We start from the raw sequence: 50,008 nt of genomic DNA, 5'->3' as shown, positions 1-50,008 counted from the left end.
AGGGAAGTATTACGCAGGTGGGCGGGAGGCGCCTTCTGGCTCCCCCGGGTGTCGCCCCCCGGGGTGTCCACCCCCCTCGCGGCCCCGGGGGCCCCCCCCCCCCCCGCCCGGCGCGCCTCGGCCCGGGACCGCGTCGCCGCCCTCACCGCCCGCGAACGCGAGGTGCTCTCCCATCTGGGAGCGGGGCTGTCCAACGGTCAGATCGCCCGGCGGCTGCACGTGGTGGAAGGGACCGTCAAGGCGCATGTGAGCTCCATCCTGGCCCGGCTGGGCGTGGAGAACCGGGCCGCCGCGGCCGTCGTGGCCCACGAGGCCGGCGTCCAGCCACCGCCGGGTCCAGCGGTTCCGTGACACGGTCCGGACGGCGAGCGGCCGCAGCGCCAGCATCGCGGCGCACGCCACCGCCGCGCCCAGCAAGGCGCCGGCCAGCACGTCGTGCGGGTAGTGGACGCCGACGGCCACCCGCAGCAGCGCGGCGAGCACCCCCACGGGCAGGACCACGGCGGCGAGCCGCGGCCGCACCACGGCCAGGGCGACGGCGAGCGCCGCGGCCAGGGTGGAGTGGTTGCTGGGGAAGGACCAGTCGCCCGGTTCCGGGCACGGGTCGACGGTGGTGACGCCGCTCAGCGCGCGGCAGGGACGTTCCTCGTCCAGCACCGTCTTCAGCGCCTCGCTCACGGCGTACGCGGCCACGGTGGCGACGCCCGCCAGCAGCACCCCGGCGAGGGCGGGCACGTCGCGGCGGCGCAGGGCGCGCCACCCGGTCCATACGAGCAACAGCCCCAGGACCACCAGGGTCCCCTCGGTGGCCGCGGCGAGCAGCGTGCCCGTCCAGGCGGGCGCGTCCGCCGCCGCTCCGGCCAGCGACCGGTAGGCGGAGACGGACGGCCCGTCGGTGACCCGCGCGGCGCCCGAGGCGTCCGGGGCGCCGGGGGCCAGCCAGGCGAGCGCCCCGGCGACGGCCGCCAGCACCACGGCGGCGGCCACCGGTCGCGCCCCGGGGGTCCGTGCGTGACCGGCGTGTTCTCGTTGCGTTCTGCGTTCCATGCCGCCGAACCTACGGACGGCGCGCCGCCCGCACCCGACCCGAACGGCAGGGTCCGACCCTGACGATCGTCAGGGGTGTCGCCGCGACGGCCGGCGTGTCAGGCGCGCTTCCGCGCGCGCCGGGAGCGCAGCACGAGCGCGCCGGCGGTCAGGACGGCGGCGACCACGGCGGCGGCGACCACCGCCTTCGCGACGACGCCCTTGCCCTCGTCATCGCCGTCGTCGGCGGCCTCCCGGTGGTCCTCGCCCGCGGCGGCGGCCGGTCGCCCGGACGGCTCGGCGGTGTCGCGCGCGGGACCCCGCGACGCCGAGGGGGCGGGGTCGCCGGGGGCGAGGGCCGGCACGTTCACGGTGGCCTCGCCGTGGCCGAGGTCGGGGAAGCCGCAGTGGACGGTGATCTTCCAGGTGCCCGGGGTGAGCGTCTCGCGGGTGGTGTACGTGGCCTTGGCTCCCTCGACGCGGACCAGCTGCCACGGCCCGCGCGTGACCCCGTTCGGGTCCTGGGCCGTCAGGGTGCCCGCGACGGGCTCGTCCACCGGGTCGTCGTCGTTGTCCCAGATGGCGACGGCGTGGACGTGGCCGTCGGGCCGGTCGCCGGAGACGGTGAAGTGGATGGTGTCGCCGTGCGCGGCGGCCGGGCCGGCGGTGACCGGGACCGCCAGGGCGGCGAGCAGGACGGCGGCCGGGGCGAGGGCTGCGGGGCGGCGGGTCATGGGGATCTCCTCGTGGGGGCGGCTGACGACGCGGAAGGAAAAGGGGAAGGGGCCGGCGACCGCGGTGGGGGGTGGGGGTGTCGGGTCGCGGTCGCCGGCCGGTTCTGGGGTGGGCGTCAGCCCGTCAGGACGCCTTGGTCAGCGTCCAGTTCTGGTAGCCCTCCTGGTTCGGCTGCTGGAGCTCGAGCAGCCAACCGCCGTAGTACCAGCGCTTGCTGATGCCCAGCACCAGCGAGGAGCCCTGCGGCCGCAGGACGGTGGAGCCGTCGCCGTTCTCCTTCAGCGTCCACTTCTGCGCCGCGGAGGCGCCGCACGGCTGCTGGGCGACGTACTGGCCGGCCACCGCACGTCCGTCGGTGCCGGGCTGGAGGCACTTGCCGGTCTGGCCGTTCTTCAGGCGCACCGCGCCGCCGCCCGCGTCCTCCAGCGTCCAGCGCTGGTTGGCGTAGCCGTGCCGCTGGTAGGCGATGGCGACGGTGCCGTTGGCGGTGGAGCCGCCCCACAGGTCGGCCGCCTGCCCGGTGAGGCTGTTGAGCAGCAGGAACGTACCGCCCGGCTTGGTCGGGCCCTTGCCCGCGGGCAGGGTGCGGAAGGAGGCGGTGCGGCCGGGCGCGGAGACCTTGCCGTCGGTGCCGCGCGCGGCGACGGCGACCTTGTAGGCCGTGTCGGGGGTGAGGCGCACGAGGCGGACGGAGGTGTCCTTGACGTCGGCGTACTTCTTGCCGTTGAGCAGCAGGTCGTAGCCGGCCGCCTGGTCCGCCTTGGGCCAGCTGACCAGGGCCGAGTCCGGGGCGATCTGGGTGACCTGCGCCGCGGGGCCGGTGGCCGGGCCGGTGGTGGGGGTCCCGGTGGGGTTCGGGGTGGGGGTGGGGCTGGGGTTCGGGTCGGTGGTGCCGCCGCCACCCGCGATCAGGAAGCGGTTGTTGGCGATGTTCCAGTGCGTGGCGAGGTAGCTGCCCGGCTTCGGATTGGTGTGGAAGTAGTCGTCGTGGCCGCAGTCCAGACGGTCGTCGTTGGCGCGGTCGGGGCAGATGGTCTGCATCTTCGGGTAGTACGGCGCGTCCGAGTAGCACATGATGTCCCACTCGTCGACGCAGTGCGCGGCCTTGCTGGTGTGCGGGGCGCTGTTGTTGACGGCGCCGAGGTTGTGGCCGAGCTCGTGGGCCGGCGTGCTGCCGCCCCAGCAACCGGTGTCCGTACGACCGTAGGAGGGGCCGAAGTTGCTCAGGTTGTCCGCGCCGGGGCGCTCGTCGCCGTTGAACGTGCCGATGCCGCAGTAGACCTGGGCGTCGGCGAAGATCATGTACTTCCGGTCACGGCGGTTGAAGCCCTTGCCGGACAAGGCGTTGTTCATGGCGCCGAACTCGGAGAGGGCGCTGTCGGGCACCTCGACGTTCAGCACGGACGGGCTGCAGTCGGCCTCCGTGACGTAGCGGACGTGCCGCTCGCCGCCGGTCTCCTTGGCGCTCGCGTTGTAGATGACGTCGGTCTCGGCGGCCCACTGCTTGAACGAGGCGGCGTACTGCCCGAACCGGTCACGGCCGGGGGCGTGGACGTAGAGCACCTGGACCCGGTTGCCGGCGGAGCCGTCGCCCTCGCAGACGGTACGGGCGCCACCGGGGGCCTGCGGGCCGGCCGTGGCCGGGCCGGCGGCGGCGACGCTGCCGGTACGGGCGTCGAGCGCGGTCGCCGAGCCGCGCAGGGCCTCGCCGGCCGCGGGGGCCTCCTTGCCGTCACCGGTCAGCTCGGGCTTGGACTCGGCCTTGGCGACGGGCGGGGTGTCCTTGGTGATGTCGATGCCCTTGGGGGGCGCGTCCGGCCCGTGGGTGCACAGCCGGGCGTCGGAGACCCGGTAGACACCGACGCACGGGTCGCCCTTGGGGGCGGGGTCGAGGCCCTTGTAGACCAGCCCGCGGGCGCTGTCGGCCTTGGGCGCCTCCTTCAGCGGCTTGGGCGGGGTCCGGTGCACCGGCTGCGCGGCGGCGACCTCCTGGGCCCCGGCCCGGGTGTCGTCCGGCGTGGACGCCGACCCGATGCTCATGACGCCGGCGGCGAGGGCGGCGGCGGCCGCCGTGGAGGCCGCCGCCACGGCTATGCGACGCCGGGCCCGGCTCCGCCGGTGCGGGGTGGGTCTTTTACGAGCGTGGTTGCTCATCGTGCAGTCCCATCAGTGGTGGAGGGTCAGTACTGCGTGGGGCCGGTGGCCCCGGGAACCGCCGGGCCCGCCCGTTCGGGGGTGGGGGTTTCGTCCGCGGCGTGCGGGGGCACGGCGCGGCGATCCGGGGCGGGCCCGGCGGTGGCTCAAGGGGTGCGGAGGGGCGGCCCGCGGAGGGGCCGGGCCTCAGCGGACGGTGACCGTGTGCTCCCAGCGCGCGCCGCCGGGGCCGGCGGTGACGCCGACGCGCACGCCGAACTCGGTGCGCGAGCAGTCGCGGACGGCCGCGCGCCCGGCGGGCGTCGTCAGCCAGGCGGACACGATCGCCTCGGCGCCGGGCGGTCCCCCGGCGGGGGTGCCGCCGGTACCGGCCCGTGCGGTGACGACCGCCTCGGCACGGTGCCGCAGGGGGCAGCAGCCGGCCCGGGCCCGCTCGGCGTCGATCAGGCGGGCGACCCGCTCCTCGAGGCCCTCGCCCGGGCGGCCGGCCTCGTCGGCGCGCCCGGTCCGCCGGGACGCCGTCCGGACGGGGGCGGGAGCGGTGGCCGGGGTCCGCGGCGGGGTCGCCGTCGCGTCGGCGGGGGTGGTGGCCGGACGTACGGCCCGGCGGCCGGTGGCGGAGGAGCGGTCGGCGGCCGCGTGGTCGTCGTCGCGCGGGGCCCCCGTGGGCATGGTGGGCGCGGGCGGTGCGGACGGCGCGGACGTACGGGGCGCGCCCGGGAGGGTGGTGGCGGTCGCGGTGACGCCGAGGGCCGGGGCGCTCATCTCGCGCGGACCCGACCCGGGACCGGCGGCGAAGGGGTCGCAGCCGGTGAGGATGCCGCCGGTGACGACGGCCAGGGTGGCGACGGCCACGACGGGGCCCGCGACTTTGACGGGCCGGACGGCGGCGGCGTCGCGGGCAGGGTCACCGGCGCCGGCGTCCGTACCGCCCGTGCCGGCGTCCGCCCCCGCGTCCGTCCCCGTGGCCGCGTCCGTGGTGGTCGCGCCCGCGTCCGTTCCCGCGTCCGGCGGGAGCTCGGTGGCGCAGGCGGTGGGGGCGGCGTCCAGGGCCGTGGCGACGCGGTCGGCCAGCCCCGCGGTGACGGGCACCAGGCCGAGGCCGGCGAGCAGTCCCTCGGCCGGGACCAGCACTGAACCGCGGCCACCGCACTCGGCGCACCCGCGGGTGTGGCGGGCGATGCGCTTGCGCCACAGCGGGGAGGGCACCCCGTCCCAGGGCTCGACGAGGGCCGCCAGCTCCCGGCAGCGCGGGACGGCGGACAGGGCCTGGACGACGGTCCGCGCGGTCTCCAGCTGGACCTTGATGCGCTGGACGCGGACGGCGGTGTGCTGGGGCGACAGCTCCAGCGCCGCGGCGACCTCGGCGCGCGTCAGTTCGCCCGTGGCCTCCAGCCACCACAGGGACAGCACGGCCCGCTCGTCCTCGTCCAGCCAGCGGGTGGCCTCGGCGGCCTGCCGGCGCTGGCCCTCCAGGCTGAGGCGGACGATGGTCAGCCCCACGAAGTCGGCATCGGGGTCGTGCACGTCGCCCGCCTCCTGAAGTCCGGTGACGGGCGCGTCCTGGCGCTCGCTGCGCCAGTGACGGCGTATCTGATTGACCGTGATGGCCACGAGCCAGGAACGGAAGCGGCCGGGGTCGCGCAGCCCGTCGAGGCCGCTGACCATGCGGATCATGGTCTCCTGGACCACGTCGTCGACGTCCGCGTGCCCGTTCAGGGCACGGCCGACGATGTTGTAGACCAAGGGGAGGCAGGCCGCGACGAGTTCCTCGCGCGCGGCCTTCTCGCCCGCCTGTGCCGCTTCGACCATGTCGGTCACGTTCGTTTCCGTCACGCTCCGCCACCTCGTTCCTGCCGGGCTCTTCGGCGTCCCGGCATAGAGGGAGACCCGAGGTGGGGGGCCGCATAACAAAAAAGCTGCGATCCGATCGATTTTCCGTTCCGAAGGGCCCGTCGTGGTTTCGACGGGCCCTCGGGCGGACAGAACTGACGAACGGTCTGTCGCGGTGCGGTGCACCGTCCGTCACATCGTCATGAGGCCCTCCAGACCCGCCGGCAGGGGCCCGGTGTGTATCACGCCGAGCCGCTGGGTGGCACGGGTCAGCGCGACGTAGAGGTCGCTCACCCCGAGGTCGTCCGGCTCCGCCACGATCACCGTGTCGAACTCCAGCCCCTTGGCCTGCCGGGGGTCGAGGAGCACCACGGGCCGGGTCAGGTCCGGCGCGGGGCCGGCGGACGCCTCCGGGAGGGCGGCGCGCAGGGCCGCGTGGTGGCGGCGGTCCGCGACGACGGCCAGCCGTCCCTCCGCGCGCGTCTCGTGGGCGACGGCCTCGGCGACGGCGCCGGGCAGGTCGGCGGTCCGCCGGGCCCAGGGCCGTACGCCGGTGGAGCGGATGGAGGAGGGCGGCGCGAAGGAGGCGTCCGCGGTACGGGCCACGGCCGCCGCGACCTCCATGATCTCGGCCGGGGTGCGGTAGTTGACGCCGAGCCTGACGTGCCGCCAGCGGTCGCCGACGTGGGGCGCGAGGATCGTCTCCCAGGCGCCGCAGCCGCCCGGTTCGGCGGTCTGCGCCGGGTCGCCGACGAGCGTCATCGAGCGGGTGGGGCAGCGGCGCATGAGCAGCCGCCACATCATCGCGGACAGCTCCTGCGCCTCGTCCACGATGATGTGGCCGAAGGCCCAGGTGCGGTCGGCGGCGGCGCGCTCGGCGGCGCTGCGGTGGTCGGCCTCCTCGTGGCGTTCGGCCAGCCGTTCGGCGTCGACGAGGTCGTGGGCGCCCAGCACCTCCGAGTCCTCGTCCTCGCGGTCCTCGAACTCCTGGGTGCGGGAGCCGTAGGAGAGGTCGAGGACGCCCTGCGCGTAGGCGACGCGCCGCAGCCGCTCGGCGTCGGCGGCGGCGCGGGCCGCCGAGTCGTCCTCGCCGAGGAGTTCGGCGGCCTCGTCGAGCAGCGGGACGTCGGCGGGGGTCCAGTCGCCGCCCGTGCGGCGGATGGCGTCCGCGTCGGCGGCGGGGAGGTGGACGGGGTCGGCGAGGAAGTCGGCGACCAGCTCCCGCGGGGTGAGGGAGGGCCACAGCTCGTCGACGGCGGCGCGCACCCCGGGGCTGGCGGCGACGGCCTTGCCGAGCTGGGCGATGTCGTCGGGGCCGAGGAGGTTGGGGCCGCCGTAGGGGTCGGCGCCGAGGCGCTCGGCCAGCTGGGCGGTGAGGGCGTCGATGACGTGGAAGGCGAAGAAGGGGCGGGCGAGGTTGTGCGGCAGCCGGGTCTCGCGGGCGTGCCGGCGGGCCTCCTCGGCCATGGCGGTGTGCAGCCGCAGTTCGCCGTCCTCGTGGTCGATGACGATCTCGGGGTCGGGCAGGGTCTGCCGGTCGCGCACGTGGTGGGCGAGGGCTTCGGCCATGGCGGCGCCGCCCTTGACCGCGGCCGCCCCGGGGGTGTCGGTGCCGTGCGCGGTGACGCCGGGGAAGAGCTCGCCGGGGGTGGTGAGGAGGACGCCCGTCTCCCCGAGCGCGGGCAGGACCTCGGCGATGTAGCCGAGGAAGGCCGGGTTGGGGCCGACGATGAGCACGGCGCGGCGGGCCAGCTGCTCGCGGTGCGCGTAGAGCAGGAAGGCGGCGCGGTGCAGCGCGACGGCGGTCTTCCCGGTGCCGGGACCGCCCTCGACGACGAGGACGCCGTGGTGCGGGGCGCGGATGACACGGTCCTGCTCGGCCTGGATGGTCTGCACGATGTCGTGCATGCGGCCGGTGCGGGCCGAGTCCAGCGCGGCCAGCAGGACGGCGTCGGCGTCCTTGCCCTCGTGGCCGGTGCGTTCGGCGTCGGCGAGGTCGAGGATCTCGTCGTGGAGGGCGGTGACGCGCCCGTGTTCGGTGGTGATGTGGCGCCTGCGGCGCAGCCCCATGGGGGTGTGGCCGGTGGCGAGGTAGAAGGGCCGGGCCACCTCGGCCCGCCAGTCGACGACGAGCGGGGTGCGGTCCGCGTCGTCGCGGCGGATGCCGATCCGCCCGATGTGGTGGTCCCGGCCGTCGCGGAACGCCAGCCGGCCGAAGCACAGGCCGCGCTCCCCCGCCTCGAAGGCGGCCAGCAGGCCGGACCGTTCGGCGACCAGGACGTCGCGTTCCAGGCGTGCCTGGTGGGTGGTGCCGGCGGGGGCCAGGGCGGCCCGGACGGCGTTCTCGGCTCCGGACCGCAGTTCGGCGAGGCGCTGATGGAGCAGGTCGATGAACTCCTGCTCGTGGCGCACGTCCTCGTTTGACAATTCCACTCCCGCCCGGATATGATGGCCTCATAAAGCTTCTCCATGCCCTGAGTTGATGCAGGACATGGAAATCCCCAATATACGCGGTGAAACACCCCGGCCGTCAATCCGGCCGGGGTGTTTCCTGTTGTCCCCGGCCTTTCCCGCGCCCTTTCGCGCGCCGCCCCCTCCGCCGTGCGGAGGAGCGCGGGCCCGCCCTCTCCCTCCCGGGTCGGATGCCCGGCGCCCGCGGCCCCGCCTAGCGTGATCATCATGTTGCGTACGACATCACGCCGTTCCGTCCTGGCCGCCGCGCTCCTGGCGGCCCTCGCCGCTCCCCAGCTCCCGGCCGCCGCGGCCGCGCCGCACCGCGCGACCGCCCCGCCGGAGGTGCCGGCGCATGCGTCGGCGCGGCCGGTCGGCACCCGGACGCTCCACCTGACCGACACCTCGCGGCCGGACCCGTGGAAGCCCGCCGCGGGCCACCGCGAGCTCATGGTCTCGCTGTGGTACCCGGCCGCGACGCGCCACGGCACGCGGGCGCCCTACACCTCGAAGGAGCTGTCGCGGAAGTTCCTCGGCACCGAGCAGCTCGCGGAGGTCCGTACCCGCGCCCTGCTGAACGCCCCGTCGGCCCCCGGCACCCGGCCCCTGGTGGTGCTCTCCCCGGGCATGGGCATGCCGCGCGTCACCCTCACCTCGCTGGGCGAGGACCTGGCGTCCCGCGGCTACGCGGTCGCCGCGGTGGACCACACCTACGAGGCGCCCGTCGAGTTCCCCGGCGGCCGCGTCGAGGACTGCCTGATCTGCGACAAGCCGGCCGCCGGCGACATCATCGGCAACCGGGCCAAGGACATCCGCTTCGTCCTGGACCGGCTGACGGCCCCGGGCGGCGGGCTGAACGTCGACCGCCGGCACATCGGCGTCGCCGGCCACTCGATCGGCGGGGCGAGCGCGGTCCAGGCGCTGCGCGAGGACCCGCGCGTGGCCGCGGCGATCAACATGGACGGCAACTTCTTCGCCGACCGCCCGGCGCCCGCCCCGGCGCGCCCGGTGATGCTCCTCGGCGCGCAGCGCGCGCGGACACCCGAGGCCCGCGCGGACTGGCAGCGCACCTGGGAGGCGCTGCCCGGCTGGAAGCGGTGGCTCGACGTCGCCGACGGCGGTCATCTGACCTTCACCGACCTCCCCTGGATCGTGGAGCGCCAGGGCATGCCCGACCGGCTCCCGCCGGAGCGGATCCCGATGGCCTTCGGCACCCTCCCGGCCGACCGGGCGACCTCGCTCACCCGCGACCACGTGGCCGCGTTCTTCGACCGGCACCTGCGCGGCCGGAGCGGCGCCCTGCTCGACGGCCCGTCGTCGTCCCACCCGGAGGTGGCGTTCCTCGGGCAGGCGGACGGGGAGCGGCGGGGCGGCCGGAAGTAGCGGCACGCCCCACCGGGCGCGTCACCCGTCACGGGGGTGCGGGTGGCGCGAAACGCCGGAGGCGCCCCTCCGCGGCGATTGCCGCGGAGGGGCGCCTCCGTCTTTACGACCGGTTCCGGTCAGCCGTGATGGGGGTTACGACTGCTCGGCACCGGCCCGCTCGAGCTCGGCCTCGCGCTGGACCCGGGCGACGCGGCCGCGCACCAGGAACCAGCCGCCGACCAGGGCCGCCACGATGATGGGCAGGCACATGACGGTGGTGCGGCTGGCGCCCTCGTCGGAGGCCATGATGCCCAGGACACCGGCCAGGAAGACCAGGGTGATGATCTGGGTGTACGGGGCCCAGGGCAGCTTGTAGCCGGGGCGGGTGACCCGGCCCTCCTTGGAGCGCTTCCAGAAGAGCAGGGAGCAGACCATGATCATGCCCCAGGTGCCGATGATGCCGATCGCGGCGAAGTTCAGCACGATCTCGAAGGCGTCCGCCGGGACGACGAAGTTCAGACCGACACCGAGGACACAGAAGAACGCGGTGAGCAGGATGCCGCCGTAGGGCACCTGGCCCTTGTTCATCAGGCCGGTGAACTTCGGCGCGGAGCCGGACATGGCCATCGAGCGCAGGATGCGGCCGGTGGAGTACAGACCCGAGTTCAGGCTGGACAGCGCCGCGGTGAGGACGACGAGGTTCATCACGCCGGCCATGTACGGCACGCCGATCTTGCCCAGGACGGTGACGAACGGGCTCTCGCCGACGATGTAGGAGGTGTACGGCAGCAGCAGCGCCAGCAGGACGACCGAGCCGACGTAGAAGAGGCCCACACGCCACATGATCGAGTTGATCGCCTTCGGCATGATCTTCTCGGGGTTCTCGGTCTCACCCGCGGCGACGCCGCACAGCTCGACGGAGGCGTAGGCGAAGACGACACCCTGGATGACCATCAGCATCGGCACGACACCGGTCGGGAAGATGCCACCGTGGTCGAAGATGTTGTCCAGACCCGGGGTGGTGGTACCCACCTTGTGCTGGCTGGCCAGCAGGAAGATGCCGACGACCATGAAGATGGAGATGGCGGCGACCTTGATGATCGCGAACCAGAACTCCATCTCACCGAAGTACTTCACCGAGATCAGGTTCACGGTGAGGACGACGGCGAGGGCGATCAGGGCGAGCACCCACTGGGGGATGTCGCTGAACATGCTCCAGTAGTGGGTGTACGTGGCGACGGCCGTGATGTCCGCGATGCCGGTCGTGGCCCAGTTCAGGAAGTAGAGCCAGCCCGCGGTGTAGGCGCCCTTCTCCCCCATGAACTCACGGGCGTACGAGACGAACGCACCGGAGGAGGGACGGTAGAGCACCAGCTCGCCGAGCGCACGGACGACGAAGAAGGCGAAGAGCCCGCAAACCGCGTACGCGATGAAGAGGGACGGGCCGGCGTTGTGGAGACGGCCACCGGCGCCGAGGAACAGACCGGTACCGATGGCACCGCCGATCGCGATCATGTTCACGTGGCGGGACTTGAGGTCCTTGCTGTAGCCCGCGTCACCGGCGTCGACGTGTGGGGACGTCGAGGCCGGCGCGGCAGCGCCGGACTGGGGGTCGGCCGCAGTGAGGGTGCGGTCACTCATATATGTCTTCGCCTTCACTGGAGGGGGGAACGCATACCCGGGTTCCGGCTGGCGACGCCGGAGCCCGGGGTTGTTCGGAAGGTGTAGGACCGGCCGCAATCGGTTATCGGACACCGTGGCCCGATCCAGTCCATGCAGTGAATGGTGTGAGGCGCGGCTGTATGACGTCAAGAGTTCACGGAGAGTTGACTTTACGAATTTCATACGCTAGCCGCGCGCTATCGCCCGTATCCCGCCGGAAAAATCCCATGTAACGAAAAGGAGACCGATCCCGGCTATGTGGCGGCCGTAACAGCAGGTCATCGCCGTACGTGACGCGACGATAACCCTGGGGGGTGAATGTCGATGCCACCTATTTTTGGAATAAAAAATCCGCGGGAGAGCCGTCGGCTCTCCCGCGGAAGGGAATCAGATGATCACTTCAGAGCGGTGCGCTTCTGCCACTGCTCCCAGTTCTCCTGCCAGACCTCCAGGCCGTTGCCGACGTCGGTCACCTTGGTGCTGGTGGTGTTCTTGACCTCGACGGTGGAGCCGATGGACAGGAAGTCGTAGGCCCTCTTGGCGTCGGAGGTGGTCATGCCGAAGCAGCCGTGGCTGTTGTTCTCCACGCCGATCGACTTGTTCCACGGCGCGGAGTGGAGGAAGGTGCCGGAGGCGGTGAGGTGGGTGACCCACTTGGAGTCGAGCATCCACTCGTTGCCGTGGCCGATGGTCGCGGAGTCCATCGTCTCGGCGGCGTTCTTGCTGCGGACGGTGTGGATGCCGCCCCGGGTGGGGTCGACGGGCGAGCCGGCGGAGCCCTTGATGGTGCCGACCGGCTTGCCGTCCTCGTACATGGTCAGGGTGTGCGAGGGCACGTCGATGACGGCCTTGTGGTCGGCGCCTATGGTGAAGCCGAAGTCGTAGTTCCGGGCGAACCAGCCGCCCTCACCGGAGTCGACGCCCGTCAGGTTCCCCTTCACCGAGACCTTCGTCCCGGAGGGCCAGTAGGTCTTGGGCCGCCAGTCGACGCGGTCCTGGCCCGACCAGTCCTTCACCCAGCCCCAGGCGCCCTCCACCTTCGGCTGCGTGGTGACCGTCAGGGACTTCTCGATCTCGGCGCGCTTGCCCTTGTCGACGGGGTGGTCGAAGAGGATGGACACCGGCATGCCCGTACCGACGGTCTCCCCGTTGCCCGGGGTGTTGGTGAGCTTGTTGACGCTCGGGGCCTGCGCCGTGGTGAAGCTGGTGGTCGCGGAGGACTCCTTGCCCTTGCCGTCCTTGCCGCCCTTCGCGGTGGTGCGCACCGTGTAGGTGGTCTTCGGCCCGACCTTGCTCTCCGAGGTCCAGGAGGCGCCGTCGCCGGCCATCCGGCCCTCGACCGCGTGGCCCTTGTCGTCCTTGACCTCCACCGCCGTGAGGCGGCCCCCCTCGGCCTTCACCGATATCGGCGCGCCGAGCGCCGCTTCCTTGTCGCCGCCGCCCGGAGTGACGGTGACGCGGGCCTCCGCCCCCGCGTCGGCGCCCGAGCCCCCCGAGCCCCCCGAGCAGGCGGAGAGCACCAGCGAGCCCATGAGCGCGGATGCCAACAGGACGGAACGACGGCCCGATCCGACGTGCACGTTGATCGACCTTTCTTCCCAGTAGCCGGAATGACGCGGCGGGCCGATCCCTGCCGTCCTCCCTGCGGCTGACGGCACCCCCCACCACACCTCTACAGATGATCGGCACGCTTGTGCGGTTGCACGTAGAAAGAAACATTTGTTCAGCCCGGCCGGGCGGCACCAGGGGCTACGTTCCGTACCCGGGCGGTCGCGGCCGCGTAATGTCGTGCGCATGGGAGATGACGCGCTGCGCGATGACGTCCTCGAGGAGCTGGGCGAGGACCGGATCCAGGAACTCGCCGGGGAGCTCGGCACCGACGCCGAGGGGGCCCGGGAGGTCGTGGCCGCCACCGTCGCGGAGCTGCCCGACGACTTCGCCGACCGGCCCGCCGGGCTGATGTCGGGCGTGCTGGAGCGGCTCTCGGCTCCGGTGGCCGAGGCCGTCGCCCGGCGCACGGGGCTGCCCGCCGCCGCCGTCGGCCGGGCCCTGGAGCTGCTGCTCCCGGTGGTCGTGACGACCATCGCCAAGCACCGCGGACGCTGACGCCGCCCGGCGGCGAGCGGGAGGGCCCCCGCGCGCCGCCGCCCGGAGGGGCGGGCGGATCATGGGGGCGTGCGGAGCAGAACAGCAGGTCGCAAGGTATGGACGAGGTCGGCCGTCGCCGCGTCGGTGGCCGGGCTCGTCGTCGAGGTCACGTTCGCGTTGGCGGTCCTCTTCTTCTGGGGCATGACCCACCCCGGCCCCGAGGACGACAGCCCCGCCTTCGCCGTCCTCGCCGCGCCGATCTGGCTGGCGATGCTGGCCGTCGTCGCCCTGGTCCTCACCCTGGCGCTCGTCCTGCCCGCCGCCACCCTCGCCCACCGGGCGGGCGTCCGGTGGCGGGGCGACGACGCCTGGTGGTGGACCCCCGCCGCGGCCGCCGCGGTCTCGGCCGTGGTCGTGGGCGGTACGGGTCTGGCGGCCGCGCTCGGCGGGCACACCGGGGCGCCGGTGGTCTACGGGTGGTGGTGGCTGGCCGTCACCACGCTCGTCGTACCGGCGGGGTTGCTGGCCCGGCTCTCCGCACGCCGGGCGGCCGCGGGGCGACCGGCCTCCCTGGTGCGCCCCGTCCTGTCCATGGGCTGCGGCGGCGTGGCGTCCCTCTCCGTCGCCGTGGCGTTCGTCCTGATCCTGGTGGACGAGGTCACCCGGTGATCACGTACTGGTCCGCATCGGGAAGAATCTCCGTCCCGTGCGGGTGGCGTCGGCGGCCCGTTTCGATCGGTGGGTGCCCGCGGGGCGTACGACCCGGAACTCCCGATCGTTGAGAGAGTGGTGGGTCCGCGCCGGGGACGCGCCGGACCGCGGCACAGACTGAGGAGTACATGTGGGGAATCCAGCACAGACCGACGATCCGGTCGACGCGGGCGGCAGCCCGCCGGCCGACGGGGATCGGCCGGACGGCCCGCGTCAGGGGCGGAACGGCGGGAGGCAGCGCTCCTTCTGGAAGGAGTTCCCCTTCCTCATCGGCATCGCCCTGGTGCTCGCGCTGCTCATCAAGACCTTTCTCGTGCAGGCGTTCTCCATCCCGTCCAACTCGATGCAGAACACGCTGCAGATAGGCGACCGCGTCCTCGTCGACAAGCTGACGCCGTGGTTCGGTTCACAGCCCGAGCGCGGCGAGGTCGTCGTCTTCCGCGACCCCGACGACTGGCTGCGGAACGAGCCGACGCCTGAGGCGAACGCCCTGCAGAAGGCGCTGAGCTTCGTGGGCCTCATGCCGTCCGCCGATGAGAAGGACCTCATCAAGCGGGTCATCGGCGTCGCGGGCGACACGGTCGAGTGTTCGGGCACGGGTCCGGTGAAGGTCAACGGCAAGGCCCTCGACGAGCCCTACGTCTTCGCCGGGAACACCCCGTGCAGCAACGACGACCAGGGCGGCCAGTTCAAGGTGACGGTGCCCAAGGGCAAGATCTGGGTGATGGGCGACCACCGCCAGGACTCGGCCGACTCCCGCTACCACCAGCAGAGCCCGGGCCAGGGCTTCGTGCCCGTCGACAAGGTCGTGGGCCGCGCCGTCGTCGTCGCCTGGCCGCTGAACCGCTGGGACACGCTGCCCGTTCCGGACACGTTCGACCAGCGGGGCCTCTCCGCCGCCGCCGGCGCCGCGCCCGGTGCCCTCGCGCTGACGGCCGTCGCCGTTCCGGCGCTGCTGTGGCGCCGCCGGCGCTAGGACGTGCCGTCCCGGGCGCGCCGTGGGGCACGCCCGGGACGGGCCGGCCGGGATCGACGGCCGGTCAGGCGGCGGCGGGCCGTCCGGCCCGGCGCCCGGCCGGGGCCGGGGTCTCCCGGTCGGCGGGCGGCGGCGCCAGGCGCAGAGCGGCCCGGGCCTCCGTCGCGTACGTGTCGACGTACTCCTGCTCGGACAGCTTGAGGATGGCGTACATGATCTCGTCGGTGACCGCGCGCAGCACGGCGCGGTGGTCCTCCATCCCCGCGTAGCGGGAGAAGTCGAGCGGCTCCCCGAAGCGGATGGTGATGGGCACCAGACGCGGCAGCCGACGGCCCGTCGGCTGGGCCTCGAACGTCCCGATCATGGCGCAGGGGATCACCGGGGCCCCCGACTTGAGCGCCATGGCGGCGACGCCGACCTTCCCCTTGTACAGCCGGCCGTCGTGCGACCGCGTCCCCTCGGGGTAGATGCCGAGCAGCTCGCCCCGCCGCAGCACGCCCAGCGCCGTGTCGACCGCCGCCTGCGCCGCCTCCTTGCCCGACCGGTCCACCGGGATGCCGCCGATGCCCCGGAAGAAGGCCGCGGTCAGCCGCCCCTTGAGGCCCGTGCCGGTGAAGTACTCCATCTTGGCGAGGAAGGTGATCCGGCGCTTCACCATCACCGGCATCATGAAGTGGTCGGAGAACGACAGGTGGTTCCCCGCGATGATGGCGGCGCCGGATCGCGGCAGGTGCTCCATCCCCTCGACCTTGGGCCGGAAGACCCACCTCAGCAGTGGTACGAGCACCATGGTCTTGAAGGCGTAGTAGAACATTGTTCGGTAAGCCCCTTGTCCGAGCGACCTGTCCCCCGCGACGGGGCACGCTAGCCGGACGCCGGGATCACCGGGAGAGTGTCTATTCGGCCACACCGCGTGACCGTGCCGCCGGCCACCAGTTGGCCCTGCCGGCCAGCGCCATCACCGCGGGGACGAGCAGGGCGCGCACCAGCGTGCAGTCGATGAGCACGGCCACCGCCAGCCCGAAGCCGATGAGCTGAAGCATGATCAGGTCGCAGGCGGCCAGCGAGGCCATGACCACGGCGAAGACCAGCGCGGCGGACGTGAACAACCGTCCCGTGCGTTGCAGGCCGACGGCGACGGCCAGGGTGGTGGGCGTGCCGCGGCGGTGCTCCTCGAGGATGCGCGAGAGCAGGAAGACCTCGTAGTCCATGGAGAGGCCGAAGGCCGTGCAGAACATCACGGCCGGGATGATCACATCGGTGGTGGCCGGGCCGTGGAGATGGCCGAGCAGCGACTCCAGGCGACCCTGCTGGAAGACGGCGACGACGATCCCGAACGTCGCGGCGAGGCTGAGGGCGTTCAGCAGCACCGCCTTGACCGGGACCAGCAGGCTGCGCGTGTAGAGGAAGAGAAGGAGGAGCGTGGCGGCCACGGTCAGCAGCACGGCCAGCGGCAGCCGGCCGGTGAGCGCCTTCTCGGTGTCGGTCAGCCGGGCCCCGGGCCCGCCCACCAGGGCGGCCGCGGGGGCGGGTTCCCGCCGCAGCCGCTCGGTCAGCAGCCGGCCGTCCGGGGAGAGCGGGGAATCGGTGGTGGGGGTGACGTCGAGCCAGGTCCCGGCGGGGCCGGTGAAGCCGGCCGCCCAGGGGCCGGCGGCCGCGGTGCGCCGGCCGTCGCGGTAGACGCCGGTCACAGCCCGCACCTGACGGACGCCGGGCAGCCGGGAGAGGCGGGCGGCGTACGCGTGCACCCGGGAGGAGGCGGCGGCTCCGGCGGCCGCGGCGTCGGCCGGGGGCTTGGAGTCGCCGGATCCGGTGGGCTCCCCGGACCCCCCGGGCCCGGACCCCTCGGACTCCGTGGAGCCCCCGGAGGCCTTACGATCCCCGGAGGCCTTACGATCCCCGGGCGCCGCCGCCGGAGGCGCCACGTGGACGTCCGGGAGCACGACCGTCGCCGCGGCCCCGTCCCCGGCCGCGAAGTCCTGGCGCAGGCGCTGGGAGGCCTGCGCCACGGGCGAGGAGGCGGGCAGGACACGGTCGTCGTACATGCCGAAGCGGGCGCCGAGGCCGGGGGCGGCCAGCAGACCGAGCAGCAGCAGGGTGCCGAGCGTCACGGCGACGGGCCGCCGCGTCACCCACACGGCCAGCCGGTACCACCGCCCCTCGGCCACCGGCCGGTCGGCACGGACGCGCCAGCGGGCGAAGAGGTCCCAGGCGTTGACGCGGTCCCCGAGCAGGACGAGCAGCGCGGGCAGGACCAGCAGCGCGGCCGCGGCCGAGCTCAGGGCGACGGCCGCGCCGCCGAGGGCCAGGGAGCGGGTCAGGGTCAGCGGGAAGACCATGAGGGTGCCCAGCACCGCCGCGATGGTGGTGGCGGAGAAGGCCACGGCCCGGCCGGCGGTGCGGACGGCGCGTTCGGCCGCCCGTGCGGGCGGGGCGCCGCCGGCGAGTTCCTCGCGGCAGCGGCTGACGATCAGCAGGCTGTAGTCGACGGCCAGCCCGAAGCCGAGGGCGGTGGCGATGTTCAGGACGAACACCGAGACCGTCATCACCTCGCTCAGCGCGCGCAGCAGCGCGGTGGTGGTGACGACGGCGAAGGCGCCCACGGCCACCGGCAGCAGGGCGGCCACCGGGCTGCCGAAGACCCACAGCAGGATGAGCAGGACGAGCGGGGCGACGACGATCTCGGCGATCAGCGCGCCCTTGGTGCTGAGGCGTTCCATCTCGGAGAAAAGGGCGGCCTCCCCGGCGACGGAGACCCGCAGCGGTCCGGCGCGGCCGCTCTCGCGCGCGGCGACGGCGCGGCCGGCGGCCAGGACGGCGCGTTCGCCGCCGTCGAACCGCACGGCGACGACGGCGCCGTGGCCGTCGCGGCTGCGCAGGCCGGGGTTCCGCCGCGGCCAGTAGCCGTGCACCCAGGCGGTGTGCGGGTCGGCGGCGAGGCGCTGGACGAGGGCGCGGCCGGCCCGTTCGGCGGCGGGCGCGTCGACGGGCTCCTTCGACCGGGCGAGCAGCAGCAGGTGGGGCTGCCCGGCGCCGAAGCGGGTGGCCAGGAAGGCGTCGGCCCGGGTGGACTGCGCGTCGGACGGGGTCCAGCCGCCGGGGGCGAGCCGCTCCCCCACCCCGTGCCCGCCGACGGCGGCCGCGAGGGCCACCAGGACCAGCACGGCGAGGAGGCCGGCGGCCCGCCGGCGCGTCCCGAAGGCCGTGTGCGTCCAGGGCGGGCGGCGGGGCCGATGGAGGAGCATCACGGGGTTTCGCCCTTCACCGCGTCGGCGTGCGGATTCTCTTCTTGCTATTAAAAGGCGTAACGACGGAATGACGAGCAGGAAACGTGGGGCGAATGAGTGAGTGTTCGAAACCTCGGCGCACGCCCGGAGTTGATCCTGATGACTACCCGCGACGCGCCGCGTTTATCTGACCTAAGGACACAGACGTGCTCAAGAAAGTTCTCGCCACGGCCGTTCTCGCGGCTTCGACCGTCGGTCTCTCCGGCGGGACGGCGGCGGCGAGCGTCGACGACAGCAGGAACGTCTCCAATGGCAACAACTCGGAGAGCGAATACGGCCGTACCGTCACCGGCGGCGAGCAGAGCCCCCAGATGACGGCCATTCAGGGTTCGCTCAACAAGCTCTGCATCGGCGTGGGCAAGGTGAACCTCCAGGGTCTCCTCGGGGCGGTTCCCATCAACGTCCAGGACGTTCCGGTCCTCACGTCGCAGCAGCAACAGCAGTGCACGGAGAACTCGACGATCAGCGACGGCGACGACCCGCTGTCGCACCTCGTCGACGAGATCCCGGTGGTGTCCGGCAACGGCTCCGGCAACGGCTGAGCTCCGGACGGACGCCGCGCCCCCTTCGCCCCGCGCCGGGTGGAGGGGGCGCGGGTGTGTGCGGCCCCGCGCCTACGGCTCCGGGACCATCCTGGGCAGGTCGCCCTTCTTCGTTCCCATGTCGATGACGGCGAACGGCGCGCCCTGGGGGTCGCTCAGCGCGGCGAACCGTCCGAAGGGGCTGTCCATCGGCCCGAAGTGCAGCTGCCCGCCGCGCTCGATCGCCTTCGCGACGGTGGCGTCGCAGTCGCCCACGGCGAAGAACACCTGGATGAAGGGCGGCACCTCGGGCGGGAAGTCGTCCGTCATCCGCATCCGGCCCAGGACGATGTCGTCCCCGATGCCGTACACCTTGAAGTCGACGGCGTCGTCGTCCATCCGCTTCACCGCGTACGGGAAGACGGCCGGGAAGAAGGAGTCGGACTTGTCGGGGGTGCGGGTGAAGACCTCGGCCCAGCAGTACGCGCCCGGCTCGCCACGCTTCTCGAAGCCCTCGTGGGTGCCCGCCTGCCATACGCCGAAGGTCACCCCGCCCGGGTCCTGCGCGAGCAGCATCGACCCGAACCCGCCCACCGTCATGGGCTGCATGAGGACCTTGCCGCCGTGGTCGCGGATCCTCTCCGCCGTGGCGCCGACGTCCGGCGACGAGAAGTACAGGCACCAGGCCGACTGGCCCTCCTGACCGGGCATCGGGGGGACGACGGCGGCGACGGCCTTGCCGTCCGCGTAGGCCTGTGTGTAGTTGCCGTACTCCGAGGAGCTCTCCCCGAAGGTCCATCCCAGCACGTCGCCGTAGAAGCGCTTCGCGCCCTCCAGATCGGCGAACATCGCGTCGGCCCAGCAGGGCACGCCTTCCGGTGGTGCGGCCATGACGGCGGCCCCTTCCCGTTCGATGGATGATCCGATCATCACGCTAGGCGGACCATCCCGCGGTGGCGCGCACACACGACCGAGGCGACGGTTCTGCTTGCCCCGTACGGGCGACACGGCGCTTGCGGGCCCGGGCACGGGGGCAAGGCACTGATACGTCAAAACCGATGACCGGATAAGAGGTACTTCATGCGCCGTGCCGCCGTCATGACCCTCGGAACCGCCGCCGTGCTCGGTCTGCTGGGCGGGCCGGCCGCCACGACGGAACGGGGCGGCTGCGCACCCGGCGTCCCGGCGGCCCGTACCCCGCGCGACCGGTCCGGGGGCCGGCCCCTCGCCCCCGACGGGGAGGCGAAGGACCGGCGTCTGGGCGCGTAGCGGCACCCGGGCCGGCCGCCGGACGGGCTCTAGCGGGGGTCGTCGCCGCGGATCAGCTCGCGGACCATCCGGCAGGTGACGTCGGAGGGGCGGCGCACCCCGATCTCGACGGCGACGGTCCTTATCCGGCGGTTGCTGGCCGTCCGCGGGCGGTAGACGCCCGAGCGGAGCAGCGCGATGGCCAGGCGCATGGCCTTCAACCGGCGGTTGTGCGACTCGTACCAGTCCCGCGGGCGCCCCGCGGGCAGCCGCTTCCTGGGCAGGGTCGGAAGGGTCGGCAGCTCGGTAAGGGGCGGGGCGGCGACAGCCATCGGCATCCTCCTGACAGGGTGGTGCGCTCTTCCTCGACTCTTCGAGTCTACGGCGAGGCACTGACAATCGGCCCTGGTCAGAACGGTCTTGGGGTCGTTCCGCCGGGCGGCCCGGGAGGGGCTGGGAGGAGGCTGGGAGGAGGCCGGGGGCCGTCGGCTCGGCCGGTGGTGTTTCAGCCGGTGGTGTTGAGGAAGCCGATGCCCGTGGCCCCCCACCAGCCGGCCTGGGAGAGGAGCACGCCCACGCCGCACCGCAGCACCAGGGACCGGGGCGTACGGCCGCCGGACGCGGCGCGGAGGCGCCGGTCGAGGGCCATGGCGTGGACGCCGTTGAGGGCGACCAGCAGGACGAGGACGAGCTTGACCCGGGTGAGCGTGGAGCCGGTGTCGGGGTGGAGGAAGACGCCGCTGGCGGTCAGGCCCATGAGGCCGCCCCAGATGGGCAGGTGCACCGCGCTCGCGGTGGAGAGGACGTCGTCGAGGGTGCGCCGGCCGGTGAGCCACAGCGCGCCGATCCAGTCGACGGTGAGCACCGCGCCGAAGCCGACGAGCAGGCAGGCGAGGTGGAGGAAGAGGGCGACCCGGTGGAGCAGCGGGTCGGCGTGCACATGCGGCGCCGCCCAGACGGCGGCGGCCCAGACGGCGCAGGCGGCGCCGGCCGCGAGCAACTGGACGGCCCCATGGGGCAGCAGGCTCCCCTGATTCCTCGGGGCGGTGAGCCCGGCGGGGGCGGAGGACGGAACGGTGGCGGAGGCGAGGGCGGTCATGGTCCGGTCACCGGGACGCGCGGACGGCGGGCGGCGCGGAGGGAGTGCGCGAGATCCGTGGCGGGACATACGGATATGAGCGTTATGGGATTCATGACGGCACTCACGGCGACTCCAGGTGTTTAGGCGAGGCTTACCTAAGAGGTTGTTCGACCGGATGTCAAACCCGGCCACCGGCCGCCCGCGACCCCTCCGGGCGGGCCCTCGGGCACCCGCCCACCGCGCCACCGCCGGCCCGGCCGACCGCCACCACCCGATCGCCCGGCGGCCCACCGGCAATTGACGTTCCGTCGGCGGTCCATCCAGGTGAGCGCTGGCGCGTCGGACCGGGTCGCGCGCGCCCGCGCCGTATACCCGGGACACGACCCCCGACGCGGACGGGAACGGTGGACGATCATGGTGACGCGGTGGGTGATGTCCCGTCCCCGGCGGGTACTGGCCGGGGCGGTGACGCCGGTCCTGGCCCTGGCGCTGTGGCTCGCGGGGACCGGCCCCGGCCCGGACGCCGGCGGCCGGGCGGCCGCCGGCACCGAGGCCGCCCGGGCCGACGCCGTCCTGGCCGAGCGGTTCGGCGCGGGCCCGCCCCGCCTGGTGCTGCGGGCGGACGCCGCCGGGCCCGCCGCCTCCGCGCCCGTGGCCCGCGCCGGCCTCGCCCTCACGGCCGGTCTCGCCCGCCGGCCGGGCGTACGGCGCGTCCTGACGTACTGGAACACCGGCGCCCCCGAACTGCTCGGCCGCGACGGGCGCAGCGCGCTGCTCGTGGCCGAGCTGGCCGGGGACGACGCGACCGCCGCGCGCACCGCGGCGCGCCTCCTCCCCCGCTTCACCGGCCCTCACGGCCCGCTGCGGGTGACGGCCACCGGCGCCTCCGTCGCCTCAGCGCGGGCCGCCGAGGCCCGCCGGCACGCGCTGCCCCGCGCCGCCGTGCTCGCCGTGGCGGCGACGGCCCTGGTGCTGACCGCCGTGCTCGGCTCCCCGGTGGCCGCGCTGCTCCCGCTGCTGACGGGGCTGTTCGCGGCGCTGGGCGCCCGCGCCCTGGTCGCCGCGCTCGCCGGGGTGGTGCCCGTGCCCGCCCCGGCCGCCGACGCCGCCCTCGCGCTCGGCTTCGGCCTGGCCGCCGCCCATGGCCTGGTCCTCGTCCGCCGCGCCCGCGCCGAGCTCCTGGAGCCGGGCGGTGGGGAACCGGGCGGCGGGGCCCGCGCGGCCGTCCTCGCCGGCGGCGCGGTCGTGGCCGGCCTGGCACCGCTGCTCCTGTTCCCCGACCCGCTCCTCCGCCCACTGGCCCTCGCCGGGCTCGGCGCCGTGCTGTGCGCCGCCCTCGCCGGCGCGGTGGTCCTGCCCGCGCTGCTCGCGGTGGCCGGCCCGTGGACCGCCCGGGGCGACGTGTTCGGCCGGTGGCGCGGGGCGCGGCCCGCCGGGCGGGGCGTGGCGGCGGCCGGGTGCGGCCTGCTGCTCGCCCTCGCCGCGCTGCCGTTCGCGCTCCCCGCCGGTCACCGGACGCCGTCGCCCGGGGGTGCGGACACCGTGGCCGCGGGCGTGGCCCGGGACTTCACCCTGCCCTGGAGCAGGGACGTCGTGGTGGTGCTGCCCGCCACCGACGCCGTCGAGCAGGCGGCCGAGGTGACGGACTACGCGCTCCGCCTATCCGCGCGTACCGATGTCGCCCGGGTGCTGACGGGCCTGGGGACGTACGCCCACGGGCGCGAGGTCGCCGGTCCCACGCCCGCCTCCCTGCCGCGCATCGCCCTGGGCGGCACCTGGCTGGCCGTCACCGGTTCGGGCCCGGCGGCCTCGGACGCGGCGCTCGTACGGACCCTGCGCGCCCTGCCCGCCCCGGGTCCGCGCCTGGTCACCGGCGACGCGGCACGCGCCCTGGACACCGGGGCGGCGACCGCGCGCGCCCTGCCGTTCGCCGCCGCGCTCCTGGCGGGCGGTGCGGCGGCCCTGCTCCTGATGGCCACCCGGTCCGTGACCGCCGCCCTCCGCACCGCCCTGCCGGCCGCGGCGGGCGCGGCCGTCGCGCCGGTGGCGGCGGCCCTCACCCACCCGGACAGCGCCTCGCTCGTGGCGGCGTGCTGCTGCGCCGTCGGGATCGCCCTCGCCCACACGCTGTTCCTCGCCACCCCCTCCCCCGGGGAGCCCGGCGCCGGCCCGGGCCTCGCCCGACGGGCCGTCATGACGGCACCCGGCGTCGCCGCCGTCGTCGTCCTGCCGCTCCTGGCCTCGCGGGTGACGCCCTCGCAGGCGGCCGGCTGCGGCCTCGCGGTCGCCGCGCTGCTGGGCGCCGTGAGCCGAGTGGCGCGGACCGGCCGCCGTACCCCCGCGTCCCTGGCGCACCTGCGGCGCCGCGTGGGGCTGCTGCACACCGTCCTGCGGCCGCCGGCGCCCCCGGGGGCCGTGCCGCCCCAGCAGAAGAAGACCGCGAGGAAGAGGATCCGCACATGACCGCCCACCCGAGCCCCCGCACCGCGGTCCTCCGCGCGGCGGTCGGCGCCCTCCTGCTCGGCGCCCTCACCACGGCGGCCGGCCCCACGGCCCCGCCGGCCACGGCCGTCCCCGCGCACCGGGCGGCGGGTCCGGCCCTGACCTGCGCCCTGGAGATCGCGCCCGCCCGGCCCGTCGCGTTCCGTCCGGGCCTGACCGGCCGCATGCGCCAGGAGACGGTGACCGGCACCGTCCTGCTCGACCGCTGCACCTCGCCCGACGGGAGCCGGCGCGACGTCCGCTCGGGGCGGCTCGTGCTGCGCGGCAGCGCCATGGCCAACTGCCTGACGGCCGACCGGATCGAGGGCTCCGCCACCATCACCTGGTACCACGGCTGGGAGCGGCGCGGCTGGAAGGCCGGCACCTCCCGGCTCCGGCCCGCCGCCCGGGGCGGCGGCTACACCCCGGCCGACGCCTTCCTCAGCGGCACCGTCGTCTCGGGACGCATGGCCCACCGCCATGTGCGCGGCTGGGCGGTGCCCGCCGCCGACGTGACCGGCTGCGCGGTGCGCGGGATGCGGTCGGTCGCGGGGCGGGGCAGCATCTCCTTCCTCTGAGGCCGGCCCGGGAGGCACCGATGGTTCGTCCGGGATTCACCCCAGTGGGGGATATGGATGGGCGGTTCGCCCCTTTCCCCCACGGGCATCCACACCTTCGGCGCCCTCCGGCGCGGAGGGCGGGCCGCCGCCCGGGGAGGAGCGACCGAGACCGTGAGCACGGGCGAACGCCGGCCATGACCGTCCCCGTCCCCACCGCCGCCCGGGCCCTGTCGCGAGCGGCCGAGCTCGGCCTCATCACCACCGACGGCCGGCACCGCGCCCCGGTCCACGACTGGTTCACGGCCCGGCACGTCGCCGACGCGCCGCTGTCGGACGCGGCGGACGTCCACCGGGCCGTACGGCGCGCCCGCGCCGCTCTCGCCCCCGGCCCCGGCGTCGTGCTCGGGCCGGCGCTGCGCTCGCTGCTGCGCGCCGACGCCCCGCGGGTCTGGCCCGTGCTCGCCCAGGCCTGCGGCCTCGGCCCGTACGACACGGCCGCCGAACGCCGGGCCGCCGAGCGGCTGCTGCCGGAGGAGCCCGGCCCCTTCCGGCATCCCCCGTGGCCCTGGCGGCGGGACGCCCCGGCGGCCCCGGAGGCCGCCCGCGCCCCGGCCGTGATGGCCGCCGCGGTCGACACCGCCCGGCCCCTGACCTCGCTCCTGGAGGGCGCCGTGGCCGCCCTGCTGGGCGGGAGCGCCGTGATCAGCTGTGTGGAGCACCACGCCGCGGCCCTGGCCGCCCTGGTGGTCCTGCGGGCCCACGCCGCGGGCCTGCCGCCCGGCCGCTGGCAGCTCCTCGTCCCGGCGCCCGGCCGGGCCCCGGTGCTGCGGGCGCTGCTCGCCGAGCACGCCGACGCCGTGGCCCCGCGGTGCTGCGCGGCCCCGGCCGGGCGCGGAGTGTTCGTGGTGCGGCACGACGGCCGGGTCCGGGCCGCCGCCCGGGCCGCCCTGCGCTCGTGCTTCGCGGTGGCCGGGCGCACCTGCGCCGCCACCCCCGTCGTGGCCGTCCACATCGACCACTGGAGCGACTTCCTGGGGCATCTGGTGCGCCGGGCCGACCGTCTCGGCACCATGGCGCCGGTGTCCTCCACCCCGGCCCCGGACCAGCTGGCGGCGCTGCGGGCCTGGCTGGACGCCACGACGGCCGCCGGCGCGCTCCTGCTGCACCGGGGCACGGCGCCGCAGGGCCCGTTCGTCCTCACCGAGCCGGTCCCGGAGCGGGTCGGCGCCGCGCCCGTGCCGGTGGGCCCGGTGGCCGTGGTCACCCCCTACACCGAGTGGGCGGACGTGCTGCGGCTCGCCGACCGGGCCGGCCGGCGTCACATCGCCGTCTTCACCCGCACCCCGCCGGCCCGGCTGCTGCCGGACCTCGCGCCACTGGCCGGGACGGCGGAGGCCGTGTGCTTCAACACCGTTCCGCGGCCCGGCCCGTCGGACCGTGCGCCATGAGGACGACCGTGCGGGCTCCGAGGACGCCCGTGCTGACCGCCGTACTCGCCGTACTCGCCACCCTGTGCGGCTTCCTTCCTCCGTCACAGGCCGGCGGGCCGCCGCGTGTGACGGACGTCCGGCCCGAGCGGTCCCTCGAACGGGCCTTCGCCCACTACGCCGACCGGGAGCGCTCGCCGTGGCACTGGACGGGCGCGGACAGCACCTACTCCGTGCCGACGCCCGCCGGTGAGCTGTGGGTGTTCTCCGACACCTTCCTGGGCACGGTGCGCCCCGACGGCTCCCGGTCGCCGGTCACCGACGAGGGCGGCACCACGCCGTTCGTGCACAACAGCCTCGTGCTGTGGACCGCGCGGGGGCCGCGCACCCTCACCGGCCGAAACGCGTCCGGCCGGCCCGCCCCGCTGGTGCCCGATCCCGCGCCCGGCACGTGGTACTGGGCGCGGGCCGGCATCCGGGACGGCCGCGGGGTGAGCGTGGTCTACGCGCACTACGCCCGCACCGGGAACGGCCCGCTGGACGTGGCCTGGCGCGGCAACGCGCTGGCCCGGTTCGCGCCGGGCCCGCCGTCCCGGCCGCTGGTCCCCGTGACGCCGGCGCCCGTCCCGCTGCCGTCCTCGGCGGGCGTCTCGTGGGGCGCGTGGCTGGAGCGCGCGGGCCCGTACACCTATGTCTACGGCACCGCGCCCACCCAGGGGGGCGGCTGCCGGCTGCGGCTGGCCCGCGTCGCGGGCTCCGACCTGCGGGGCCCGTGGCGGTACCGCACCGCGCGGGGCGGCTGGTCCGCGCGGGAGGCGGACGCGGCCCCGCTGGCCGGCCCCGGCGGCGCCCCGCTGGCGGTCTCCGACGAGCTCAGCGTGGTCCGGCACGGCGCCTGGTGGGCGCTGGTGACCCAGCGCGCCGACCAACCGTTCAGCGCCGAGACGCAGCTCGCGTGGGCCCGCGGCCCGGCCGGGCCCTTCACCCGGCCCCGTACGGTCCACACCGCGCCGGAGGCCGGGCCGCTGGGCACGTACCGCAACGCGAACGTCATCGCCTACAACCCGCACGAGCACCCCGAACTGGAGCGCCGGGACGAGCTCGTGCTGTCCTACAACGTCAACAGCCTCGTCCCCGCCGACGTCGTGCGCCGCGCGGACGTCTACCGGCCGCGCTTCCTGCGCGTCACGCTCTCCGGCCACTGACCCCGGCCGCGCCCCGCGGGGCACGGCCGGGTGTCCGGGCCCTACTTGCCGAGCGCGGCCGCGCCCGCCTGGGCGTACTTCTCGTCCAGGTCGCCGCTCGGGGCGCCCGCGACACCGATGCCCGCGACCGGGGCGCCCGAGGCCTGGACCGGGGTGCCGCCGGGCAGGAAGAGGGTGCCGGGGATGTCCTTGAGGTTCGGCACCTGCTGGAGGCGCTTGACCAGCTCCGAGGTGGGGGCGTTCCAGGACACGGCGGTGAAGGCCTTGCGCTGGGCCGACTCGTAGGACTGCGGGCCGGCGCCGTCGCCGCGCAGCATGACCACGGTGTTGCCGTTGCGGTCGACGACGGAGACGGTCACCTTCTGGCCGTCCTTGCGCGCCGCCGCCAGCGCTGCCTGGGCGGCCTTGGTGGCCGCGTCCACGGACAGATGGGCCGAGCGGGTCAGGCCCGCGCCGTCGGCCTGGACGGGCGCGGCCTGCGCGGCCGACGGGGTGGCGGTGGCGGAGACGGCGCCGAAGGTGCCGGCGCCGACGGCGGCCGCGGCGGCGAGACCGGTCAGCACCCGGGCACGGACGGACAGGCGGGGCAGACGCTTCGGGCTGGACATGGGAACTCCTCGGCCGGTGGATCGGTCGGTCGCTACGACTCGACGGGAACGTCTCGATCCTCACCGGCCCGCCACCCCTCGCGGATCATCGTTCCGGCTGCTCCGCCGAGGCGCATCGGACGACCCCGTGTCAACCGATCGGATGATGCGCGACGGCCCCGCACGGTTTAGGACGGAGAGCGACAGAGAAACGGAAGGCCCGGCCCCGAGGAGGCGGGGTCCCGGAAGGAGACGACCGCACGTGCACGCCGACCCCACCACGACCTCGCCCCCGCGGGAGCGGGAGACCAACGCCTGGTGGCTGGCCGCCGTCCGGCACACCGCCTTCCTCCTCCTGCTGGGCGCCTCCCTGGTCCGCTTCCTGATCCGCCACCCCGGCGACCCGCGCACCGCCTGGGTGGTGGCCCTGAGCGCGGTGCTCGCTCTGCTGTACGGGCTCGGGCGCGACGGCGACCGCACGGGGCTGCGCGGCCGGCCGTGGCTCGGCGCGCTCGTCGCCGTGTGGGCCGTCCTCGTCGTCCTCGCCCCCAGCTTCGCCTGGTGCGCGATCCCCCTCGTCTACACGGGCCTGCGGGTCCTGCCCACCCGGGCGGCGCTGATCCTGATCGGCGTCCTGACCGTCTTCGTGACGGCCGCCCAGATCAGCCTCTTCGGCCTCGACCCCAGCCTCGTGGTCGCCCCGCCGGTCGTCGCCGCCATGGCCACCGCCGTCTTCGTCCACATGGAACGCCAGGCCGCCCGGCAGCGGGCCCTGATCGACGACCTGCTGCGCACCCGCCGCGAACTGGCCGCCACCGAACGGCGCGAGGGCACCCTGGCCGAGCGGCAGCGACTGTCGATGGAGATCCACGACACGCTCGCCCAGGGCCTCTCCAGCCAGCGGATGCTGCTCCAGGCCGCCGACCGGGTCTGGGACGCCGACCCCGCCACGGCCCGCGAACACGTCCGCACCGCCACCGGGATCGCCGCCCGCGGCCTGGCCGAGGCCCGCCGCTTCGTCCACGACCTCGCGCCGCCGGAGCTGACACGCGGCGGGCGCCTGGCCGGGGCGCTGCGCGAGCTGGCCGAACGGGAGTCGACCGGTACCCTGACCGTGCGCTTCCACCTGGAGGGCGAGCCCGGGCCGCTGCCCGAGCGGGTGGAGTCGGCGCTGCTGCGCATCGCCCAGGGCGCGCTGGCCAACGTCCGCGAGCACTCCGGCGCCCGCGTGGCGGCCCTCACCCTCACCTGCCTCGGCGACGAGGTGGTCCTCGACGTGGCCGACGACGGGCGCGGCCTGGACCCGCGCGCCGGCCGGCGGCGCGGCCCGCGCGGGGACCGCGGGCACGGACTGCCGGCCATGCGCGCCCGCGCCGAGCGGGCCGGCGGCCGGCTGAGCGTCGAGTCGGTGCCCGGCGAGGGCACCGTCGTCTCCGCCCGCGTCCCCCTTCCCCCGGTCACCCCTTCGGAGCCCTCGTGAACGATCCCGTACGCCTGCTGCTGTGCGACGACCACGTCGTCGTCCGGGCGGGGCTGCTGGCCCTGCTCGCCAGCGAGCCGGGCATCGAGGTGGTGGGCGGGACCGGCAGCGGCGAGGAGGCCGTCGCCCTGGCCGCGCGGCTGCGTCCCGACGTGGTGCTGATGGACCTCCAGCTGGGCCCCGGTCCGGGCGGCGCGGCGGCGATCGACGGGGTGGAGGCCACCCGGCGCATCACCGCGGCGCCCGGCGCGCCCTATGTCCTGGTCCTGACGACGTACGACACGGACGCGGACGTGCGGCGGGCGGTCGACGCCGGGGCCACGGGCTATCTGCTGAAGGCGGAGCCCCCCGAGGAGCTGTTCGCCGCGATCCACGCGGCGGCCCGCGGCCGCACCGCCTTCTCGGCGCCCGTCCTCGGCCGGGTGATGGGACGGGCCCGCGACGGGGGCGCCGCCCCCGGCCGGCTCACCGAGCGGGAGCACGACATCCTCGGGCAGCTGGCACGCGGACTGGGCAACCGGGAGATCGCCCGGGCGCTGTTCATCAGCGAGGCCACCGTCAAGACGCACCTGGGCCGGATCTACGCCAAGCTCGGCGTGGACACCCGGGCGGGCGCGGTGGCCGTGGCCAAGGAGCAGCGGCTGCTGCCGTGACTCACGGCCGGGTGCCGCCGCCGACGGGGTCGTGGTGGATGCGCCCGGCGGGCAGCCCCATCTCCTGGAGGCGGGCGACGGTCGTGGCGACCATCGCGGGCGGGCCGCTGACATAGGCGGTCCGGTTGGACCAGTCGCCGCCCTGCCGTCCGAGGGCGTCGGCGACCGTGCCGCCCAGGCGCGCCGCCGGTTCGTCGCCGAGGACGGGCACCACCCGCAGCCACGGCTTGCGGCGTTCCAGCTCGGCGAGCCACTCCCCCTCGTAGAGGCCGCCCCGGTCCCGGGCACCCACGAGGAGGTGGACCAGCCGGTGCCCGGAGGAGCGGGCCGCCAGCTCCTGCAGCAGCGCCTTGAGCGGGGCGAGCCCGGTCCCGCCCGCCACCATCAGCAGGTCGCGCGTCACCTCCCCGCCCAGCGTCATCGTGCCCCTCGCCGGGCCGAGCCGCAGGGTGTCGCCCACCCGGGTGCGCCGGACCAGGGCGTCGCTGACGCCACCGGCCCCGGTGCGCCGGACGTGGAACTCGACGATGCCGTCGGTCCGGGGCGCACAGGCCATCGAGTAGTGCCGCCAGGCGTGCGGGAGCAGCGGCGACTCCACGGCGGCGTACTGCCCGGCCCGGTAGGGGTAGGCCTCGTGGGTGCGGACGCGCAGCACGGCGAGGTCCGGGCGGCGGACGTCGTGCGCGACCACCTCGCCGTGCCAGGAGGGCGGTTCGCCGATGGCGGCGTCCGCGCCGGCGACCATGGCCTCGACGGCGGAGCGCAGCATGCGCAGCCAGGCCCGTTCCAGCTCCGGGGTCCACCGCTCCCCCGCCCTGATCCGCAGGGCCTCGCACAGCGCGGCCTCGAACGCCTCGTAGTGCGCCGGGCGGACGCCGAGCTTGCGGTGGTCGCGGCCCAGCCGGGTGAAGGTGGTGGTGACCTCGTCGGGCCGGTCCAGATGTTCCGTCAGGTAGTGGAACATACGGGCGAGGTGCTCGCGCTGGAAGTCCATGGACTCGGGGAACAGCGACCGCAGGTAGGGCCAGCGCCGGAACATCACGTCGTACAGATGGGTGATGAGGTCCTCGAAGGGCGTCACCAGGGGCAGCTCACGGTGGATCAGCCGGCGGTCCCCCTCGTCGGGTCCCGCGGCGGGCGCCGTGGTCTCGGCCGGGGCCGGTAACGAGCCCGGCGAGAGCAGCCGGCGGCGCAGTCGCATCGCGTCGTGCCGCGCCAGCAGCGTGTAGTAGTCGTTGCCCTGGGGCGAGGTGTTCACTGCCGGGTCTCCGGTGACGAGGGTGGGGTGGCAAAGCAGTATGACACCGCCCAAACGGTCCCGTTCGGCCCGGGGACAGGGCCGAACGGCCCTGTCCCGAAGGGCGGCCGGCCCGCCCCGGTGCCAGGCTGGCCGGACCAGGGCAGGGCCGACCGAGCGAAGGGCAAGGCCATTGATCACCACCGACTTCCGCACCGGCTCCCCCTGCTGGATCGACCTGGGCACGCCGGACGTCGCCGCGACGGCGGCGTTCTACCGTGCCGTGTTCGACTGGGAGTTCGCGACCATGGGGCCCGAGTCGTCGGACTACGGCGTCCTCAAGCGGGACGGCCGCACGGTGGGCGGGCTGGGCCGGCTCACCGAGGAGGGGGCCCGTTCGGCCTGGATGATCTACTTCAACACGCCCGACGCGCGCGCCACGGCCGAGGCCACCCAACGGGCGGGCGGACAGGTGCGGGTGGCCCCCGTCGACGCGGACGGCGAGGGAACGATGGCCCAGCTGACCGACCCCCAGGGCGGGCAGTTCGCGGTCTGGCAGCCGGGCACGAGCCCCGGCCTGGAGACGGCCGACGTCCCCGGCACCCTGTGCTGGACCGAGCTGTACACCACCGACGCCGCGGCCGCGAAGGCCTTCTACGGCTCCCTCTTCGGCTGGCAGACGTCGGACATGGAGCTGCCGGGCGGCGGGGGCACGTACACGATCGTCACCCCGGCCGGCGCCGGTGAGGAGCGCATGCAGGGCGGCATCATGGGACTCCCCGCCGAGCACCTCACGCTCACCGGCGGCCGGCCGTACTGGCACCCGGTCTTCGCCGTGGAGGACTGCGACGCCGCGTTCGCCCGGGTCCTCGAGAACGGCGGCCGCTCGCAGATGGGGCCGGAGGACGCCGAGGGGGTGGGCCGGCTGGCCGTGTGCCTGGACCCCTCCGGCGCGGACTTCGTCCTGCTCAAACCCGCCTCGGCCTAGGCCGTGTCTTACGGATCAGCTTCCGGCGAGGGGGGACCTGACGTAGATCTCGCCGGTGGCCTCCTTGGGGATCTCCTGCTTCACCATGGAGGCCGCCCGGTCGACGGGCGCGGTGTCGAGGGACGTGAGCCGGGAGACCCGCTCGGTCAGCGGGCCGCCGCCCTGACCCGTGTCCTCGGCGGCCGCCCGGGCCGTGCCTGCGGAGAGGGCGAGCCCGCAGGCGGCGAGGAGGACCGAGCCCGCGGTGAGACGCGTCGTGATGCGATTCTTCATGACTTTCCCAACGATCGCGGGGCATGACGGACACTGTCCCCGGCCACTCCCGGAACGCGGCCGGGAAACCGAACGGCCCGCCCCCGCGTCTCCCAGGCTGCCGTGCGAGGCTGGAGGAACCAGCCGAGGGACCACACGCCAGGACAGGGGACAGGGTGAGCGACATAGGGGGGCGGCCGGCCGCGACGGTCGCGACGGCCGGACCGGCGGCCGGAGAACCGGGGCGGGTGCTCAGGCCGCGGGGGCTGGTGGACCTGCGCGGAGGCGGCCAGGAGCGGGAGCCGCTCGCCGTCCCCGCCGTGCTGTCCTATCCCCCGGGCTCCGTGGTGGTCGTCTCCGGCCTGCCCGGCAGCGGCAAGAGCACCCTGCTGCGCCGCTGGTCCGAAGCCGCGCCCGTGATCGACCCGCGCACCGTGCACGTCGCCTGCGAGTCCGTGATGCCCGACCGCCTGCCCTACGCGGTGTACCGGCCCTGGGCCCGGCTGGAGCACGCCCGCTGGCTGCGCGCCGAGGTGCGCGGCGGCGGGGCGATGCTGGTGCACGACTGCGGCAGCCGGCCCTGGATGCGCCGCTGGCTGGCCCGCGCGGCGGGCCGCCAGGGACGCGAGCTGCACGTCGTGCTGCTGGACGTGGGCGCCGGCGAGGCCCTGGCCGGCCAGCGGGCGCGCGGCCGGTGGGCGCCGGCCCGTACCTTCGCCCGGCACCGGCGCGGCCTCGACCGGCTGCTGAGCACCCTGTCCGGGGCGCCCGGGACCGGGCCGCGACCGGACCGGACGGTCCCGCTGCCGGACGCGGTCGCCGAGGCCGCCTCGGTGGTGCTGCTCGACCGGACCTCGCGCGAGCACGTCACGGCCGTGGAGTTCACCGGCTCCTGAGAAGACCGTGCGGCCCGGGCCTCAGGCAGCCCGGGCCTCAGGCGGTCCGGGCCTCCTCCAGGACGAACACGGGGATCTCCCGGTCGGTCTTCGCCTGGTAGTCGGCGTAGTCCGGGTACGCCGCCACCGCGCGCTCCCACCACAGCGCCTTCTCCTCGCCCGTGACCTCGCGGGCCACCATGTCCCGTCTCACCGGGCCGTCCTGCAGCTCGACGAGCGGATGGGAGGTGAGGTTGAAGTACCACACGGGATGCCGGGGAGCGCCGCCCTGCGAGGCGACCACCGCGTAGGCCCCGTCGTGCTCGACACGCATCAGCGGCGTCTTGCGCAGCTTCCCGGTCCGCGCCCCGACCGAGGTCAGGACGATCACCGGCATGCCGCGCAGCGTCGTACCCCGGGTGCCCCCGGAGCTCTCGTACAGCTCGACCTGCTCGCGGACCCACTGGGCGGAACTCGGCTCGTACACACCGTCAAGAGGCATGGTCCCCAGTGAACCTGACGGACGGCGCGCCCACCAGAGCCACGCGCCGGGGCGCGCGCCCCGGCGTGATCGGACCAGTGGGGTCAGAGCGGCGCGTCCGGCGGCAGGCGCCGGACGCCCGGCAGATGGGCGTCCAGCTCGCCGGGCTCGAACCGGCACATGCCCAGCACGTGCCAGAACTCCCCCGCCACCTCACCGTCGAACTTGTAGCCGCCCGAGGGCGTCACGGTCGCCCAGCCGCCCGGCACCCCGACGAGGGTGGCCCGCGCGACGGGCAGACCCTCGTCCGGCACCGACCACAGCCGCACCGTGCCGTCCTCGCCACCGCTCGCCAGCAGCGAACCGTCGGGGCTGAAGGCGAGGGCGAGCACCCGGCCGGTGTGGCCGGTGAGGACCCCGCTCTCCCGCCCGCTCACCGGATCCCACAGCCGGACGGTCCGGTCGTCGCCCGCCGTGGCCAGCAGCTGCCGGACGGGATGGGCGGCCGCGGCCCACAGCCGCCCAAAGTGGCCGCGCAGGTGGTGCCGGAGCCGGCCGTTCTGCCAGACGATGGCCTGCCCGTCCCACGAGGCGCTCGCCAGCCAGGCGTCGCCCGACCCGTGCACCACCGCGTACACCCGGTCCGTGTGGCCGGCCAGCTCGGCGGTCAGCCGGCTCGCGGTCAGGTCCCACAGCCGGACGTACGCGTCGTCGCAGCCGGTGGCCAGGCCCGCGCCGTCGGCGGTGAAGGAGATGGACCGCACCCGGCCGCGGTGCTGGGCCAGGGTGGCCACGTGCGCGCCGGTGCTGCGGTACCACAGCCGTACGGTGTCGTCGTCGTTGGCGGTGGCGAGGACCTCCCCGTCGGCGCTGAACGCCTCGGCCCAGACGTGGTCGGTCTCGGCGTCGATCTCGCGCTGGTACTCCCCCGTGACGGCGTTCCAGACGTAGACGTCGCCGTCGCTGCTGGGGGTGGCCAGCAGGGGCGCTCCGGGGGTGAACACGGCGGAGACCAACCGGTCGTTGTCGCCGGTGAGCTCCCGCAGGGCGCGGCCGGTGGCGGGCTCCCAGAGGCGGACCACGCCGTCGTTGCCGCAGGCCGCGAGGTGCTCGCCGGAGGCGCCGAAGGCGAGGCCGACGACCTTGCGGCCGTGGCCGCGCAGGATGCTCCGGCCGCGGCCGGTGACGGTGTCCCACAGCCGCACCGCCCCGTCGTTGCCGGCCGAGACCAGCAGCGGCCCGCTGTCCGGGGCGCCCGCCGCAGCATCGTGCGGCCGGAACCGGCAGGCCCACACCGACCCCTGGTGCTCGGCCGGCTGGCGGCGCAGCGCGGTGGCCGACCAGCCGTCACCCGCGGCGGCGGGGGTCAGCTGCCAGAGCCGGACCGAGCCGTCGCTGCCGCCCGCGGCCAGCATGCCGCCCTCGGGGTCGAACACCACCTGGTAGACGGCCCCGCCGCAGGACACCGGCTCGCCGGCCGGGCGCCCGGTGCGCGGGTCCCACAGCAGGACGCGGCCCTCGGTGTCGCCGCTGGCCAGCAGCGTGCCGGAGGGGTGGAAGTCCAGGGTGTAGACGCGGCCCATGTGGCCGGCGCAGGCGTGCCGCGGCCGGCGCGCTGCCACGTCCCAGATCCGGACGGTGCCGCGCTCGCCGTCGCCCATGTCGCCGGTGGCCAGGAGGGTGCCGTCGGGGCTGAAGGAGGCGCGGTAGACCGCCCCGCGGTGGCCGGGCAGCTCGCCGAGGAGCCGGCCGGAGGCGGTGTCCCACAGCCGTACGGAGGCCGCCGCGTCGCCGGTGGCCAGGACCGTGCCGTCGGGGCTGAACACGGCGGTGTAGACGGGCGCGTGGTGGCCCGCCATCCGGTGGGCGGGGGTGCCGGTGACGGCGTCCCACAGGGTGACGGTGCCGTCGGCGTCGCCGGTGGCCAGCCGGGTGCCGGACCGGTCGAGGGAGACGGGCCACACGCCGCCGGGATGCACCTCCAGGCGGTGCCGGCAGGCGCCGGAGACCGGGTCCCACAGCCGTACGGTGCCGTCGGCCCCGCCGGTGGCCAGGACGCCGGGGCGGAACTTCACGGCGTAGACGCGGCCCATGTGGCCGTGGAGGGTGCGCAGCGCCGTACCGGTGGAGCCGTCGCACACCAGGACGCCGCCGTCCTCGCCACCGAGGGCGAGGAGTTCGCCGCCGGGGCTGAAGGCGACGGGCTCGGGCAGCCGGCTGGTGCGCATGTCGAAGCCGTACGGGACGCCGACCGCGGCGGGTCGCAGGCCCGGCTCGGCGGACAGCCCGGGGGCGACGGCGGCGGCCCGCAGCTCGGGGGTGCCGAGCAGGGCCGGCTCGGTGACCGCGTCAACGAGGGCGGCGCGGTGCCAGCTGCCGCCGGCGACGCGGGCGCCGCGCAGGTCGGTACGGATCAGGCGGGCCCGGCGCAGGTCCGCCTCCCGCAGGTCGGCGCCGGAGAGGTCGGCGTCGTCCAGCCGGGCCCCGGCCAGCCGGGCCTCGCGCAGCACGGCGCCGGAGAAGTCGGCGCCCACCAGGCTGGCGTCGGTCAGGTCGGCGCGGGTGAGGTCGACGCCGGAGAAGTCGCGGTAGGAGAGGTCCTCGCCGGCGAGGACGGCCCCGCGCAGGTCGGTGTGGGCGGGGACGCGCAGCCTGCTGAGGATCTTGACGGCGTTGGCCCGGGCGATGTCGCCGGGGTCGCCGTCCGCCTCGGCGGCGAGGGCTCTCTCGGCCCACCGCTGGCAGGTGCGGTGGTCGGCGAGGTCGCACAGGAACTCGACGGCGAGGCGGCTGAGGTGGCGGCGGGAGAGCAGGCCGCCGTCGCCGTGTCCCTCGTCGCCGAGCCGGGCGGCGGCCTCCCGGGCCACCAGCCATTCGGCCACGGAGCCGTGGATGAAGCGGAAGAGGCCGTCGTCGGTGCGGACGAGGAGGCTGCCGGAGCCGACGGCGTGCGCGGCCTGCGGTACGGACAGCCTGCTGTCAGCGAGCTCGGTGAGGGTCTCGGCCACGTCGTTGAGCTCGTCCAGCCGCAGCGCGCCCTCGCCGCTCTCCCACAGCCGCAGGGCGAGGGTGGTGACGGCCTGCCACAGCTGGCGCGGGCCGAGCCCGGGGGTGCCGCCGGGCTCACCGCGGCCGCGCCGGGCCTCGAACTCCAGCCAGGCCGTGAACACCTCCTCGTAGAGCCCGGCGGGGCTCAGGGCGCGGCCGGCGCCGGCGACCGCGCGCAGCCGTTCGTGGTCGAGGTCGGCGACGAAGCTGAGCAGCCGGGGGTTGCGGCAGAGGGCGAGGAGGTCGGGGATGCCTTCGAGCAGCCGCATCCGGCGGTCGGCGGCGGGCGCGTCGCCGTAGCGGTTGACCAGGTAGGAGCGGATCTGCCGCGGGGTGAACTCCTGGACGGCCAGGACCCGGCGCTGCGGGAGCAGCCCGACCCGCTCGCCGAGGGCGGTGAGCACCTGGGCCTGGGAGCGGAAGTGCTGGGTGCGGCTGCTGACGACGATCTTGGCGCTGTCGACGGCGGCGTCCAGGAGCACCTGGAGGTGGTCGGCGGCACGGTCGTAGCTGACCTGGTTGACCAGCTCGTCGAAGCCGTCGAAGAGCAGGACGATGCGGCCCTGCCGGAGCATGTAGCGGAAGGCCCGCAGGTCGATGGTGTCGACGCCGTGGCCGGCCAGGTGGGCGGCGACGAGGCCGTCGAGGGTGTGGGCCTTGTCGAGGGCGTTCAGCTGGATCAGCACCGGGACGAGGTGGGGCAGTTCCTCGGGGATCCGGCGGGCCACCTCGCGCAGGGCGAAGGTCTTGCCGTGCCCGAAGTCGCCGAGGAGCAGCAGGAAGCGGCCGTGGTCGGCGTCGAGCATGCGCAGCACGTCGTCGACGAGGCCGTCGCGCTCGGCGCCGCCGGGGCGTTCGAGCTCGCGGTAGCGCTGGGGGAGGTAGAGCGCGGGCTGGTACTGGGGGTCGCCGGTCAGCCGCGCGGTCTGGGCGGTGACGTAGCCGCGCAGGTCGAGCAGGCCCTGGAAGGCGGTGAAGCTGCGCACGAGGACGCCGCGCCGGCGGGCGCGTTCGCGCAGGGCGCGGTCGGGCGGCGGGCCGTCGTGGACCAGCTCGGCGTCGGGTTCGGTGCCGGCGGCGTGGACGTGGTCGATGAAGCGGTCGACGTCCTCGGCGGTCGGGGTGCCGGAGCAGACGCCGACGCGCTGCTGGCGTACGAACCCCGATTCGGTCCAGGTCACCAGCAGGCTGGGCGGGTCGCCCGGGATGCGGCGGAGCTGGACGCCGTCGTGGCGGATGCGGCAGACGTCGGCGACCCGGTCGACGAGCGCCTCCAGGGGGCCCTGGACGGCGCGGGTCTCCGGCGCGTCCGGCGCCGGCGGCTCGGGCGCCGTGCCACCGGGTCCCGCCGCGCCCCCGTCGGCGGGGCCGGTCCCGCCGGGGGCGGGGGCGGGTTCGAGGACGCGGCTGGCGGGCCAGGCGACGGCGTACCGGCGCGGGGTCCCGTCGGGGCGCTCCGGCCAGTGGACGAGCCCGTCGCGGGTGAGCTGGAGCAGCCGGTGCCGGCCGGGCGCCGAGGCGCCGACGACGGGCAGCTCGCGGCCGGCGACGGACAGCGCGAGGGCCTCCGCCGGACCGGCGCCGGGGCGCGTGTCGCCCGTGGGGCCGTGCAGCAGCAGGTGCAGCCGGGGCGCGGTGAGACGGGTGAGGACGTCGGAGTCGCGCAGCCGCGGGACGGCCGCGCGCCGCCCGGGGGCCGGGACACGGCCCGGGTCGTAGCCGAGGACACGCGTGGGCCGGTCGGGGCCCGTGCGGTCCGGGACGGGGCGGGCGGGGGCCGGATCGGCGGGGGCGAGCGGGCCGCCGGCCTCGGGCGGGTGGCGCAGCGCGCCGAGCCGCAGCCAGCCCTCCCGCTCGTACGGGCGCAGGGCCTGCGCGAACCAGGCGGCCTGTTCGGCGCCGATCCAGCCGTACTGGTCGTCGGCCCGGTGGCTGTAGGCCATGGAGGAGTTCAGCCCGGCGACGACGGTGCGCAGGGCGGGCACGGGGAACAGGCTCCAGGGCTGGTCGCCGTCGAAGACGGTGTCGAGGCCCTGGTAGAGCTCCTGGAACAGCCGTGCGTAGTGGCGCCACTTGGGCCAGTACGGCGGCCGGGGCTGCATCTCGTCGGCCTCGCACGTGCTGAAGTAGGCGCGGCAGGCCGCCTGGTTGACGTCCTGGCCGCCGGGGACGACGGCGAGCCGGTCGGCGGCGAGGCCGAGCCGGGAGCGCAGCCCGGTCAGGAAGTTCAGCGCCTGGTCGCATTCGCGGGGGCTGCCGGAGGCGGTGAGGTCGCCGGTGACGACGAGCAGGTCGGGGGCCGGGGCGCCGGCGTCGGTCAGCTCGACGAGGTCGCCCCAGACGGCGGCCTGGAGCTCGGCGGGGTCGGCGCCGCGGCCGAAGGCGGGCCCGGCGAGGTGGAGGACGGTCAGCGTCTCCCGGCCGCCGCCGCCCTCGGGGGCCTGGGGGTAGCCGGGCGGGACGGCGGGCCGGCGGCGGCCCGCCCAGCCGGGGCTGCCGGGCCGGCTGCCGGGCGGGGTCCCGGGCGGCGGGATGTGCGCCGGCGGCGGGGCCGCCGGGCGCTCCGGCGGCTCGGGGAAGCCGGGGAAGCGCGGGTCGCGGTCGGGCCGGGCCCGGCCCTGGAGGGCGTGGCCGACGCGGGTGAGGAGCAGTTCCCGGGCCGCGTCGGTCTCCTGGACGCCGACGAGGTCCACGTAGGTGATGGTGGCCAGCAGCCCCTCGACGGGGATGTCCTCGACGCGGACGGTGATCAGCCGGCGTTCGGGGGCGTCCGGGTCGGCGCGCAGCGCGGCCTGCCATTCCATCCGGCCGTAACGGGAGCGCTCGTAGTTGCGGGAGAGGACGGCGATGACGGCGGCGGACTGGCTGACGCCGCGGTCCATGAAGTCGACGAAGTTCGTGCCCGGCACGAAGTCCCAGGCCTGGATGACCGTGCGGTAGCCCGCCTCCTCCAGGGTCCAGGCGATCCAGGCCGCCCACCGCTCGTCGGCCGGCGAGTAGCTGATGAAGAAGTCCAACAGCCGGTTCTGCCCGGCGATTTCCTGGCGTGCGACCATGGGCCCATCCTAGGAACCGTCTTCCGCCCGGTCACTGTGTTCGCACGAATGCTGTGCGATGCTCTTGTCCGTGTGCGCCATACGACGTCTGCATGTGCTGGACCTGCTGGCCGGGGGGGTGCTGACCTGCGGCCTGCTGTGCCTCGCCACGGGGCTGCTGCCGGCCCGCGCGGCGGGGGACGCGATGACCCGCATCGCGCCGCTGCTGGCCTTCCTCGGCACGGTGATCGTGCTGGCCGAGCTCACCAGCCGGGCCGGGGTGTTCGACGTGGTGGCCTCGTGGGTGGCCCGGGCGGGGCGCGGCAGTTACGCGGCGCTGTTCGTGCTGTGCGTGGTCTTCGCCTCCCTCACCACGATCACCCTGAACCTCGACACCACGGCGGTGCTGCTGACACCGGTGATGCTGGCACTGGCGTCCCGGGTGGGCATCGCGGCGGTGCCGCTGGCGATGACGACGGTGTGGCTGGCGAACACCGCGAGCCTGCTGCTGCCGGTGTCCAACCTGACGAACCTGCTGGCCGCGGACCGGGTGGCACTCTCCCCCACGGGCCTGGCGGCCCGTATGTGGGCCCCCCAACTGGCCTCCGTCGTGGTGACCATGGGGTGCCTGTGGCTGTTCTTCTGGCGGCGCGGGGCACGCGGCGCCGACTCCTACGCGCCGCCGGCGCTCCACCGCCCGGACGACCGGGTGCTGTTCCGGGTGTGCGCCGTGGCGTGCGCGGGGTTCCTGCTGGCCATCCTGGTCGACGCGGTACCGCTGTGGGCGGCGTCGGCGGGCGCCGCCGCGATCGCCGTGGGGGCCTTCGCGCTCCGGGCGCGGTCGGTGCTGCGGCCGTCGCTGGTGCCGTGGCGGCTCCTGGTGCTCGTGCCGGGGCTGTTCCTGGTGGTGGAGACGGTCGACGTCAACGGCCTCCACCACCTGCTGGCGACGGCGGTGGGAACGGACGGCGCGCTGCCGGGGATGCTGCGGGCGGCCGCGGTCGGGGGCGGGTTGTCCAACGCGCTCAACAACCTCCCGGTGTACCTGGCCGGGGAGTCGGCGGTGCCGGTGGACAACCACGACCAGTTGCTCGCCCTGCTGATCGGCACCAACGTCGGCCCGGTGGTGACCCCCTGGGCCTCGCTGGCGACGCTGCTGTGGTTCGAGCGCTGTCACGCGCAGGGGGTCGGGGTGTCGCTGCGGCGGTTCATGGCCACCGGCGCGGTCCTCGCGGCCACCGCCCTGCCGGCGGCGGTCGTCGCGCTCGCCCTCACGGGGTGAGGCCGCGCCTCACCCTCGTCACCCCGTGACCAGGGGCGGACGGCCGTTCTCCGCCCGGCGGGTGAGCAGCCCCAGGAGGTAGGGGATGTCCTCGGGGCGCCCGGCGACGAAACTGCGGTCCGTGTCCGGGCCGCTGACGCTGCCGTGGAAGGCGCCGCCGTCCAGCGCCCGGATCTCCAGGCCCGCCTCGGCCGCCAGCAGCGCGCCCGCCGGGAAGTCGATGGCCTCGGCGCGGTAGCCGACGAAACCGTCGATGTCACCGCGGGCGAGCATCGCCCACGCCAGCAGCGGCGCCCACAGCTGCAACAGGCGGCGGCAGCGCGCCTCCAGCGCGTCCTTGAGCGCGCAGGCCACCGGATCACGGCGGCCGACCGCGTGCCCCTGCGTCCAGGCGATCAGCGGCCCGGCGTGCGACAGCGGCCCGCGGGGCCCGGTCAGCCGGCCGCGCGGGCCGTGGGCGCCGCCGCCGGCCGACGCCGTCCACGTCCGGTCCGTCACCGGGTCGTGGACCACCCCGACCACGGGACGCTCGTCGACGCACAGGGCGACGCCCACCACGTAGGCGGGCAGCCCGATGGCGACGTTGTTGCTGCCGTCCAGTGGGTCGACCAGCCAGGTGCGGCGTGTGCCCGGCCCGTCCGCGCCGTACGCGCCCGCCTCCTCGGCGAGGATCCGGTCCCGCGGGTAGTGCTCCCTCAGGCGACGCACCACCAGGCGCTCGGCCAGCAGGTCGAGGTCGGTGACCACGTCGCCGGCGTCGCCCTTGGCCCGGACGCCGTAGTCGTCGTGGAAACGGGAACGCAGCAGCGCCCCGGCCTCGCGGGCGGCGTCCACGGCCACCCGGCGTTCCGCCGCGAAGCGCCGCGCCGCCGGGGCCGGGGCCGGTGCTGTCGCCGGGGCCGGTGCCGGGGACCGCGGGCCGTCGTCATCGGGAAGGGTGTCCATCGATCCTCCTGAGGACGGTGCGCGCCGCGCGGGCGGTCAGCGCGGCGTCGCATGTCTGTCGTACCACCCGGTGGAGGGTGCCATGCAGCGGCCCGAGGCTGAGATCGTGGCGGCCGGGCAGCGAGCGGCCCAGCAGCAGGGTGGCGGCGGACGTGCCCGGCGGCACGACGGTCGCGTGGAAGTGGCCGGCCGGCAGCGTGTAGACCTGGCCGGGCCCGCTGGTCTCCTCGGCCCCGGCCGTATGGACGACCAGCCGCGAGGTCGGCCGGATCTCGTCCACGGCCGAGGCGCCGCTGCGCACTTCGTAGACGCGGTGGGTGGGACGCCCGGACTCGTCGCGCACCCGGACCCGCAGATTGCCGACCTCGCCGTACAGCACGCAGCTGGCCAGGTCCCAGCTGTGCGCGTGCACGGGCGAGGTGGTGGGCCCCGCGGCCGCGGGGCCCGCCTCGGGGCCGAAGACGTGGACGCACACCCCGCGGTCCTCCCGCCGCTCCACCGGCAGACACAGGAATCCCAGCGGGTGACGCACGGCGCGCAGTTCGCGCCGTCCCGAGGCGATCTCCTCCAGGACGGCCGCGGCGGCCCCCAGCAGCGCGTCCGCGCCCCCGGTGCCGTCACGGGCCCTGGTGCCGTCACGGGCACGGGTCATGGCCTCGTCGATCAGTCCGTAGTCCACGGGACGACGCACGGGGGAGTTCACCTCCGGTACGGATTCTCCGCGTGCAGTGCCTTCTCGATGATGTCGCCGACGTCGCGGTCGGTGAAGGACACCGGAAGGGACAGCGCCAGGCCGTCGAAGAGCCGCAGGACCTCGTCGACCGTGGGCTCCTCGCTCAGCGGGACGGTGCGGCTGAGATCGAGCGTGAGGGCCTGCTCGCGGCTCTGGTGGAGCTCGGTGACGTAGTAGTCGTACAGCGGACGGTCACGCTCCACGAGGAGGTTGACGCGCTGCGGATCATCCTGGGTGATGATCAGACAGGACGACGACAGATCGAACCGCAGGGTCGGCACGACCGACGAGAGGTAGACGTCGATCTCCAGGGTGTCCAGCCGCTGCCGGTACCAGCAGGCGGCCAGCACGGTGGCGAAGGACTCCTTGCGCGTGCGCTCGGCGGTCCAGGCCTCGGCGGGGACGGCGTGGAGGCGGTGCGCGAAGGTCTGCCGGAAGCGCGCGTAGGCGGCGCAGGCCTGCTCGTCGGCCGGGTTGACGATGTCGATCTTCATGGTGAGGGAGCGGCGCTGGCGCTGGGCCTCCCTGACGCACACCGGCAGCGTCACCGCGCGCAGATACGTGCCCGTGCCGCCCTTGAAGACCCACCGGTCCGTGTTCAGGCGCGCCCGGTCCAGGGCGTTCTCCAGTTCGGCGCCGGAGAGCGAGCGGACCATGGTGAGGTCCTCCAGGGCGTGCCGGGTGCCGCTCATCGCCTCGCGGATGTCGGTCGTCCGGCGGCGTCGCTCGGTCAGTGTGCCGAACACCAGCGCGGCCAGGACGAGGAGGATCGCGCCCGAGGTGACATTGGCGTCGATCTTCTGGTCGAGGACGTCCAGCGTGCCGATGATCAGGGCGGCGGCCAGCGCCACCACGCCGTCGAGGTTTCTGAGCGTCCAGGCGACGGCCTGTTCGATCCCGCGTCCCACTCCCGCCGCTCTGCGCGCCATCGGCCCACGACCTCCCCCGGTTACGGCAATCGTAGGAGGGGTGACTGGCCGAAAGCCAGGCTGTGCGTCAGCCGTTGACGGTCCCCGGGTCGGCGGCCGGCCACGCGCGACCGGCCGCCGGGCCCCGGGGCCCGTCCACCGCCGCCGCCCGTCAGGCCTGGACCTCCGGTGTCATCGGCGGCTCCGGCGGGGTCCACGGCGTCGGCCCGAACAGCACCGCGCGCAGCACGGACGGGGCGAACAGCGCGGTGGCCGGCTCGGACAGGGACAGCACCCGCCGGAAGACCCGGTCGACCCTGGGGTCACCGGTGGCGCGCACCTGCGCCCGCCGCAGGTACCAGTCGCCGGGCTTGTCCACGAGGCGCGGACGCAGGGCGTTGCCGGTGGCGCCCGGCATGTTCTTGTCCGCGCCCGCCGAGATCTCCCACGCCTGCCGGGCCGCCTCGAACAGGGTCTTCTGCACGCGCAGGGTCGTGGGCACCCGGCGCCGGTCGGCCAGCACGTCGCGCAGCGCGACGGCGCCGATCGCGGCCACCGACATGCCCTGACCGTAAACGGGGTTGAAGGAGCACAGGGCCTCGCCGGTGGCCAGGAAGCCGGCCGGGCGGCGGCCGGGCCGGTCGTAGCGGCGCCGGATGTTGGCGGTCTTCCGGAAGCCGTGGATGGGCGTGTCCGGTTCCGCCTTCTGCAGCCAGTCGTACAGGATCGGGTGCGGCAGGCGGGAGGCGAACTCGACGAACCCCTCCTCGTCGGTGGGCGGTTCGGCCCCGCGCAGCCCGGAGAGGATCACCGACCAGCGGCCGTTCTCCAGCGGCATCAGGATGCCGCCCTCCAGCTGATCGGGGTTCGGGATGATGTAGACACCGCGGAACGTGGGCTCCTCGTCCCGGCCCGAGGAACGGAAGAAGCGCGTGGCGTACGCCAGACCCGTCTCCAGCACCTCCTCGTGCGGCGGTTCGGCGCCCAGGTCCGTCAGCCACGCCGGCGCCCGCGACGAGCGCCCGGAGGCGTCCACCACGAGATCGGCCGGCAGCTCACGGACCGCCGCCCGGTCACCGGCACTCCCCCGCTCGCGCAGCCGCACACCGCGCACCCGGGTCGCGCTGCCCAACAGGCCGGTGACCTCCGCGCCCTCGACGACGGCGATCCGCGGTCCGGCCAGCACCCGGCGGCGCACCAGCCAGTCGGACAGGGGTCGCGACCCGGAGAGAATCTGGGTGATCGGCGCCGTTCTGCGGTACCAGCGCCCCGCCTGCCACTGCACCATGTCGCGGGGCCCCCACACGGTCGGCGCGCCGTGCTCCCGCATCTCGGCGAGGATGCCCGGCAGCAACGACTCCAGCGCCTCCTGCCCGCTCTCCAGCATCACGTGCGTGTGCCGGTCCTGCGGCACACCGGCACGGTTCCCGGGCCCCTCGGGGAAGCGGTCGCGCTCCACGAGCGTCACCGCGTCGGCGTGCGCGCTCAGCACATGCGCCACCAGCAGCCCCGCCAGGCCACCCCCGATCACCACGGCACGCCGCGCCACCCGCGCCGGCACCACCGCGTCCCCCGCGCCCACTGCGTCCTCCATACCCACCCCATCCGGTCGGCCGGCCCCAACTAGCCTTTGTGGCAACGTTACCGGGGACTCGCCGGGGGCGCCCCGCCGGACGCGGGAACCGTCGTGGCGGGGCGTGCGCGGGGTCAGTGATCCGGCTCGACCAGCCGGATCGCGTTGAGCACGGCCGCGAGGGCGCGGTCGTCGCCGTCCTGAGAGGTCGCGGCCACGTCGAGCGCGGTGTCGGCGAACTTGATGACGTGCGCGTCGCCGTGGGCCGCGGCGCGGGCGAAGACCTCCTCGGGGGTGAGGGAGGAGGCGTCGGGCGCCGGGAGCGGTTCGTCGGCCGCGTAGATCGTGGTGATCGCGGCGGTCGCGGCCCAGGCGGCCGCGAGCGACGGGCCCCACTGCTCGTGCGGGAGCGCGGGGAGCACGCGCAGTACGGCGTTGGGGGCGGTGGCGGCGTGGACGAGCATGACGCCCTGGCCGTGCCCGTGGGTGCCGTAGGTCAGGGTGGCGGCGCGGACGAGCGCGGCGAGCTGTTCCCGTACGGCCTCGGGGGTTTCGGGCACGCGCAGCGAGGAGGCCGTCCCGAGCCAGCCGGGGGTGTCCGGCAGCTGGTCGTAGCCGCGCTGGGGGACCAGGTTCCGCTCCGCGACGCGGGGGAGCGCGGCGAGGGCCTCGGCGGGCGTCGCGCGGCCGGAGGGCGTGACGGCCACCGGCAGGAGGAGGTGCCGGGCGGCCCAGTAGCCCAGCGCGATCGCCAGTTCGCTCAGCCGGGTGGCGTCCTCGCCGTCGTCCAGCAGGGCGCGGACGGCGTGGCCGACGCGGATCGCGGGGTGGGTCGCGGCGCCGGCGATGCCGGGCAGCAGGCGGGGCCACCACTCGGCGAGGACGTCGCGCCAGGGCCGTTCGGCGATGAGCCGGGAGAAGTGGCCCGTCCAGTCGGTGATCCGCTTCGGGTCGCCCAGCGCCTCGCGCCAGTCGGCGTCGCCGATCGGCGACAGCGCGGGGGGTAACTCCTCCAGCCGCGTCTCGTAGGCGTCGAGCCAGCGGTGGACGTCCGGGGCGTGGCCGTGGCGGACCAGCGCCTCGACCGCCATGGGGCCGTGGTTGCTCAGATACCCCTCGAACTCGGGACCGGCCCGGTGCAGCCGCCGCAGGGCCTCGTCGAGGGTGCCGTCGTCATGAGTGTCGGGTGTCGTGGTCATGTCCCGAGGCTAGGTCGCGGCCGCGCGGCGCGTAACGGTCCAGGGCCCTACGCCGCGGGTCGTGGTCCCCGGGTCCTGGTCCGGAGGGACCAGCCGCCGCCCGGAGGTGTCCGCTCACACCTGCGGGTGTATTCGGCTCACTCCGTGACAGGCTGGGGCACAAGGGGAATACCCCTCTTGTACGGGCCTGTCCGCCGCGCGGCCCGGATCCGGTTCCGGCAGGGGCCGGGCGGCAGGAACCGGCCGGTCCGGGAGCGGCCGCCGGAGGCAGGGAGCGCGCATGACCGAGGAAGCCTGTCCCGTCCGGCGGCCCGGGGACGTGGTGCACGACTGGCCCGTGGACCACCTGCCCGCCCTGGAGTTCGACCCGCTCCTGCACCGCCTGCTGCGCGAGGAGCCGGTGGCCCGCGTCCGGATGCGGTTCGGGGAGGGGGACGCCTGGCTGGTCACCCGGTACGAGGACGTCAAGACCGTCGCCGCCGACCCGGGCATGAGCCGCGCCCTCACCGTCGACCGGCCGGTCACCAGCATGACCCCGCACGTGGTGGCGCCCGCCGGGGGCATCGGCCGCACCGACCCGCCGGACCACACCCGGCTGCGCCGCCTGGTCGCCCAGACCTTCGGCCGCAAACGGGTGGAGGCCCTGCGCCCCCGCGCCCGCGAGCTCGCCGAGCGGATGACCGACCGGATGCTGGCGGACGGCCCGCCCGTCGACCTGACGGAGCGTCTCACCGGCCCGCTGCCCGCCCAGCTGATCGGCGACCTGCTCGGCGTGCCGTCCCACGACATCGACCGGCTCCAGGCCTGGCGCGGCGTCATCCTCTCCAGCAGTCACTCCCAGCAGGAGAGCGACGCGGTCAAGCGCGAGATCGCCGACTACTTCCGGGGCATGGCCCGGCACCGCGCGGAGCACCCCGGGGACGACCTCTTCAGCGCCCTGGTGGCCGAGCAGGCCCAGGGCGGGCTCAGCGTGCCGGAGCTGATCTCGCTCGCCGTGATGCTGGTGCTCAACGGCATGGACGCCGTCCGCAACCAGGTGTCCAACATGGTGTACGCGCTGCTGACCCACCCCGAGCAGCTGGCCCGGCTGCGCGCCGAGCCCGAGCTGCTGCCGGGGGCGATCGAGGAGCTGCTGCGCTTCATCCCGCACCGCAACGGCGTCGGCCTGCCGCGCATCGCCACCGCCGACCTGGAGGTCGGCGGGGTCACCCTCCGCGACGGCGACGTGGTCTACGTCTCGTACCTGGCGGCCAACCGGGACGCCGAGGTCTTCAGCGCGCCCGACCGGCTCGACCTCGCCCGGGACGAGGCACCCAACCTCTCCTTCGGGCACGGCGCCCACTACTGCGTCGGCGCCCTGCTCACCCGGATGGAGGCCGACGTCATGCTCTCCACGCTGCTGGAACGCTTCCCCGGCCTGCGACTGGCGGGCGGGCGGGAGGAGATGAGGTGGCGGCAGGGCTCGATCAACCGGGGGCCGGAGGAACTCTGGGTCACGTGGTGACCCCATATGGAATTGCCGTGGCCATGATCATCCCCTTAAGGTCCCCCTTCGTCTGATTCTGATCTTGTCAAGGGGGATCCGTTGTCCGTTCAACCGTCCGCGCCGGCACGGCGCATAGGGGCGACCACCGTGATCGGGTGGGTCGTCTCCATCGTCTTCAACATCGTGCTTCCGATCGTCACCTACAACGAGCTGGTCGACCGGGACTGGAGCGAGTTCTCCGCCCTCGCGGTCTCCGGCCTGTGGCCGGTCGCGGACGTGATCGTCTATCTGGTCTGGAAGCGCCGGATCGACGAGTTCGCCATCCTCACCATGATCTTCATGGCGCTCACCCTCGCCGTCACCGGCGTCGGCCCCCACTCCGCCCGCCTGCTGCTGGTCAAGGACTCGGCCGTCACCGGCCTGTTCGGCGTGGTCTGCCTGATCAGCCTCGCCACCCAGCGGCCCCTGATGTTCTACCTGGGCCGCAAGTTCGGCACCGACGGCACCGCGCAGGGCCTCGCCAAATGGAACGCCATGTGGGACCTGCCGGGCTTCCGGCGCACGATGAAGACCATCACCGCCGTATGGGGCGGTGGCTACGTCGTCGAGGCGCTCGCCCGCGTCGCCCTGTCCTACGTCCTGTCCACGTCCGGCATGGTCACCGTCAACTCGGTCCTCTCCTACGGCATGCCCGCCGTCCTGATCGCCTGGACCATCAATTACTCCAAGCGTGCCCGCGCCCGCGGACTCGCCGCCTCCGCGGCCGCGGCGGAAGCGGCCGCCGCCGCGGAGGGGGCCGCGTCCACGGCGCCCACGGCCGCGTAGCACCGCCCGCGCACGACGGGAACGACAGCGCCCGGCACCCCGGCGGAACGGCATGGTCCGTCCACCGGGGTGCCGGGCGCCCCGCGTCGTGGCGCCGCCCACCCGGCTCTCGGGCGGGCGGCGTTCACCCGGCTCTCAGGCGCCGCTCATCTGGCTCTGTCGCTCCAGGCGAGCTGGATCGACTCCAGGATGCGGGCGTTGCACAGCGTCGGATCGTCCGTGAAGCCGCTGAGCGCGGCCACCCGGTCGCGGACCTCCGTGGGTTTGACGGAGAGGGGCTTGGTACCGGGGTGCTTCGCGGCGAGGTCCGCCGCGATCTGTTCGATGTCAGTCCATCGCATGGCCCGAGTGTGTCCGAACGGGCGTGCACGGTCCAGGGTGCCGTCAACGGCACCGCGGGGCCGCCGGTCGTGCCGCCCGGTCCCGGCGCCCACCGCCGGGCGGTGTGTAATGGGCGCATGCCCGTACAACTCCCGCCCTCCCCGGACGATCCGGCCGTTCCCCCGCGTCCCACCGGCACCAGGACCCTCGTCGTGGGCGCCGGCACGGCCGGGCTCACCGCGGCCCGCGACCTCCACCGCGCCGGACACACCGTCACCGTCCTGGAGGCCCGCGACCGTACGGGCGGCCGCCTGTGGAGCGAGGACTGGGAGGGGCTGCGCGTCGACCTGGGCGCGTCCTGGATCCACGGCGTCGACGGCAACCCGGTCACCGCCCTCGCCGCCGAGGCCGGTGCCCCCACCGTCGTCTACGACGTCGGCACCCTCGACCACGACTACGACAGCCCCGGCGGCGTCGTCCGCCACGCCGCCGACGGGCGCCGCCTCACCCGTGCCGAGGCGCGGGAGCGGGAGGCCGACGAGGAGGCCGCGGCCGAGGCGTTGCGGGCGCGCGCCGAGCACGCCGACCCCCGCCTCTCCACCGCCGACGGGCTGCGCGCGGTGCTGGCCGCCGGAGACCTGGACCCCGCGCGGGCGCGACGGGTGTTCGAGGCGCGGACCCGCATGGTCGAGGACGACTGGGCCGCCGGCGTCGAGGAGCTGTCGCTGTCCCTGATGTTCACCGGCGAGGACTTCCCCGGCCCCGAGGTCGTCCTCCCGAAGGGGTACGCCCGACTGACCGACCACCTCGCCGAGGGGCTCGACGTCCGCCTCGGCCACCGGGTCACCCAGGTCGAGCACGACGGCCCCGGCGTCCGGGTCCACACCGGTGACCACGGCGTCCTGACCGCCGACCGGGTCCTGCTGACCCTGCCCCTCGGAGTCCTCAAGGCCGGCACCGTCGGCTTCACCCCCGCCCTCCCCGGGCCCAAGCGGGACGCCGTCGAACGACTGGGCATGGGGGTCTACGACAAGCTCTTCCTCCGCTTCCCGGATGTCTTCTGGGACGACTGCGACCTGATCCGCCAGGAGGACACCCCGCACGGCGCCTTCGCCAACTGGTTCAACCTCCGGCGGGTGTACGGCGCCCCCGTCCTGGCCGCCCTCCACGGCGGCCCCGCCGCTCGTCGCCTGGAGGCCCTCGACGACACGGCCCTCGTCCGTGAGGCACTGGCGTCCCTGCGCGGCCTGTACGGCGACGCGGTGCCCGACCCCGTCGCCCACCGCCGC

41 protein-coding genes and 1 pseudogene (1 of these 42 cut by a window edge) are annotated in these 50,008 nt (G+C 75.1%); 19 read left to right on the top strand and 23 right to left on the bottom strand.

Annotated features, from left to right (window positions below; translation table 11 throughout):
* A partial coding sequence (locus tag AC07BS_RS08270) for a response regulator transcription factor (RefSeq protein WP_478931005.1) occupies positions 1-351 on the top strand: 351 nt, incomplete at its 5' end.
* Between the two features lie 39 nt (positions 352-390).
* Here AC07BS_RS08270 and AC07BS_RS08265 read toward each other — a convergent pair.
* From AC07BS_RS08265 to AC07BS_RS08245, 5 genes and pseudogenes are all read right to left on the bottom strand, one after another.
* Positions 391-1,047 (bottom strand): annotated as a pseudogene (locus tag AC07BS_RS08265) (phosphatase PAP2 family protein); the annotation flags it as partial.
* A gap of 98 nt (positions 1,048-1,145) precedes the next feature.
* A complete protein-coding gene (locus tag AC07BS_RS08260) occupies positions 1,146-1,760 on the bottom strand; it encodes a hypothetical protein (RefSeq protein ID WP_478930980.1) in 615 nt (204 codons plus the stop codon).
* Between the two features lie 124 nt (positions 1,761-1,884).
* A complete protein-coding gene (locus AC07BS_RS08255) occupies positions 1,885-3,915 on the bottom strand; it encodes an RICIN domain-containing protein (RefSeq protein WP_478643927.1) in 2,031 nt (676 codons plus the stop codon).
* A gap of 186 nt (positions 3,916-4,101) precedes the next feature.
* Positions 4,102-5,751 (bottom strand): RNA polymerase sigma factor, encoded by a 1,650-nt coding sequence (locus tag AC07BS_RS08250; protein ID WP_478930978.1) that lies wholly within the window; start codon positions 5,749-5,751, stop codon positions 4,102-4,104.
* Between the two features lie 189 nt (positions 5,752-5,940).
* Positions 5,941-8,175, bottom strand: a complete 2,235-nt coding sequence (locus AC07BS_RS08245; protein WP_478930976.1) for a HelD family protein — start codon at positions 8,173-8,175, stop codon at positions 5,941-5,943.
* A gap of 252 nt (positions 8,176-8,427) precedes the next feature.
* Between AC07BS_RS08245 and AC07BS_RS08240 the strand changes: the two genes are divergently transcribed.
* Positions 8,428-9,582 (top strand): alpha/beta hydrolase family protein, encoded by a 1,155-nt coding sequence (locus tag AC07BS_RS08240; protein WP_478930974.1) that lies wholly within the window; start codon positions 8,428-8,430, stop codon positions 9,580-9,582.
* 135 nt (positions 9,583-9,717) lie between these two features.
* Here the strand turns inward: AC07BS_RS08240 and AC07BS_RS08235 are convergent, their stop codons facing one another.
* Together AC07BS_RS08235 and AC07BS_RS08230 are read right to left on the bottom strand one after the other, a co-directional pair.
* The gene (locus AC07BS_RS08235; RefSeq protein ID WP_478643931.1) at positions 9,718-11,205 is read right to left on the bottom strand and encodes an amino acid permease; all 1,488 of its coding nucleotides are present in this window, start codon (positions 11,203-11,205) and stop codon (positions 9,718-9,720) included.
* Positions 11,206-11,621: 416 nt separating this feature from the next.
* Positions 11,622-12,806: a L,D-transpeptidase family protein gene (locus AC07BS_RS08230; RefSeq protein ID WP_478643934.1), complete on the bottom strand. Its 1,185-nt coding sequence runs from the start codon at positions 12,804-12,806 to the stop codon at positions 11,622-11,624.
* Positions 12,807-13,020: 214 nt separating this feature from the next.
* Between AC07BS_RS08230 and AC07BS_RS08225 the strand changes: the two genes are divergently transcribed.
* The 3 genes from AC07BS_RS08225 (at position 13,021) to lepB (ending at position 15,001) form a co-directional block, all read left to right on the top strand.
* Positions 13,021-13,332, top strand: a complete 312-nt coding sequence (locus tag AC07BS_RS08225; protein WP_478930971.1) for a DUF937 domain-containing protein — start codon at positions 13,021-13,023, stop codon at positions 13,330-13,332.
* Between the two features lie 69 nt (positions 13,333-13,401).
* The gene (locus AC07BS_RS08220; protein WP_478930969.1) at positions 13,402-13,983 is read left to right on the top strand and encodes a hypothetical protein; all 582 of its coding nucleotides are present in this window, start codon (positions 13,402-13,404) and stop codon (positions 13,981-13,983) included.
* Positions 13,984-14,155: 172 nt separating this feature from the next.
* A complete protein-coding gene (gene lepB / locus AC07BS_RS08215; RefSeq protein ID WP_478643941.1) occupies positions 14,156-15,001 on the top strand; it encodes a signal peptidase I in 846 nt (281 codons plus the stop codon).
* Between the two features lie 64 nt (positions 15,002-15,065).
* Here lepB and AC07BS_RS08210 read toward each other — a convergent pair whose 3' ends face one another.
* Together AC07BS_RS08210 and AC07BS_RS08205 are read right to left on the bottom strand one after the other, a co-directional pair.
* Positions 15,066-15,815, bottom strand: a complete 750-nt coding sequence (locus AC07BS_RS08210) for a lysophospholipid acyltransferase family protein (protein ID WP_478643943.1) — start codon at positions 15,813-15,815, stop codon at positions 15,066-15,068.
* An 82-nt stretch (positions 15,816-15,897) separates the two neighbouring features.
* On the bottom strand, positions 15,898-18,246 hold the full coding sequence (locus tag AC07BS_RS08205) for an MMPL family transporter (RefSeq protein WP_478931003.1): 2,349 nt from the start codon (positions 18,244-18,246) through the stop codon (positions 15,898-15,900).
* Positions 18,247-18,434: 188 nt separating this feature from the next.
* Here AC07BS_RS08205 and AC07BS_RS08200 point away from each other — a divergent pair, with 188 nt between their 5' ends.
* A complete protein-coding gene (locus AC07BS_RS08200; protein WP_478643948.1) occupies positions 18,435-18,830 on the top strand; it encodes a rodlin in 396 nt (131 codons plus the stop codon).
* 72 nt (positions 18,831-18,902) lie between these two features.
* Here the strand turns inward: AC07BS_RS08200 and AC07BS_RS08195 are convergent, their stop codons facing one another.
* Positions 18,903-19,700 carry a VOC family protein gene (locus AC07BS_RS08195; RefSeq protein WP_478643951.1) on the bottom strand — a complete coding sequence of 266 codons (798 nt, stop codon included), beginning with the start codon at positions 19,698-19,700 and terminating at the stop codon, positions 18,903-18,905.
* Between the two features lie 189 nt (positions 19,701-19,889).
* On the opposite strand from AC07BS_RS08195, the gene AC07BS_RS08190 reads away from it, so the two are divergent.
* Complete coding sequence (locus tag AC07BS_RS08190; protein ID WP_478643954.1) at positions 19,890-20,078, top strand: hypothetical protein; 189 nt, start codon at positions 19,890-19,892, stop codon at positions 20,076-20,078.
* Positions 20,079-20,107: 29 nt separating this feature from the next.
* On the opposite strand, the gene AC07BS_RS08185 is transcribed toward AC07BS_RS08190, so the two are convergent.
* On the bottom strand, positions 20,108-20,389 hold the full coding sequence (locus AC07BS_RS08185; RefSeq protein ID WP_478643956.1) for a hypothetical protein: 282 nt from the start codon (positions 20,387-20,389) through the stop codon (positions 20,108-20,110).
* A 173-nt stretch (positions 20,390-20,562) separates the two neighbouring features.
* The gene (locus tag AC07BS_RS08180; protein WP_478643957.1) at positions 20,563-21,156 is read right to left on the bottom strand and encodes a hypothetical protein; all 594 of its coding nucleotides are present in this window, start codon (positions 21,154-21,156) and stop codon (positions 20,563-20,565) included.
* A gap of 396 nt (positions 21,157-21,552) precedes the next feature.
* Here AC07BS_RS08180 and AC07BS_RS08175 point away from each other — a divergent pair, with 396 nt between their 5' ends.
* The 4 genes from AC07BS_RS08175 to AC07BS_RS08160 all read left to right on the top strand — a co-directional run bounded on the left by AC07BS_RS08175 (position 21,553) and on the right by AC07BS_RS08160 (position 26,811).
* Entirely contained in the window at positions 21,553-23,601 is a 2,049-nt protein-coding gene (locus AC07BS_RS08175; protein ID WP_478930964.1) for an MMPL family transporter, read from the top strand.
* Positions 23,598-24,197, top strand: coding sequence for a hypothetical protein (locus AC07BS_RS08170; protein ID WP_478930962.1), 600 nt, complete (start codon positions 23,598-23,600; stop codon positions 24,195-24,197). Before AC07BS_RS08175 ends, AC07BS_RS08170 begins: the two co-directional genes overlap by 4 nt.
* Before the next feature lie 176 nt (positions 24,198-24,373).
* The gene (locus AC07BS_RS08165; protein WP_478930960.1) at positions 24,374-25,627 is read left to right on the top strand and encodes an aldehyde dehydrogenase family protein; all 1,254 of its coding nucleotides are present in this window, start codon (positions 24,374-24,376) and stop codon (positions 25,625-25,627) included.
* Between the two features lie 29 nt (positions 25,628-25,656).
* Positions 25,657-26,811 carry a hypothetical protein gene (locus AC07BS_RS08160; RefSeq protein ID WP_478930958.1) on the top strand — a complete coding sequence of 385 codons (1,155 nt, stop codon included), beginning with the start codon at positions 25,657-25,659 and terminating at the stop codon, positions 26,809-26,811.
* A gap of 41 nt (positions 26,812-26,852) precedes the next feature.
* Here the strand turns inward: AC07BS_RS08160 and AC07BS_RS08155 are convergent, their stop codons facing one another.
* A complete protein-coding gene (locus tag AC07BS_RS08155) occupies positions 26,853-27,401 on the bottom strand; it encodes a GlcG/HbpS family heme-binding protein (RefSeq protein ID WP_478644191.1) in 549 nt (182 codons plus the stop codon).
* Positions 27,402-27,660: 259 nt separating this feature from the next.
* On the opposite strand from AC07BS_RS08155, the gene AC07BS_RS08150 reads away from it, so the two are divergent.
* Positions 27,661-28,878: a sensor histidine kinase gene (locus AC07BS_RS08150; protein ID WP_478930956.1), complete on the top strand. Its 1,218-nt coding sequence runs from the start codon at positions 27,661-27,663 to the stop codon at positions 28,876-28,878.
* A complete protein-coding gene (locus tag AC07BS_RS08145) occupies positions 28,875-29,531 on the top strand; it encodes a response regulator (protein WP_478643968.1) in 657 nt (218 codons plus the stop codon). Before AC07BS_RS08150 ends, AC07BS_RS08145 begins: the two co-directional genes overlap by 4 nt.
* 1 nt (position 29,532) lies before the next feature.
* On the opposite strand, the gene AC07BS_RS08140 is transcribed toward AC07BS_RS08145, so the two are convergent.
* Positions 29,533-30,789 (bottom strand): globin domain-containing protein, encoded by a 1,257-nt coding sequence (locus AC07BS_RS08140; RefSeq protein WP_478930954.1) that lies wholly within the window; start codon positions 30,787-30,789, stop codon positions 29,533-29,535.
* 172 nt (positions 30,790-30,961) lie between these two features.
* On the opposite strand from AC07BS_RS08140, the gene AC07BS_RS08135 reads away from it, so the two are divergent.
* Positions 30,962-31,756, top strand: a complete 795-nt coding sequence (locus AC07BS_RS08135; protein WP_478930951.1) for a VOC family protein — start codon at positions 30,962-30,964, stop codon at positions 31,754-31,756.
* A 15-nt stretch (positions 31,757-31,771) separates the two neighbouring features.
* Here AC07BS_RS08135 and AC07BS_RS08130 read toward each other — a convergent pair whose 3' ends face one another.
* A complete protein-coding gene (locus tag AC07BS_RS08130; RefSeq protein ID WP_478643973.1) occupies positions 31,772-32,029 on the bottom strand; it encodes a hypothetical protein in 258 nt (85 codons plus the stop codon).
* A 155-nt stretch (positions 32,030-32,184) separates the two neighbouring features.
* Between AC07BS_RS08130 and AC07BS_RS08125 the strand changes: the two genes are divergently transcribed.
* Positions 32,185-32,904, top strand: coding sequence for an AAA family ATPase (locus AC07BS_RS08125; protein ID WP_478930949.1), 720 nt, complete (start codon positions 32,185-32,187; stop codon positions 32,902-32,904).
* A gap of 37 nt (positions 32,905-32,941) precedes the next feature.
* On the opposite strand, the gene AC07BS_RS08120 is transcribed toward AC07BS_RS08125, so the two are convergent.
* Together AC07BS_RS08120 and AC07BS_RS08115 are read right to left on the bottom strand one after the other, a co-directional pair.
* Positions 32,942-33,385 carry a nitroreductase family deazaflavin-dependent oxidoreductase gene (locus tag AC07BS_RS08120; RefSeq protein WP_478643976.1) on the bottom strand — a complete coding sequence of 148 codons (444 nt, stop codon included), beginning with the start codon at positions 33,383-33,385 and terminating at the stop codon, positions 32,942-32,944.
* An 83-nt stretch (positions 33,386-33,468) separates the two neighbouring features.
* Positions 33,469-39,468, bottom strand: a complete 6,000-nt coding sequence (locus AC07BS_RS08115) for a TIR domain-containing protein (RefSeq protein ID WP_478930946.1) — start codon at positions 39,466-39,468, stop codon at positions 33,469-33,471.
* A gap of 70 nt (positions 39,469-39,538) precedes the next feature.
* On the opposite strand from AC07BS_RS08115, the gene AC07BS_RS08110 reads away from it, so the two are divergent.
* A complete protein-coding gene (locus tag AC07BS_RS08110) occupies positions 39,539-40,729 on the top strand; it encodes an ArsB/NhaD family transporter (protein WP_478643980.1) in 1,191 nt (396 codons plus the stop codon).
* A gap of 18 nt (positions 40,730-40,747) precedes the next feature.
* Here the strand turns inward: AC07BS_RS08110 and AC07BS_RS08105 are convergent, their stop codons facing one another.
* The 5 genes from AC07BS_RS08105 to AC07BS_RS08085 form a co-directional block, all read right to left on the bottom strand.
* Positions 40,748-41,674: an inositol monophosphatase family protein gene (locus AC07BS_RS08105; protein WP_478930944.1), complete on the bottom strand. Its 927-nt coding sequence runs from the start codon at positions 41,672-41,674 to the stop codon at positions 40,748-40,750.
* Positions 41,655-42,365, bottom strand: a complete 711-nt coding sequence (locus AC07BS_RS08100) for a hypothetical protein (protein ID WP_478643983.1) — start codon at positions 42,363-42,365, stop codon at positions 41,655-41,657. The genes AC07BS_RS08105 and AC07BS_RS08100 overlap by 20 nt, the downstream gene beginning before the upstream one ends.
* Before the next feature lie 8 nt (positions 42,366-42,373).
* Entirely contained in the window at positions 42,374-43,336 is a 963-nt protein-coding gene (locus AC07BS_RS08095) for a hypothetical protein (protein WP_478643985.1), read from the bottom strand.
* Positions 43,337-43,487: 151 nt separating this feature from the next.
* Entirely contained in the window at positions 43,488-44,909 is a 1,422-nt protein-coding gene (locus AC07BS_RS08090; protein ID WP_478930941.1) for an FAD-dependent oxidoreductase, read from the bottom strand.
* A gap of 113 nt (positions 44,910-45,022) precedes the next feature.
* Positions 45,023-46,087, bottom strand: a complete 1,065-nt coding sequence (locus AC07BS_RS08085; protein WP_478930939.1) for a questin oxidase family protein — start codon at positions 46,085-46,087, stop codon at positions 45,023-45,025.
* A 280-nt stretch (positions 46,088-46,367) separates the two neighbouring features.
* On the opposite strand from AC07BS_RS08085, the gene AC07BS_RS08080 reads away from it, so the two are divergent.
* Complete coding sequence (locus AC07BS_RS08080; RefSeq protein ID WP_478643990.1) at positions 46,368-47,591, top strand: cytochrome P450; 1,224 nt, start codon at positions 46,368-46,370, stop codon at positions 47,589-47,591.
* A gap of 81 nt (positions 47,592-47,672) precedes the next feature.
* On the top strand, positions 47,673-48,398 hold the full coding sequence (locus AC07BS_RS08075; protein WP_478930936.1) for a VC0807 family protein: 726 nt from the start codon (positions 47,673-47,675) through the stop codon (positions 48,396-48,398).
* 146 nt (positions 48,399-48,544) lie between these two features.
* On the opposite strand, the gene iscX is transcribed toward AC07BS_RS08075, so the two are convergent.
* Positions 48,545-48,739 carry a Fe-S cluster assembly protein IscX gene (gene iscX, locus AC07BS_RS08070; RefSeq protein WP_478643993.1) on the bottom strand — a complete coding sequence of 65 codons (195 nt, stop codon included), beginning with the start codon at positions 48,737-48,739 and terminating at the stop codon, positions 48,545-48,547.
* 117 nt (positions 48,740-48,856) lie between these two features.
* Here iscX and AC07BS_RS08065 point away from each other — a divergent pair, with 117 nt between their 5' ends.
* Positions 48,857-50,008, top strand: partial view of a flavin monoamine oxidase family protein gene (locus AC07BS_RS08065; protein WP_478930934.1) — the 5' portion only. 243 nt of this gene lie beyond the right edge of the window; only the first 1,152 of its 1,395 coding nucleotides appear in the window; it begins with the start codon at positions 48,857-48,859; the stop codon falls past the right edge of the window.

Source organism: Streptomyces sp. NPDC044063, from assembly GCF_056434285.1.
This window is presented reverse-complemented; position numbering and strand designations above follow the sequence as displayed.

Excerpts from the sequence above, each read along its gene's own strand:
- AC07BS_RS08255 (WP_478643927.1), bottom strand. The coding sequence starts at position 3,915 with ATGAGCAACCACGCTCGTAAAAGACCCACCCCGCACCGGCGGAGCCGG.
- AC07BS_RS08175 (WP_478930964.1), top strand. The coding sequence starts at position 21,553 with ATGGTGACGCGGTGGGTGATGTCCCGTCCCCGGCGGGTACTGGCCGGG.
- AC07BS_RS08095 (WP_478643985.1), bottom strand. The coding sequence starts at position 43,336 with ATGGCGCGCAGAGCGGCGGGAGTGGGACGCGGGATCGAACAGGCCGTC.
- AC07BS_RS08260 (WP_478930980.1), bottom strand. The coding sequence starts at position 1,760 with ATGACCCGCCGCCCCGCAGCCCTCGCCCCGGCCGCCGTCCTGCTCGCC.
- AC07BS_RS08080 (WP_478643990.1), top strand. The coding sequence starts at position 46,368 with ATGACCGAGGAAGCCTGTCCCGTCCGGCGGCCCGGGGACGTGGTGCAC.
- AC07BS_RS08085 (WP_478930939.1), bottom strand. The coding sequence starts at position 46,087 with ATGACCACGACACCCGACACTCATGACGACGGCACCCTCGACGAGGCC.
- AC07BS_RS08120 (WP_478643976.1), bottom strand. The coding sequence starts at position 33,385 with ATGCCTCTTGACGGTGTGTACGAGCCGAGTTCCGCCCAGTGGGTCCGC.
- AC07BS_RS08190 (WP_478643954.1), top strand. The coding sequence starts at position 19,890 with ATGCGCCGTGCCGCCGTCATGACCCTCGGAACCGCCGCCGTGCTCGGT.
- AC07BS_RS08165 (WP_478930960.1), top strand. The coding sequence starts at position 24,374 with ATGACCGTCCCCGTCCCCACCGCCGCCCGGGCCCTGTCGCGAGCGGCC.
- AC07BS_RS08235 (WP_478643931.1), bottom strand. The coding sequence starts at position 11,205 with ATGAGTGACCGCACCCTCACTGCGGCCGACCCCCAGTCCGGCGCTGCC.
- AC07BS_RS08170 (WP_478930962.1), top strand. The coding sequence starts at position 23,598 with ATGACCGCCCACCCGAGCCCCCGCACCGCGGTCCTCCGCGCGGCGGTC.
- AC07BS_RS08130 (WP_478643973.1), bottom strand. The coding sequence starts at position 32,029 with ATGAAGAATCGCATCACGACGCGTCTCACCGCGGGCTCGGTCCTCCTC.
- AC07BS_RS08115 (WP_478930946.1), bottom strand. The coding sequence starts at position 39,468 with ATGGTCGCACGCCAGGAAATCGCCGGGCAGAACCGGCTGTTGGACTTC.
- AC07BS_RS08225 (WP_478930971.1), top strand. The coding sequence starts at position 13,021 with ATGGGAGATGACGCGCTGCGCGATGACGTCCTCGAGGAGCTGGGCGAG.
- AC07BS_RS08210 (WP_478643943.1), bottom strand. The coding sequence starts at position 15,815 with ATGTTCTACTACGCCTTCAAGACCATGGTGCTCGTACCACTGCTGAGG.
- AC07BS_RS08185 (WP_478643956.1), bottom strand. The coding sequence starts at position 20,389 with ATGGCTGTCGCCGCCCCGCCCCTTACCGAGCTGCCGACCCTTCCGACC.
- AC07BS_RS08090 (WP_478930941.1), bottom strand. The coding sequence starts at position 44,909 with ATGGAGGACGCAGTGGGCGCGGGGGACGCGGTGGTGCCGGCGCGGGTG.
- AC07BS_RS08195 (WP_478643951.1), bottom strand. The coding sequence starts at position 19,700 with ATGGCCGCACCACCGGAAGGCGTGCCCTGCTGGGCCGACGCGATGTTC.
- AC07BS_RS08180 (WP_478643957.1), bottom strand. The coding sequence starts at position 21,156 with ATGACCGCCCTCGCCTCCGCCACCGTTCCGTCCTCCGCCCCCGCCGGG.
- AC07BS_RS08240 (WP_478930974.1), top strand. The coding sequence starts at position 8,428 with ATGTTGCGTACGACATCACGCCGTTCCGTCCTGGCCGCCGCGCTCCTG.
- AC07BS_RS08205 (WP_478931003.1), bottom strand. The coding sequence starts at position 18,246 with ATGCTCCTCCATCGGCCCCGCCGCCCGCCCTGGACGCACACGGCCTTC.
- AC07BS_RS08105 (WP_478930944.1), bottom strand. The coding sequence starts at position 41,674 with ATGGACACCCTTCCCGATGACGACGGCCCGCGGTCCCCGGCACCGGCC.
- iscX (WP_478643993.1), bottom strand. The coding sequence starts at position 48,739 with ATGCGATGGACTGACATCGAACAGATCGCGGCGGACCTCGCCGCGAAG.